Annotated in this window: 52 protein-coding genes and 2 pseudogenes (1 of these 54 cut by a window edge); 40 read left to right on the top strand and 14 right to left on the bottom strand. The window is 69.9% G+C overall.

All coding sequences use genetic code 11. The features are described from left to right. Nucleotides 1-27: 27 nt before the first annotated feature. Both ffh and ftsH read left to right on the top strand, forming a co-directional pair. On the top strand, nt 28-1,578 hold the full coding sequence (ffh, locus tag BIV24_RS20070) for a signal recognition particle protein (RefSeq protein WP_071367749.1): 1,551 nt from the start codon (nt 28-30) through the stop codon (nt 1,576-1,578). Between the two features lie 95 nt (nt 1,579-1,673). Further along, nucleotides 1,674-3,599, top strand: coding sequence for an ATP-dependent zinc metalloprotease FtsH (ftsH, locus tag BIV24_RS20065; RefSeq protein WP_079168402.1), 1,926 nt, complete (start codon nt 1,674-1,676; stop codon nt 3,597-3,599). Between the two features lie 33 nt (nt 3,600-3,632). On the opposite strand, the gene BIV24_RS20060 is transcribed toward ftsH, so the two are convergent. After that, nucleotides 3,633-4,484 carry an SAM-dependent methyltransferase gene (locus BIV24_RS20060; protein ID WP_177198768.1) on the bottom strand — a complete coding sequence of 284 codons (852 nt, stop codon included), beginning with the start codon at nt 4,482-4,484 and terminating at the stop codon, nt 3,633-3,635. 176 nt (nt 4,485-4,660) lie between these two features. Between BIV24_RS20060 and proS the strand changes: the two genes are divergently transcribed. The 18 genes and pseudogenes from proS (at nt 4,661) to BIV24_RS19975 (ending at nt 19,386) form a co-directional block, all read left to right on the top strand. Continuing rightward, entirely contained in the window at nt 4,661-6,076 is a 1,416-nt protein-coding gene (gene proS, locus BIV24_RS20055; RefSeq protein WP_071367746.1) for a proline--tRNA ligase, read from the top strand. Between the two features lie 291 nt (nt 6,077-6,367). Further along, complete coding sequence (locus BIV24_RS20050) at nt 6,368-6,964, top strand: hypothetical protein (RefSeq protein WP_071367745.1); 597 nt, start codon at nt 6,368-6,370, stop codon at nt 6,962-6,964. Nucleotides 6,965-7,264: 300 nt separating this feature from the next. Continuing rightward, entirely contained in the window at nt 7,265-7,687 is a 423-nt protein-coding gene (gene rpsP, locus BIV24_RS20045; protein ID WP_071367744.1) for a 30S ribosomal protein S16, read from the top strand. A 2-nt stretch (nt 7,688-7,689) separates the two neighbouring features. Beyond that, the gene (locus BIV24_RS20040) at nt 7,690-7,929 is read left to right on the top strand and encodes an RNA-binding protein (RefSeq protein WP_003973401.1); all 240 of its coding nucleotides are present in this window, start codon (nt 7,690-7,692) and stop codon (nt 7,927-7,929) included. An 82-nt stretch (nt 7,930-8,011) separates the two neighbouring features. Beyond that, nucleotides 8,012-8,554 carry a ribosome maturation factor RimM gene (gene rimM, locus BIV24_RS20035; RefSeq protein ID WP_071367743.1) on the top strand — a complete coding sequence of 181 codons (543 nt, stop codon included), beginning with the start codon at nt 8,012-8,014 and terminating at the stop codon, nt 8,552-8,554. Further along, nucleotides 8,554-9,387, top strand: a complete 834-nt coding sequence (trmD, locus tag BIV24_RS20030; RefSeq protein ID WP_071367742.1) for a tRNA (guanosine(37)-N1)-methyltransferase TrmD — start codon at nt 8,554-8,556, stop codon at nt 9,385-9,387. Before rimM ends, trmD begins: the two co-directional genes overlap by 1 nt. 135 nt (nt 9,388-9,522) lie before the next feature. After that, a complete protein-coding gene (gene rplS / locus BIV24_RS20025) occupies nt 9,523-9,873 on the top strand; it encodes a 50S ribosomal protein L19 (RefSeq protein ID WP_071367741.1) in 351 nt (116 codons plus the stop codon). A gap of 57 nt (nt 9,874-9,930) precedes the next feature. Continuing rightward, a complete protein-coding gene (lepB, locus tag BIV24_RS20020) occupies nt 9,931-10,647 on the top strand; it encodes a signal peptidase I (protein ID WP_071367740.1) in 717 nt (238 codons plus the stop codon). Further along, nucleotides 10,640-11,671, top strand: a pseudogene (lepB, locus tag BIV24_RS32190) (signal peptidase I); the annotation flags it as partial. The gene lepB (BIV24_RS20020) and the pseudogene lepB (BIV24_RS32190), both read left to right, overlap by 8 nt. Next, nucleotides 11,571-12,521, top strand: a complete 951-nt coding sequence (gene lepB, locus BIV24_RS20015; protein ID WP_143064634.1) for a signal peptidase I — start codon at nt 11,571-11,573, stop codon at nt 12,519-12,521. The pseudogene lepB (BIV24_RS32190) and the gene lepB (BIV24_RS20015), both read left to right, overlap by 101 nt. 80 nt (nt 12,522-12,601) lie before the next feature. Further along, nucleotides 12,602-13,345 carry a signal peptidase I gene (lepB, locus tag BIV24_RS20010; RefSeq protein ID WP_071367738.1) on the top strand — a complete coding sequence of 248 codons (744 nt, stop codon included), beginning with the start codon at nt 12,602-12,604 and terminating at the stop codon, nt 13,343-13,345. A 43-nt stretch (nt 13,346-13,388) separates the two neighbouring features. Next, a complete protein-coding gene (locus BIV24_RS20005) occupies nt 13,389-13,904 on the top strand; it encodes an NUDIX hydrolase (RefSeq protein WP_071367796.1) in 516 nt (171 codons plus the stop codon). 56 nt (nt 13,905-13,960) lie between these two features. Next, the gene (locus BIV24_RS20000; RefSeq protein ID WP_003965949.1) at nt 13,961-14,269 is read left to right on the top strand and encodes a DUF2469 domain-containing protein; all 309 of its coding nucleotides are present in this window, start codon (nt 13,961-13,963) and stop codon (nt 14,267-14,269) included. A 163-nt stretch (nt 14,270-14,432) separates the two neighbouring features. Then, the gene (locus BIV24_RS19995; protein WP_071367737.1) at nt 14,433-14,804 is read left to right on the top strand and encodes a YraN family protein; all 372 of its coding nucleotides are present in this window, start codon (nt 14,433-14,435) and stop codon (nt 14,802-14,804) included. Beyond that, nucleotides 14,804-16,429: a YifB family Mg chelatase-like AAA ATPase gene (locus BIV24_RS19990; protein ID WP_071367736.1), complete on the top strand. Its 1,626-nt coding sequence runs from the start codon at nt 14,804-14,806 to the stop codon at nt 16,427-16,429. Before BIV24_RS19995 ends, BIV24_RS19990 begins: the two co-directional genes overlap by 1 nt. Continuing rightward, complete coding sequence (gene dprA / locus BIV24_RS19985; RefSeq protein ID WP_071367735.1) at nt 16,426-17,586, top strand: DNA-processing protein DprA; 1,161 nt, start codon at nt 16,426-16,428, stop codon at nt 17,584-17,586. Before BIV24_RS19990 ends, dprA begins: the two co-directional genes overlap by 4 nt. A gap of 269 nt (nt 17,587-17,855) precedes the next feature. After that, the gene (gene whiG / locus BIV24_RS19980) at nt 17,856-18,698 is read left to right on the top strand and encodes an RNA polymerase sigma factor WhiG (RefSeq protein WP_071367734.1); all 843 of its coding nucleotides are present in this window, start codon (nt 17,856-17,858) and stop codon (nt 18,696-18,698) included. 130 nt (nt 18,699-18,828) lie between these two features. Continuing rightward, a complete protein-coding gene (locus tag BIV24_RS19975; RefSeq protein WP_071367733.1) occupies nt 18,829-19,386 on the top strand; it encodes a TetR/AcrR family transcriptional regulator in 558 nt (185 codons plus the stop codon). Between the two features lie 35 nt (nt 19,387-19,421). Here the strand turns inward: BIV24_RS19975 and BIV24_RS19970 are convergent, their stop codons facing one another. Further along, a complete protein-coding gene (locus tag BIV24_RS19970) occupies nt 19,422-20,027 on the bottom strand; it encodes a M23 family metallopeptidase (RefSeq protein ID WP_071367732.1) in 606 nt (201 codons plus the stop codon). 273 nt (nt 20,028-20,300) lie between these two features. Here BIV24_RS19970 and rpsB point away from each other — a divergent pair, with 273 nt between their 5' ends. The 10 genes from rpsB to BIV24_RS19920 all read left to right on the top strand — a co-directional run bounded on the left by rpsB (nt 20,301) and on the right by BIV24_RS19920 (nt 31,156). Continuing rightward, nucleotides 20,301-21,212, top strand: coding sequence for a 30S ribosomal protein S2 (gene rpsB, locus BIV24_RS19965; RefSeq protein ID WP_071367731.1), 912 nt, complete (start codon nt 20,301-20,303; stop codon nt 21,210-21,212). Nucleotides 21,213-21,382: 170 nt separating this feature from the next. Next, the gene (tsf, locus tag BIV24_RS19960) at nt 21,383-22,219 is read left to right on the top strand and encodes a translation elongation factor Ts (RefSeq protein WP_071367730.1); all 837 of its coding nucleotides are present in this window, start codon (nt 21,383-21,385) and stop codon (nt 22,217-22,219) included. A gap of 180 nt (nt 22,220-22,399) precedes the next feature. Continuing rightward, complete coding sequence (gene pyrH, locus BIV24_RS19955; protein ID WP_071367729.1) at nt 22,400-23,158, top strand: UMP kinase; 759 nt, start codon at nt 22,400-22,402, stop codon at nt 23,156-23,158. Nucleotides 23,159-23,329: 171 nt separating this feature from the next. Beyond that, entirely contained in the window at nt 23,330-23,887 is a 558-nt protein-coding gene (gene frr / locus BIV24_RS19950; RefSeq protein ID WP_071367795.1) for a ribosome recycling factor, read from the top strand. Beyond that, a complete protein-coding gene (locus tag BIV24_RS19945) occupies nt 23,887-25,014 on the top strand; it encodes a phosphatidate cytidylyltransferase (RefSeq protein WP_079168399.1) in 1,128 nt (375 codons plus the stop codon). The genes frr and BIV24_RS19945 overlap by 1 nt, the downstream gene beginning before the upstream one ends. A gap of 220 nt (nt 25,015-25,234) precedes the next feature. Next, a complete protein-coding gene (gene rlmN / locus BIV24_RS19940; protein ID WP_071367727.1) occupies nt 25,235-26,341 on the top strand; it encodes a dual-specificity RNA methyltransferase RlmN in 1,107 nt (368 codons plus the stop codon). A gap of 268 nt (nt 26,342-26,609) precedes the next feature. Continuing rightward, the gene (locus BIV24_RS19935) at nt 26,610-27,683 is read left to right on the top strand and encodes a thiamine ABC transporter substrate-binding protein (protein ID WP_071367794.1); all 1,074 of its coding nucleotides are present in this window, start codon (nt 26,610-26,612) and stop codon (nt 27,681-27,683) included. A 44-nt stretch (nt 27,684-27,727) separates the two neighbouring features. Continuing rightward, nucleotides 27,728-29,329, top strand: coding sequence for an ABC transporter permease (locus BIV24_RS19930; protein WP_071367726.1), 1,602 nt, complete (start codon nt 27,728-27,730; stop codon nt 29,327-29,329). Between the two features lie 2 nt (nt 29,330-29,331). Next, on the top strand, nt 29,332-30,363 hold the full coding sequence (locus BIV24_RS19925; RefSeq protein ID WP_071367725.1) for an ABC transporter ATP-binding protein: 1,032 nt from the start codon (nt 29,332-29,334) through the stop codon (nt 30,361-30,363). Nucleotides 30,364-30,373: 10 nt separating this feature from the next. Continuing rightward, entirely contained in the window at nt 30,374-31,156 is a 783-nt protein-coding gene (locus BIV24_RS19920) for a maleylpyruvate isomerase family mycothiol-dependent enzyme (RefSeq protein WP_071367793.1), read from the top strand. Nucleotides 31,157-31,243: 87 nt separating this feature from the next. Here BIV24_RS19920 and BIV24_RS19915 read toward each other — a convergent pair whose 3' ends face one another. From BIV24_RS19915 to BIV24_RS19890, 6 genes are all read right to left on the bottom strand, one after another. Continuing rightward, on the bottom strand, nt 31,244-31,954 hold the full coding sequence (locus BIV24_RS19915; RefSeq protein ID WP_177198765.1) for an LAETG motif-containing sortase-dependent surface protein: 711 nt from the start codon (nt 31,952-31,954) through the stop codon (nt 31,244-31,246). Nucleotides 31,955-32,177: 223 nt separating this feature from the next. Then, the gene (locus BIV24_RS19910; protein ID WP_071367723.1) at nt 32,178-32,585 is read right to left on the bottom strand and encodes a VOC family protein; all 408 of its coding nucleotides are present in this window, start codon (nt 32,583-32,585) and stop codon (nt 32,178-32,180) included. A gap of 111 nt (nt 32,586-32,696) precedes the next feature. After that, the gene (locus BIV24_RS19905) at nt 32,697-33,944 is read right to left on the bottom strand and encodes a hypothetical protein (protein ID WP_071367722.1); all 1,248 of its coding nucleotides are present in this window, start codon (nt 33,942-33,944) and stop codon (nt 32,697-32,699) included. Beyond that, nucleotides 33,926-34,663, bottom strand: a complete 738-nt coding sequence (locus BIV24_RS19900; RefSeq protein ID WP_071367792.1) for an ABC transporter ATP-binding protein — start codon at nt 34,661-34,663, stop codon at nt 33,926-33,928. Before BIV24_RS19900 ends, BIV24_RS19905 begins: the two co-directional genes overlap by 19 nt. A 223-nt stretch (nt 34,664-34,886) precedes the next feature. Beyond that, the gene (locus BIV24_RS19895; RefSeq protein WP_079168398.1) at nt 34,887-36,269 is read right to left on the bottom strand and encodes an aspartate aminotransferase family protein; all 1,383 of its coding nucleotides are present in this window, start codon (nt 36,267-36,269) and stop codon (nt 34,887-34,889) included. Continuing rightward, nucleotides 36,254-36,769: an Lrp/AsnC family transcriptional regulator gene (locus BIV24_RS19890; protein WP_071367720.1), complete on the bottom strand. Its 516-nt coding sequence runs from the start codon at nt 36,767-36,769 to the stop codon at nt 36,254-36,256. Before BIV24_RS19890 ends, BIV24_RS19895 begins: the two co-directional genes overlap by 16 nt. 165 nt (nt 36,770-36,934) lie before the next feature. On the opposite strand from BIV24_RS19890, the gene BIV24_RS19885 reads away from it, so the two are divergent. Together BIV24_RS19885 and BIV24_RS19880 are read left to right on the top strand one after the other, a co-directional pair. Further along, nucleotides 36,935-38,374 carry a gamma-aminobutyraldehyde dehydrogenase gene (locus BIV24_RS19885; protein ID WP_071367719.1) on the top strand — a complete coding sequence of 480 codons (1,440 nt, stop codon included), beginning with the start codon at nt 36,935-36,937 and terminating at the stop codon, nt 38,372-38,374. 204 nt (nt 38,375-38,578) lie between these two features. Next, on the top strand, nt 38,579-39,769 hold the full coding sequence (locus tag BIV24_RS19880) for an ABC transporter substrate-binding protein (RefSeq protein ID WP_071367718.1): 1,191 nt from the start codon (nt 38,579-38,581) through the stop codon (nt 39,767-39,769). 37 nt (nt 39,770-39,806) lie between these two features. Here the strand turns inward: BIV24_RS19880 and BIV24_RS19875 are convergent, their stop codons facing one another. From BIV24_RS19875 to BIV24_RS19865, 3 genes and pseudogenes are all read right to left on the bottom strand, one after another. Next, a complete protein-coding gene (locus BIV24_RS19875; RefSeq protein ID WP_071367717.1) occupies nt 39,807-40,961 on the bottom strand; it encodes a serine hydrolase domain-containing protein in 1,155 nt (384 codons plus the stop codon). A gap of 177 nt (nt 40,962-41,138) precedes the next feature. Continuing rightward, the gene (locus BIV24_RS19870; protein ID WP_071367716.1) at nt 41,139-41,822 is read right to left on the bottom strand and encodes a glycerophosphodiester phosphodiesterase; all 684 of its coding nucleotides are present in this window, start codon (nt 41,820-41,822) and stop codon (nt 41,139-41,141) included. Between the two features lie 70 nt (nt 41,823-41,892). Then, nucleotides 41,893-43,007: pseudogene (locus BIV24_RS19865) on the bottom strand (adenosine deaminase). A 150-nt stretch (nt 43,008-43,157) separates the two neighbouring features. Here BIV24_RS19865 and BIV24_RS19860 point away from each other — a divergent pair. After that, entirely contained in the window at nt 43,158-43,859 is a 702-nt protein-coding gene (locus BIV24_RS19860) for a DUF4190 domain-containing protein (RefSeq protein WP_071367714.1), read from the top strand. Between the two features lie 125 nt (nt 43,860-43,984). On the opposite strand, the gene BIV24_RS19855 is transcribed toward BIV24_RS19860, so the two are convergent. Next, nucleotides 43,985-44,578 carry a riboflavin biosynthesis intermediates N-glycosidase gene (locus BIV24_RS19855; RefSeq protein WP_071367713.1) on the bottom strand — a complete coding sequence of 198 codons (594 nt, stop codon included), beginning with the start codon at nt 44,576-44,578 and terminating at the stop codon, nt 43,985-43,987. A 181-nt stretch (nt 44,579-44,759) separates the two neighbouring features. On the opposite strand from BIV24_RS19855, the gene BIV24_RS19850 reads away from it, so the two are divergent. The 6 genes from BIV24_RS19850 to BIV24_RS19825 are packed head-to-tail and all read left to right on the top strand — an operon-like array spanning nt 44,760 to nt 51,951. Further along, on the top strand, nt 44,760-46,313 hold the full coding sequence (locus BIV24_RS19850) for a gamma-aminobutyraldehyde dehydrogenase (protein WP_071367712.1): 1,554 nt from the start codon (nt 44,760-44,762) through the stop codon (nt 46,311-46,313). A 49-nt stretch (nt 46,314-46,362) separates the two neighbouring features. Then, nucleotides 46,363-47,610 (top strand): polyamine ABC transporter substrate-binding protein, encoded by a 1,248-nt coding sequence (locus tag BIV24_RS19845; protein WP_071367711.1) that lies wholly within the window; start codon nt 46,363-46,365, stop codon nt 47,608-47,610. Between the two features lie 5 nt (nt 47,611-47,615). Then, a complete protein-coding gene (locus tag BIV24_RS19840) occupies nt 47,616-48,767 on the top strand; it encodes an ABC transporter ATP-binding protein (RefSeq protein WP_071367791.1) in 1,152 nt (383 codons plus the stop codon). Beyond that, nucleotides 48,767-49,693: an ABC transporter permease gene (locus BIV24_RS19835; protein ID WP_071367710.1), complete on the top strand. Its 927-nt coding sequence runs from the start codon at nt 48,767-48,769 to the stop codon at nt 49,691-49,693. Before BIV24_RS19840 ends, BIV24_RS19835 begins: the two co-directional genes overlap by 1 nt. Next, the gene (locus BIV24_RS19830; protein WP_071367709.1) at nt 49,694-50,494 is read left to right on the top strand and encodes an ABC transporter permease; all 801 of its coding nucleotides are present in this window, start codon (nt 49,694-49,696) and stop codon (nt 50,492-50,494) included. It begins immediately after the preceding gene. Between the two features lie 38 nt (nt 50,495-50,532). Continuing rightward, on the top strand, nt 50,533-51,951 hold the full coding sequence (locus tag BIV24_RS19825; RefSeq protein ID WP_071367708.1) for an NAD(P)/FAD-dependent oxidoreductase: 1,419 nt from the start codon (nt 50,533-50,535) through the stop codon (nt 51,949-51,951). Nucleotides 51,952-52,013: 62 nt separating this feature from the next. On the opposite strand, the gene BIV24_RS19820 is transcribed toward BIV24_RS19825, so the two are convergent. Together BIV24_RS19820 and gabT are read right to left on the bottom strand one after the other, a co-directional pair. Next, the gene (locus tag BIV24_RS19820; RefSeq protein ID WP_071367707.1) at nt 52,014-52,643 is read right to left on the bottom strand and encodes a phosphatase PAP2 family protein; all 630 of its coding nucleotides are present in this window, start codon (nt 52,641-52,643) and stop codon (nt 52,014-52,016) included. A 615-nt stretch (nt 52,644-53,258) separates the two neighbouring features. Further along, nucleotides 53,259-54,593, bottom strand: coding sequence for a 4-aminobutyrate--2-oxoglutarate transaminase (gabT, locus tag BIV24_RS19815; protein WP_071367706.1), 1,335 nt, complete (start codon nt 54,591-54,593; stop codon nt 53,259-53,261). A 306-nt stretch (nt 54,594-54,899) separates the two neighbouring features. Between gabT and BIV24_RS19810 the strand changes: the two genes are divergently transcribed. After that, nucleotides 54,900-56,843 carry the 5' portion of an ATP/GTP-binding protein gene (locus BIV24_RS19810; protein WP_071367705.1) on the top strand. It continues 480 nt past the right edge of the window, so 1,944 of the gene's 2,424 nt are visible here — the first part of the coding sequence; it begins with the start codon at nt 54,900-54,902; the stop codon falls past the right edge of the window.

The raw sequence follows: 56,843 nt of genomic DNA, 5'->3' as shown, positions 1-56,843 counted from the left end.
ACCCCGACTCCGAGGACCGACGCCGCCGTGTTCGACACCCTCTCCGACCGCCTCAGCGCGACTTTCAAAAACCTCCGCGGGAAAGGCCGGCTGAGCGAAGCGGACATCGACGCCACGGCGCGTGAGATCCGCATCGCGCTGCTCGAAGCCGACGTCGCCCTCCCTGTCGTGCGCACGTTCATCAAGAGCATCAAGGAGCGCGCCCTCGGCGTCGAGGTCTCCAAGGCGCTGAACCCCGCCCAGCAGGTCCTCAAGATCGTCAACGAGGAGCTGGTCACGATCCTCGGCGGCGAGACCCGCCGCCTTCGCTTCGCCAAGCAGCCCCCGACCGTGATCATGCTCGCCGGTCTGCAGGGTGCCGGTAAGACGACCCTCGCGGGCAAGCTCGCCAAGTGGCTCAAGGAGCAGGGTCACTCGCCGCTGCTGGTCGCCGCCGACCTCCAGCGCCCGAACGCGGTCAACCAGCTGAGCGTCGTCGCCGAGCGGGCGGGCGTGGCCGTCTTCGCGCCGGAGCCGGGCAACGGCGTCGGTGACCCGGTCAAGGTCGCCAAGGACTCCATCGACCACGCGAAGACCAAGGTCCACGACATCGTGATCGTGGACACCGCCGGCCGCCTCGGCATCGACCAGGAGATGATGCAGCAGGCCGCGGACATCCGGGACGCGATCGGCCCCGACGAGATCCTGTTCGTCGTCGACGCGATGATCGGTCAGGACGCCGTCAACACGGCGGAGGCCTTCCGCGACGGCGTCGGCTTCGACGGCGTGGTGCTCTCCAAGCTCGACGGTGACGCCCGCGGTGGTGCGGCACTGTCGATCCGCCAGATGACCGGCAAGCCGATCATGTTCGCGTCGAACGGTGAGAAGCTCGACGACTTCGACGCCTTCCACCCGGACCGGATGGCCTCCCGCATCCTCGACATGGGTGACCTGCTCACCCTGATCGAGCAGGCGGAGAAGACGTTCAGCCAAGAAGAGGCCGAGAAGATGGCCTCCAAGCTGGCGTCCAAGAAGGGCCAGGACTTCACGCTCGACGACTTCCTGTCCCAGATGGAACAGGTCAGGAAGATGGGCAGCATCAGCAAGCTGCTCGGCATGCTCCCGGGCATGGGCCAGATCAAGGACCAGATCAACAACTTCGACGAGCGGGACGTCGACCGTGTGTCCGCGATCATCAAGTCGATGACCCCGGGCGAACGCCAGGACCCGACGATCATCAACGGATCGCGCCGCGCCCGTATCGCCAAGGGTTCCGGTGTCGAGGTCAGCGCGGTGAAGAACCTGGTCGAGCGGTTCTTCGAAGCGCGCAAGATGATGTCCCGCCTGGCCCAGGGCGGCGGTATGCCGGGTATGCCGGGTATCCCGGGCATGGGCGGCGGCCCCGGTCGGACGAAGAAGCAGCCGAAGAAGGCCAAGGGCAAGCAGCGCTCCGGCAACCCGATGAAGCGCAAGCAGCAGGAGCTGGAGGCGGCGCAGCGCCGCGAGGCGGCGGCCCAGGGCTCCGGTGCCCTCGGCCTGCCGCAGCAGAGCGGCCAGGACTTCGAGCTGCCGGACGAGTTCAAGAAGTTCATGGGCTGACGGACATCGGTCACCCATGAGGCTGGGGGCGCCCTTCTCCACAAGGGCGCCCCCAGCGCGTGCCGGGCCCTGCCGCTTGCCGTACCGTCCGACGTATGAGCAATCCTGCTCCGCCACGCAAGACCCCGGACCAGCCGTGGCGCACCGAAGGCACCCCTCAGGAGCCGACCAGGCGGCCCGGCGGCAGGAGGATGCGCGGCAACTGGTGGGGTCTGATCGTCACCGCCGTGATCGTCTTTCTCCTCGCCAACGTCGCGCTGTCCTACTTCACCGAGGGCAACGAGCCGACGATCTCGTACACGGAGTTCAGCAGGCAGGTGACCGACGGCAACGTCACCAAGATCTACTCCAAGGGCGACGCGATCCAGGGTCAGCTCAGGAACGCGCAGCTCCAGCCGGGCGGCGGAAAGTACACCAAGTTCAAGACGCAGCGCCCGTCCTTCGCCGACGACAGGCTGTGGCAGAACCTGAGCAACCACCACGTCACGGTTACCGCGAAGCCGGTGGTGCAGGAGCGCAGCCTCCTGTCCAACCTGCTGCTCTCGCTGCTGCCCATGCTGATCCTGGTGGCGCTGTGGATCTTCATCACGCGGCGGGTGAGCTCGGGGCTGCACGCCGGGGGCATGCTGGGCCGCAAGGCGCCGCCCAAGCCGGTCGAACTGCAGCCGGGCACCGCTCGCACCACCTTCCGGGACGTGGCCGGCATCGACGAGGTCAAGGGCGAACTGGACGATGTCGTCGACTTCCTGGAGAACCCGGACGCCTACCGCAGGATGGGCGCGAAGATGCCCCGGGGTGTGCTGCTCACGGGCCCGCCGGGCACGGGCAAGACGCTGCTCGCGCGGGCGGTGGCGGGCGAGGCGGACGTGCCGTTCTTCTCCGCCTCCGCCTCCGAGTTCATCGAGATGATCGTCGGCGTCGGCGCCTCGCGCGTGCGCGAGCTGTTCGCAGAGGCCCGCAAGGTGGCCCCGTCGATCATCTTCATCGACGAGATCGACACGATCGGGCGGGCCCGGGGCGGCGGTGCCTCCATGGGCGGCCACGACGAGCGCGAGCAGACCCTCAACCAGATCCTCACCGAGATGGACGGCTTCTCCGGTTCAGAGGGCGTGGTCGTCATCGCGGCGACCAACCGCGCGGACATCCTGGACCCCGCGCTGACCCGGCCGGGCCGCTTCGACCGGGTGGTCCAGGTCGCGCCGCCGGATCGCGACGGCCGCGAGGCGATCCTGCGGATCCACACGAGACAGATCCCGCTCGCCCCGGACGTGGACCTGGCCCAGGTGGCCCGTACGACCCCGGGCATGACGGGCGCGGACCTGGCCAATCTCGCCAACGAGGCGGCGCTGCTGGCGGTCAAGCGGAGACAGGACCGCGTGACGCAGACGGATCTGTCCTGGGCGCTGGAGAAGGTACAGCTGGGTGCAGAACGTCCGCTGGTGATGCCGGAGGAGGAGCGCCGGCGCACCGCGTACCACGAAAGCGGTCACGCCCTGCTGGGCATGTTGCAGCCGGGCGCCGACCCGGTCCGCAAGGTCACGATCGTGCCGCGCGGCCGGGCGCTCGGAGTGACGCTGTCGACCCCCGAGGCCGACAGGTACGCGTATACGGAGGAGTATCTGCGCGGCCGCATCATCGGCGCCCTGGGCGGCATGGCCGCGGAACAGGTGGTCTACGAGGTCGTCACCACGGGCTCGGAGAGCGACCTCGAACAGGTCACCAACATCGCCCGCGGCATGGTCGCCCGCTGGGGTATGAGCGAACGGGTGGGCCGTCTGTCGGCCCTTCCGACCGACGCGCAGCAAACCTACGGTCTGGCGGCGGCCCCGCAGACGCTGGACGTGATCGAGGACGAGATGCGTCGCATCGTGGACGACTGCTACGAGGAGGCCTGCCGCAAACTCCGCGAGCACAGAAGCCAGTTGGACGCGCTGGCGGAGGCGCTTTTGGTCAACGAGACGCTGGAGGAAGCGGAGGCGTACCGGATCGCCGGGATCCTGCGCGCAAGGAAGGACGACTGAGCACCCGGGCGTCAGCGGGAGGGGCGCGATCGCTCAGGGGGTGCGCGCGATCAGGTAGCGGAACACATTCGGCATCCACACCGTCCCGTCCGCCCGCCGGTGCGGGTGCAGTGCCTCCGTCAGCTCCTTGTCGACCTGCGCCTGGTCCGTGGCCTCGACGGCCGCGTCGAAGAGCCCGGACGACAGCATGCCCCGCATCGCGCTGTCCATGTCGGCGTACCCGAAGGGGCAGGCGACCCGCCCCGACCCTTCCGGACGGAGCCCGCAGCGTTGTGCGGCCTCCTCCAGGTCGTCGCGGCGTGCCCGGCGCAGGCCGCCCCCACCGCGCAGGGGATCGGCCAGTTTGGTGGCGACGCGCAGCACGGACGAGGTGCTGCACCGCTCCGGCGGACCCCATCCGACGAGCACCACGGGCGTTCCGCGTTCGGTGAGCGGTGTGGCCGCCGCGAGCCGTTCCTCAAGACCCTCGATATCACCGGTCGCGCACCCGGCCGGCTCGAAGACGGTCAGCAGGTTGTACGCCGGCTCAGCGGGGGCGGGCGCCGCGTCCCGCGGGGAGCCTTCGATGATCCGGGCGGTCGCACGCGCGGCGTGCCCGGGCCGCAGCCGCTCGCGGGCGAGGGCCAGCCGTTCTCGGGCGCCGGAGTCGACACCGGTGACCGAGGCACCCCGGGAAGCGGCCAGCAGCAGCGCGAGGCCCGCGCCGCACCCGAGCCCGAGCAGCCGTGTCCCGCGGCCCACCTCCAGCCGTTCGTGGACGGCCTCGTAGAGCGGTACGAGCATCCGCTCCTGTATCTCGGCCCAGTCACGCGCGCGTGCACTCCGGTCCACGCCAAGAGCCGGTCCCGTCCGGGGGAGGTGCTGCCGTACGCCCGCAGGTGTCATCGAAAGCGCCCCAATCCGCCGAGAGTTGACGCTGACCCCGTATGTCAGGAAACTCCGCGCCCGTCGTGGCGTCCAGGGGGTGTGCCGCACTCCTTGTGAGCGGGGTGTGCGCCCCGACTCACTGCCGGGTGACAAAAAACGCACGGCGCGGGGAGGTGTCCCCGTACCATCGCGCCATGTCCAAGGCACCCGTTCTCACTCCCCGTGCGGAAGACTTCCCGCGCTGGTACCAGGATCTGATCAACAAGGCCGAACTGGCCGACAACGGGCCAGTACGCGGCACCATGGTCATCCGACCGTACGGGTACGGGCTGTGGGAGCGGATGCAGGCGGAGATGGACCGCCGCATCAAGGAGACGGGCACCCAGAACGCGTACTTCCCGCTGCTGATCCCCCAGTCGTACCTCACCCGGGAGGCCGACCACGTCGAGGGCTTCGCGCCGGAACTCGCCGTGGTCACGCACGGGGGCGGCAAGGAGCTGGAGGAGCCCGCGGTCGTTCGCCCCACCTCCGAGACCATCATCAACGAGTACTTCTCGAAGTGGGTGCAGAGCTACCGTGACCTGCCGCTGCTGATCAACCAGTGGGCCAACGTAGTCCGTTGGGAACTCAGGCCGCGGCTCTTCCTGCGCACCTCCGAATTCCTGTGGCAGGAGGGCCACACCGCGCACGCCACGTACGAGGAGGCCCGGGACTTCGCCGCTCACATCCAGCGGAACGTCTACGGGGACTTCCTGGAGCACGTCCTCGCCGTGGACTTCGTCTCCGGTCGCAAGACGGCCAAGGAGCGGTTCGCCGGCGCCCTCAACACCCTCACGCTCGAAAGCATGATGGGTGACGGCAAGGCCCTCCAGATGGCCACCAGCCACGAACTGGGCCAGAACTTCGCCAAGGCGTTCAACACCCGGTATCTGTCGAAGGACGGCGTCCAGGAGTATGTCTGGCAGACCTCCTGGGGCTCCACCACTCGCATGATCGGTGCCCTGGCGATGACGCACGGTGATGACAACGGCCTGCGGATCCCGCCGCGCCTGGCACACATTCAAGCCGTTGTTCTGGCGATCAAGGGCGATGATGCGGTTCTGGCCAAGGTCCGCGAACTCTCGGACCGGCTGAAGGCAGCCGGTCTCCGTGTGCACGTCGACGACCGCACCGACATCCCCTTCGGCCGTCGCGCCGTCGACTGGGAACTCAAGGGCGTGCCGGTACGCATCGAGATCGGCCCCCGTGACCTGGCGGGCGGCACGGCGATGCTGGCCCGCCGCATCCCGGGCGGCAAGGAGCCGGTGGCGATCGACTCGCTCGTCCATGTGCTTCCCGGGACCCTCGAAGAGGATCAGGCGCTCCTGCTGAAGCAGTCGCGCGAGCGCCGCGAGTCCCGTACGACGGATGTGTCGACGATCGACGAGGCCGTCGAGGCGACCTCCGCGGGCGGCTGGGCGCGCATCCCCTGGGCCGTCCTCGGCGAGGACGGCGAGGCCAAGCTGGCGGAGCACGCGGTGACCGTACGGTGTCTGGTCGCCGAGGACGGGGCGGTTCCCGACGCTGACGACGCACCGGGTAACGTCGCTGTAGTCGCGCGCGCTTACTGAGCTTCGCGTACCGGGACTGCGTACACGGGGCTGTGCATGCCGCTTGGAGCAGGCGACCGAAAGGCCTCTTGCGCATCGGGGGACCACAGGTCCCCCGATGCGCTGACCTCGTGTACACGGCAGGACGTACGCATGTGTACGCACCATCTTGGTACGAGCTGCGAGGCTTCTCCGCAGTTCGGCGCACCCGCCCTCGTCAGGACGCATCAGCGGCAACTGGCGGGAACGTGCAAATTTATTTGGGATGCCCCGGAATAGGAACACGGGAGCACCCAGGCTCGTTGTCATTACGTGAGCACGACACCACCTGTTCTCGCCGCAGAGCTGGCGCAGGCGTGGGCCGATATTCAACGGCACCACCCCGAGCTGCCGGATCTTGCCGCGCCCGAATCCCTGATCGGAGAGTCGTCGTCCGCCTGTGGGCACGAACTCTCTTTCGAGCGACTGCTCCATGAGGCAGTCCATGGCATCGCCGCCGCCCGCGGGGTCCGCGACACCTCCCGCGCCGGCCGCTATCACAACCGCAGATTCCTCGCGATCGCCGAGGAGTTGGGTCTGGACCACCCCGAGGAACCGCACCCCAGCAGCGGCTTCTCCCTGGTCACGCTCAACCCCGAGGCGAAGCGGCGCTACCGCCCGACGATCGAGCGGCTCCAGCGCGCACTGAAGGCCCACTCGGCGGCGACCGCCGCGGACACGGCCCGCACCTTCCGGGGCCCGGCCGCCCGGCATGGCTCCTCCGGGGGCGGTGTCCGCGTCAAGGCCGTCTGCGACTGCGGTCGCAACGTCCGCGTGGTCCCGTCGGTCCTGGCCCAGGCCCCGATCGTGTGCGGCGGCTGCGGGAAGCCGTTCCGCATCCCGGAGCCGGTGGGAGCGGCGGCGAGCTGAGGTACGGCTGCTCGTGGCAGCCGTACCTCGTTTCGTCGCGGCCGTGACGGCACCCTGCGTGCGCCGGGTGAGGTGATCCACGCTCGGGACCTCGGCGCCGGGTGCCTCTCAGTCATGCCCGGGTGCATCCCTCGCGGTCGGGACGCCGGCAGCGTGTGGCACAATGGTCAGCTGTACTCGACAGCCGCATAGGACCCCTCTCTCCTCCGGCTGACGCGTCCATCGGGCACTCGGGTACCGCAACCCCACGCGGCTGACCCGCCGTGCCCTACCACGTCAAATCCAGGAGAACCCACTCCCGTGGCAGTCAAGATCAAGCTGAAGCGTCTGGGCAAGATCCGTTCGCCTCACTACCGCATCGTCGTCGCCGACTCCCGCACCCGCCGTGACGGCCGTGCGATCGAGGAGATCGGCAAGTACCACCCGACGTACAACCCCTCGGTCATCGAGGTCAACGCCGAGCGCGTGGCGTACTGGCTCTCCGTCGGCGCCCAGCCGACCGAGCCCGTGCTCGCCATCCTGAAGAAGACCGGCGACTGGCAGAAGTTCAAGGGCGAGCCCGCCCCGGCGCCGCTGCTGGTGGCCGAGCCCAAGGCGGCGCGTCCGTCGTTCGAGGCTCTTGGCGGCGAGGACCAGGGCAAGGGTGAGGCGATCACCCAGAAGAAGAAGGCCGAGAAGAAGGACGAGGCTGCCGCTGAGTCCTCCGAGTCGACCGAGGCCTGAGCATGCTCGAAGAGGCGCTCGAGCACCTCGTGAAGGGCATCGTCGACAACCCTGACGATGTGCAGGTGGCCTCGCGCAACCTGCGCCGCGGGCGCGTACTGGAGGTCCGGGTCCACCCCGACGACCTCGGCAAGGTGATCGGTCGCAACGGCCGCACCGCACGCGCCCTGCGCACCGTCGTGGGCGCCATCGGCGGCCGTGGTGTCCGCGTCGACCTCGTCGACGTGGACCACGTCCGCTGAACGCATCGCAGCACCGGCTCGGGCCGGGGAGGGCCAGTGGGCCGTCCCCGGCCCGTAGTCGTACGACAGGAGATCTTCAGAAGTGCAGCTGGTAGTCGCACGGATCGGCCGCGCCCATGGCATCAAGGGCGAGGTCACCGTTGAGGTACGCACCGACGAGCCGGAGCTCAGACTCGCCCCCGGCGCGGTACTGGCCACCGATCCCGCATCCGCGGGTCCGCTCACCATCGAAACCGGCCGGGTACACAGCGGACGTCTGCTCCTGCGCTTCGAAGGCGTCCGGGACCGCAACGCCGCCGAGGCCCTCCGCAACACCCTCCTGATCGCCGAGATCGATCCGGCGGAACTCCCCGAGGGTGAGGACGAGTACTACGACCATCAGTTGATGGACCTTGATGTCGTGACCGTGGACGGCGTGGAGATCGGCCGGATCACCGAGATCTCACACCTGCCCTCCCAGGACCTGTTCGTGGTGGAGCGCCCGGACGGGACCGAGGTTCTGATCCCGTTCGTCCAGGAGATCGTCACCGAGATCGACCTGGAGGAGCAGCGGGCGGTCATCGACCCGCCGCCGGGCCTGATCGACGACAGGGCAGAGATCGCGTCCTCGCGGGAAGAGGCGTAATGCGGCTCGACGTCGTCACGATCTTCCCCGAGTACCTGGAACCGCTGAACGTCTCCCTCGTCGGCAAGGCACGCGCACGGGGGCAGCTGGACGTCCACGTGCACGATCTGCGTTCCTGGACACACGACCGCCACCACACCGTCGACGACACCCCGTACGGCGGCGGCCCCGGCATGGTCATGAAGACCGACCCCTGGGGCGAGGCCCTGGACGACCTCCTGGCCGACGGGTACGAGGCCGGCTCCCGTGCGCCCGCCCTGATCGTGCCGACCCCCAGCGGGCGCCCCTTCACCCAGGAGCTCGCCGTCGAGCTGTCCGAACGTCCGTGGCTGGTCTTCACCCCGGCCCGCTACGAGGGCATCGACCGCCGCGTCATCGACGAGTACGCGACCCGGATGCCCGTGTACGAGGTGTCCATCGGCGACTACGTCCTCGCCGGAGGCGAGGCGGCCGTCCTCGTCGTCACGGAGGCGGTGGCCCGGCTGCTGCCGGGCGTCCTGGGCAACGCCGAGTCCCACCGGGACGACTCCTTCGCCCCCGGCGCGATGGCGAACCTCCTCGAAGGGCCCGTCTACACCAAACCGCCCGAGTGGCGCGGCCGGGAGATCCCCGAGGTGCTGCTCAGCGGTCACCACGGCAGGATCGCCCGCTGGCGCCGGGACGAGGCGCTTCGGCGTACGACGGCCAACCGGCCGGACCTCATCGAGCGCTGCGACCCCTCCGCCTTCGACAAGAAGGACCGCGAGATGCTCTCCATCCTGGGCTGGGCGCCGGATCCGGAGGGAAAGTCGTACGGCCGATTTTGGCGCAGGCCAGAGGGCGTGGAAGAATAGCGAGCTGTTGTCCGCTGTCCGGTGTGCGCCCCTGCCACAGGGGGACACGACGCCCGCCCCGACGCGGCCGACGATTCCTTCCGAGAACCTACCTTCCGTCGATGACCTGTGGCATTGGCGAAGAAAGCAGACGAAATGTCTCACCTGCTCGACTCCGTCGACGCCGCGTCGCTGCGCAGCGATGTCCCGGCCTTCCGTCCGGGTGACACCGTCAACGTGCACGTCCGCGTCATCGAGGGCAACCGCTCCCGTGTGCAGCAGTTCAAGGGCGTGGTGATCCGCCGCCAGGGTTCCGGCGTGCGCGAGACCTTCACGGTCCGCAAGGTCTCCTTCTCCGTCGGCGTCGAGCGCACCTTCCCGGTGCACACCCCGATCGTGGAGAAGATCGAGCTGGTCACCAAGGGTGACGTGCGCCGCGCCAAGCTGTACTACCTGCGCGAGCTGCGCGGCAAGGCGGCGAAGATCAAGGAGAAGCGCGAGAACTGAGTTCTCGTCCGGGCGAACCGGTCGGCGTGTATGGGGGCCGGATAGCATCTGGCCCCTATGGACACCGAAGCACAGCACACGGAGCGCGACCGCTCCTCCGACTCCGCCGATTCCGAGGAAACCTCGGACACGGCGGGCTCGGAGGGACGGTCGCGCTTCGCGTTGGTGTCCCGGATCGCCGACTGGCTGCCCGGTGGCCGGATCACCCTGACCGCGCTGGTCTGTCTGCTGTTCCTCCTTCTGCTCGGCACGTTCGTGGTGCAGCCGTTCGGTATCCCCAGCGGCTCGATGGAGCGCGGACTGAGGGTCGGGGACCGCGTGCTCGTCAACAAGTTGGCGTACCGTTTCGGATCGAAGCCGCAGCGGGGAGACGTCGTCGTCTTCGACGGCACCGGGTATTTCGGGGACGCCGACTACATCAAGCGGGTGGTCGGTGTGGGTGGAGACCATGTGGTCTGCTGCGACACGAAGGGGAGGCTCGAGGTGAACGGCCGGGCGGTCGACGAGTCGTCGTTTCTGTATCCCGGGGACAACCCGTCCGACGTCGCCTTCGACGTCGTCGTGCCCGACGGCACCCTCTTCGTGCTCGGCGACCACCGCCGCCACTCCAGCGACTCCCGTGACCACCTTGGCTCGCCGGGCGGCGGCATGATCCCCGTCGGTGCCGTGATCGGCAGGGCCGACTGGATCGCGTGGCCCTCCGCGCGCTGGCAGCACCTCACGCGTCCGGGTGGCTACGCGCGCGTGCCCGCCGCGGACGGCGCCCATGGGTAACCGCGGCAAAGCGCGCCGCACTCGGCGCGCCGCGAGTGGCGGTTCCACCGGGCGCAGCCGGGCCGAGCGGCGCAAGCTCCAGCGAAAGGTCAAGCGCAAAAGGAGGCGTTCCGCGGTCAAGGAGATACCTCTTCTGGCCGGCGTCGCCGTCCTCATAGCCTTGGTCCTGAAGACCTTCCTGGTGCAGGCCTTCGTGATCCCGTCGGGCTCCATGGAGAACACGATCCAGGTCGGCGACCGTGTCCTCGTCGACAAGCTGACCCCCTGGTTCGGCTCCAAGCCGCAGCGCGGCGACGTCGTCGTCTTCAGGGACCCCGGCCACTGGCTCGCGGGCGAGCAGACAGCCAAGAAGGACGACCCCGTCGTCGTCAAGCAGATCAAGGAAGGGCTCACCTGGATCGGCCTGCTGCCCTCCGACAACGACCGGGACCTCATCAAGCGGGTCGTGGCGGTCGGAGGTGACACGGTCAAGTGCTGTGATGCGCAGGGGCGTGTCACCGTCAACGGTGTGCCACTGAACGAGTCCTACATTCACCCGGGGAACAAACCTTCCGACCTGACGTTCTCGGTGACCGTTCCGCCGGGCCGTCTATGGGTCATGGGTGACCATCGCGACAACTCGGCCGACTCCCGCTATCACCGCACCGAGGCGTTCGGCGGTACCGTCTCGGAGAAGTCAGTCGTCGGCCGCGCCATGGTCATCGTCTGGCCCGTCGGGCACTGGACGCGCCTGGAGGAGCCGGACACGTATGCGTCGGTACCGAGCGGGTCGACCACCGCACTGGGACCGTCGCATAGGGTGGCCTCCGCGGATCGATACGGATTGATCCCCCTCCCGAGCCCTGCGGAACTCCCGCTCGTTATGGGAGTGGTGGGCCTGCGTCGACTGGGGCGCCGGCGGCGGTACGGAGTGAGGAGTGGATGTGGGGGATTTGGCGGTCGGCGCACGGTCCGGACACGACGGCCCCGAGGAGAAGCCAGAGCGACCAGGCGAGGCGGCTTCTCCGACCGAAGACCACGTCGGCTCCGGGAACGGTCCCTCGGACGGTGGCACGCAGGAGAGCGACGAGAAGGACCGCCCGCCGAAGAATCAGCGCTCCTTCTGGAAGGAACTTCCGCTCCTCATCGGCATCGCGCTGGTGCTCGCGCTGCTGATCAAGACGTTCCTGGTACAGGCGTTCTCGATCCCCTCGGACTCGATGCAGGACACCCTCCAGCAGGGTGACCGCGTCCTGGTCGACAAGCTGACCCCGTGGTTCGGCTCCGAGCCTTCGCGCGGTGAGGTCGTCGTCTTCCATGATCCGGACAACTGGCTGGTGGGCGAGCCCACCGCCAACCCGAACGCCCTCCAGACGGCCCTGAGCTGGATCGGCCTGATGCCGTCCGCTGAGGAGAAGGACCTGATCAAGCGGGTCGTCGGCGTCGCCGGTGACACCATCGAGTGCAAGGGCACCGGCCCGCTGATGGTCAACGGCCACGCGCTGAACGAGCCGTATGTGTACCCGGGCAACACCCCGTGCACCGTCGACACGGACGGCGGCCAGTTCAAGGTCACGGTGCCCCCGGGCAAAATCTGGGTCATGGGCGACCACCGGCAGAACTCGCTGGACTCCCGCTACCACCAGAAGGACAAGGACCAGGGCTTCGTGCCCGTGGACAACGTCGTGGGCCGCGCCATCGTGATCGCCTGGCCGCCCACCCGCTGGAACACGTTGCCGATCCCGGACACCTTCGACCAGAACCTCGGCACGATCGTGCCCGGAACGCTCGGCATGGTGGGCGCGGTGCCGCTGGTGCTGTGGCGCAGGCGCCGTCTCACCACGCGCCTCACGGCCGAAAACCCGAGGGTTTCTGGCCACGGTACCGCCGGGTAGGGTGCCGTCCCAGATCGCCGATCTTCCGTGGCCCGGCAGCGGGCCACGGGGTCGATTCTCCGACCTGGGGGAGCACTGGCATGAGCAGGACTGGTCGTACAGAAGAGGGCCGCGGACGGCTCGGCAGCATACTGTCGGGGCTGGCCGTGGCCCTCGGCTGTGTGCTCTTCTTCGGCGGGTTCGGCTGGGGTGCGATCGTCTACCGGCCGTACACCGTGCCGACCGACTCCATGTCGCCCACCATCGTCGCCGGTGACCGGGTCCTCGCCCAGCGCGTCGACGACGCCGACGTCCGGCGCGGCGATGTCGTCGTCTTCAAGCAGAAGAGCTGGGGCGACATGCCCATGGTCAAGCGGGTCGTGGCGGTCGGGGGCGACACGGTCGCCTGCTGCACCGACGGCAGGCTGACCGTCAACGGCAAGCAGATCCAGGAGTCGTACCTGGCCAAGGGCCAGGAAGCGGAATGGAAGAAGATCCCCACGATCACGGTCCCCCAGGGCAGGCTGTTTCTGCTCGGCGACGAGCGCGTCGGCTCCCTCGACTCCACGGCCCACCTCACCGAGGCCTTCAGCGGCACTGTGGCGCGCAGCGCGGTGGACGCCCGCGTGGACGCCGTGGCGTGGCCGATGAACGGCATGCTGGACCGCCCGACGGGCTTCGAGGCACTGGGCCCGATCTCGTCGCCCGGCCCCCTGCGGCTCATCCTCGGCGCGATCGTGGCAGGCGCGGTGCTCGTGTTGGGCGGCGCGGCGTACGGCCCGATCGCCCAGCGCGCGGGCAGGAAGCGCCGTACCACGCGGACGGAGCCGGCCGGTGTCCGCTGAGGCGTCCTCGCCCGCGGCCCCGTACGAGCCGTCCGGGGCCGCCGTGGGTCAGGGCGGGGCACAGGACACGTACGAAGGCGGGCTTCGCCGGGTGGCGCGGGTGGTGCTGCTCGACCCGCAGGACCGCATCCTGCTGCTGCACGGCCACGAGCCGGACGATCCGGCGGACGACTGGTGGTTCACCCCTGGAGGGGGACTGGAAGGCGACGAGACGCGCGCACAGGCCGCGCTGCGCGAACTGGCCGAGGAGACCGGTATCACGGACGTCGAACTGGGCCCGGTGCTGTGGCAGCGCAGGTGCTCCTTCCCGTTCGCCGGCCGCCGCTGGGACCAGGACGAGTGGTACTACCTGGCCCGAACGACCCAGACGGCCACGGCGGCGCAGAGCCTGACGGACCTGGAAAAGCGCAGCGTCGTCGGAGCACGGTGGTGGACGTGCCGGGAACTGGCCGCGGCACATGAGACCGTGTACCCGACGAGACTCGCCGAGCTGCTGCGCACGCTGTTCGACGAAGGCCCTCCGGCCAGGCCCGAGGTCCTCGACACCGAAATCGTCTAGGGGCTTGCGGGACTGGCGCACAATGGTGGGATCGCACGGCTGAAGGGGAACATGCCATGAGCGCCGAGGACCTCGAGAAGTACGAGACCGAGATGGAGCTGAAGCTCTACCGGGAGTACCGCGATGTCGTCGGTCTGTTCAAATACGTGATCGAGACTGAACGGCGTTTCTACCTCACCAACGACTACGAGATGCAGGTGCACTCGGTCCAGGGCGAGGTGTTCTTCGAGGTGTCCATGGCGGACGCCTGGGTGTGGGACATGTACCGGCCCGCTCGCTTCGTGAAACAGGTACGGGTCCTCACATTCAAGGACGTGAACATCGAGGAGCTGAACAAGAGCGATCTGGAGCTGCCGGGCGGGTGACGGGTGAGGCTGTCACCCGTGTGGACGGGTGGGGACATCTCCGTGAGGACGGGGCGTCCCCACTCCTGTGGGTGACGGAGTTGTCCACAATCGCTGAGTCGTCCACCGAGATCCACTTCGTGGAGCCGGATGCGTGACGGTTGGCGCCGGAGGTGGTGCCGACATGAACACATATCTGGCACGTAGCGCAGTAGGCAGGTACGGCGAGGAGTTGGCCGCCCGGCGACTGACCGGGGCCGGGATGACGGTCCTGGAGCGCAACTGGCGCTGCGGCAGGAGCGGCGAGATCGACATCGTGGCCCGGGACGGCGACGTCCTGGTCGTCTGCGAGGTGAAGACCCGCAGACGCGGCTGTTTCGAGCATCCGATGGCCGCCGTGACGCCGGTGAAGGCCGAGCGGCTGCGCTCTCTCGCCGAGCGCTGGATCCAGGCGCACGGCGGGGCGCCACCGGGCGGGGTCCGCGTCGACGTGGTCGGCGTGATCCTGCCCGACCGAGGGGCCCCGGTGGTCGAGCACGCGCGGGGGGTGGCGTGATGGGCTTCGCGCGTACGTGTTCCGTGGCCCTGGTCGGCGTCGAGGGCGTGGTGGTCGAGGTCCAGGCCGACCTCGAACCGGGCGTGGCGGCCTTCGCGCTGGTCGGACTGCCCGACAAGAGCCTGACGGAGAGCCGCGACCGGGTACGGGCGGCGGTGGTCAACTCGGGCGGCGAGTGGCCGCAGAAGAAGCTCACGGTCGGGCTGAGTCCCGCCTCCGTGCCCAAGGCAGGAAGCGGATTCGACCTCGCCGTAGCCTGCGCCGTGCTCGGTGCCGCGGAGCGGATCGACCCGCGGGTGCTCGCCGACATCGTGATGATCGGCGAGTTGGGCCTGGACGGCCGGGTGCGGCCCGTCCGGGGCATCCTGCCGGCGGTACTGGCCGCGGCGGACGCGGGCTACGAGCAGGTGGTCGTGCCGGAGTGCGCCGCCTCCGAGGCGTCGCTGGTACCCGGCGTGTCCGTGCTCGGTGTGCGCAGCCTGCGCCAGTTGATCGCCGTCCTCGCGGACGAGCCCGTACCCGACGAGGAGCCCGACGATCAGGGCTCCCCGGGCCCGCTCCTCGCCGGTCTGCGCGTACCGGGCGCCGGCGCGGCCACGGGGATGCGCAGCGTGGGCGCCCCGCAGCCCGACCAGGGGCATGACCTCGCCGACGTCGTGGGCCAGACCTCCGCGCGCACGGCGGTGGAGGTGGCCGCGGCGGGCGGACACCACCTGTTCCTGGAAGGGCCGCCCGGCGCCGGGAAGACGATGCTCGCGGAGCGGCTGCCCGCCGTCCTGCCCCGGCTCAGCCGGGAGGAGTCGCTGGAGGTCACGGCGGTTCACTCGGTGGCTGGCCTGCTTCCCCCGGGCAAGCCCCTGATCGACGTGGCCCCCTACTGCGCCCCGCACCACTCGGCCACCATGCAGGCCCTCGTCGGCGGCGGCCCCAATGTCGCCCGGCCCGGCGCCGTGTCGCTCTCTCATCGAGGGATCCTCTTTTTGGACGAAACTCCAGAGTTCAGCAGCCACGCCCTCGACGCGCTACGGCAGCCCCTGGAGTCGGGGCACGTCGTGATCGCGCGCAGCGCGGGCGTCGTGCGGTTCCCGGCGAAGTTCCTGATGGTGCTCGCGGCCAACCCCTGTCCCTGCGGCCGATTCTCGCAGCGCGACACCCTGTGCGAATGCCCGCCCTCGGCGGTCCGTCGCTATCAGGCCCGGCTCTCCGGCCCGCTCCTGGACCGGGTGGATCTTCGGGTGGAGGTGGACTCCGTCAGCCGCGCCGCGCTCACCGGGCGCGGCGCTCGGGGCGAGTCCACCGCAACGGTGGCCGACCGGGTGCGTGAGGCCAGGCAGAGGGCGGCGGCACGCCTTGCGGGCACCCCGTGGCGGACCAACAGCGAAGTGCCGGGGCGGGAGCTGCGCACCCGCTGGCGCGCCGCGAGCGGAGCGATGGACGAGGCCGAGCGCAGTCTGGAGCGGGGCGTGTTGACGGCCCGGGGGCTGGACCGGGTGCTGCGCGTGGCCTGGACCGTGGCGGACCTCGTGGGCCACGACCGGCCGGAGGCCTCGCACGTCGCCCTGGCGCTGCAACTGCGCACCGGGGTTCCGAGGGGCGTGCCGATGGCCATCGGGGCGCTGACATGAGCGGGAAGCTCGCTCCGGACGGCGAATGCTTCGCCCGGATGCTCCTCACCCGGGTCATCGAGCCCGGAGACGAGGTGGCAGGGCGCTGGCTGCGTGAACGCGGCGCCGAGGAGGTGGTCCGGCGGCTGCGCGAGGGCGGGAGGCGGCTGCCGGGGGTGACGGACAAGCGATGGGCCGGGATGCGGGCGCGAGCCGTGCGGGCCGAGCCGGAGCGGGACCGGGCCGCGGCGGGGGAGGCAGGGGTGCGATTCGTGTGCCCCGGCACGACCGAGTGGCCGGTGCAGCTCGACGACCTCGGTGACGGCCGGCCCGTCGGGCTCTGGGTGCGCGGGCGGCCCAGTCTGCGGATGTGGGCCCTCAGGTCCGTCGCGGTCGTGGGGGCGCGCGCCTGCACCGAGTACGGGGCGCACACGGCGGCCGACCTCGGCGCGGGGCTCGCGGAGCGCGGCTGGGTGGTGGTCTCCGGCGGAGCGTACGGCGTGGACGGCGCCGCCCACCGGGGCGCACTCGCGGCCGGCGGCGCCACCATCGCCGTGCTGGCCTGCGGTGTCGATCGGCCTTATCCGCGCGGCCACACCGAGTTGATCAGCAGGATCGCACACCAGGGGCTCGTCGTCGGGGAGTTACCGCCGGGCGACCATCCGACACCGAACAGATTCATCCTCAGAAACCGTGTGATCGCGGCCCTCACTCGGGGCACCGTGGTCGTCGAGGCGGCCTACCGCAGCGGCGCGCTGGTCACGGCACGCGCGGCGCAGCGGCTGGGCCGGTACGCGATGGGTGTGCCCGGACCGGTGACCAGCGGACTCTCGGCCGGTGTGCACGAATTGCTGCGCGGGGACGCCGTGCTGGTCTCCGACGCCGCGGATGTCGTCGAACTGGTCGGACAGATGGGCGAGCTGGCCCCGGAGCGGCGCGGGCCTCTCCTGCCGCGCGATCTGCTCGACCCCGCCGCCACCCAGGTGCTCGCGGCGCTGCCGGCCGGTGGCACCGCCGCGGCGGACGAGATCGCCCGTGAGGCGGGGACGACGGCCGACGACGTGGTCGGGAGACTGTACGAACTCCGATCACTTGGATTTGTCGAACGACACGGCGACGGCTGGAAGTTGACACGCCAGGCGACGATCCCCGTCCAGCCGGATCACGGTCGGTGTTGACCGAGCGTGATCGGCCGTCCGGGCGACCCCCGACAGCCTTGGCAATTCCCGTAGTTGACCGCCCCGGACATCACACAGGGCTATTCGTGCGCGCCCGGCGGAAGCTCCGCCACACCCGTTCGCGCACGGGTGATCCCCAGTCCTTCGCACACTGCGACACCGCAGTCACGCTACGCTCACGAGGTTCCGACGCAGACAGGCGTCTCCACATCAGACCGACAGCTCACCCAGGTATCCCCAGTTCACAGCAGAACGGCACAAGGCGACGAATGCCTCAGCACACCTCCGGGTCCGACCGGTCGGCGCATCCCCCAGCCGCCCGCGACGGCGGCACCGTGCGCCCGCCCGCTCCCTCGACGCTCGACGAGCTGTGGCGGTCGTACAAGGAGACGGGGGACGAGCGGTTGCGGGAGCAGCTGATCCTGCACTACTCGCCGCTGGTGAAGTACGTGGCGGGCCGGGTGAGCGTGGGGCTGCCGGCCAATGTGGAACAGGGGGACTTCGTCTCCTCGGGGGTGTTCGGACTGATCGACGCGATCGAGAAGTTCGACATCGACCGGGAGATCAAGTTCGAGACGTACGCCATCACGCGGATCCGCGGCGCGATGATCGACGAGCTGCGGGCGCTGGACTGGATTCCGCGGTCGGTACGGCAGAAGGCACGCAACGTGGAGCGGGCGTACGCGACCTTGGAGGCGAGGCTGCGGCGGACGCCGTCGGAGGGGGAGGTGGCGGCGGAGATGGGGATCGGCGTGGAGGAGCTCCACGCCGTCTTCAGCCAGCTCTCGCTCGCGAACGTGGTGGCGCTGGAAGAACTGCTGCATGTGGGGGGCGAGGGCGGAGACCGGCTGAGCCTCATGGACACCCTTGAGGACACGGCTGCGGACGACCCGGTGGAGGTCGCCGAGGACCGGGAGCTGCGGCGGTTCCTGGCGCGGGCGATCAACACGTTGCCCGAGCGGGAGAAGACCGTTGTCACGCTGTACTACTACGAGGGCCTCACGCTTGCCGAGATCGGGAATGTGCTGGGAGTGACCGAGAGCCGGGTCAGTCAGATCCACACCAAGTCCGTTCTGCAACTGCGGGCGAAGCTGGCCGGCTTCGGGCGCTGACGCGACGACGGCAAGCCGGCCGGTACGCCTGGCGGGCGGTGCCCGGGAGGGGTGTACGGAGCGCGGGCGGCTCCCGTCGGCGGCGGTCGGTCCGTACAGTGTTGGGGTGCCTAGGATTCGAGCGGCCTCTGTGGCCGAGCACCGGTCGATGCAGCGAGCCGCCCTGCTGGACGCGGCACGGTCCCTGCTGTCCGAGGGGGGTACGGAGGCGCTGACGTTCCCCGCCCTTGCCGAGCGGACGGGCCTCGCGCGCTCCTCCGTCTACGAGTATTTCCGCTCCCGAGCGGCCGTCGTCGAGGAACTGTGTGCGGTCGACTTCCCCGTCTGGGCGGCCGAGGTCGGGGCGGCGCTGGCCGCAGCGGACGGCCCCGAAGCGAAGGTCGAGGCCTATGTGCGCCGGCAGTTGGCGCTCGTGGGGGACCGGCGGCACCGGGCCGTGGTCGCCATTTCGGCGAGCGAGCTGGACGCCGGGGCTCGCGAGAAGATCCGCGCGGCGCACGGCGGACTCGTGGCGATGATCGTCGAGGTCCTGGGCGAGATCGGACACGATGAGCCCCGGCTGGCGGCGATGCTGCTCCAGGGCGTGGTCGACGCGGCGGTGCGGCGTATCGAGCTGGGTGCCGCGGAGGATCCGGCCACCATCACCGAGGCGGCGGTCGCGATGGCTCTGCGGGGCGTCCGGGGCTGAGCGCCGCACCGGGCACGGCGTACGACCGCTGGGCGTCATTCCCGCGGCACCGGTACCCGGTTCACCCGCAGCAGGCGGGCCGGGCCCCCGTGCAGCAGCCATGGCGGCAGCAGCGACAACGGGTTCAGATACGTCTCCCCCCTGCGCAGGCCCCAGTGCAGGCACGATGCGGCGCAGTGGGACACGGGCGGTTCCAGTACGCCCAGCACCTCGCCCGGAGCAACCTCGTCGCCGCTCTGCACGGACGCGCGGACCGGTTCGTAAGTCGTCCGCAGCGGGGGGTCGCCGGTGCCCGTCAGGTCGACGGAGACCGCGCCCCGCCCCGCCACCCTTCCCGCGAAGATCACCCGGCCGGCGGCGACCGCCCGGACCGGATCGCCCGCAGCAGCAGCCAGGTCCACGCCGCGGTGGCCCGGGCCGTACGCGGTCGCCGGGGGTTCCCAGCCCCGCAGGGCCACAGGGCGAGCGCCCACCGGCCAGTTCCGGGCAAGCGCCGGTACCGGCGCGTCGGGCTGCGGTGCGGGCGCCGCGGCCGGCCTCGGGCGGGACGGCGTGCCCGCCCACGCCACGGTGCTCAGCACGCTCACCGTCACAAGCAGCAGCACAGCAGGCCAGGCCCGTGGAAATCGTGTCAATCCCATGCGAGAACCGTCCCGCACACCGGGCGATCACGGCTGGGATCTGTGGGCGACGACCGTGTTGTGGACAGAGGCGTCACCCGCCGCTCCGCCCGTCCCTTACACTTCTTGTGGCGATCCGGGCCACCGGGTCGACTTCGCACGCCCCGACACCAGGCCATCACGAGGTCGGTGTCAGCGCTCCTCGGTCCTTTGCGGCACGGCGCATCGCGGGCGTCAGGCGCGAGTGCCATCCGGCACCCGCGGCACAACCGAGAAAACTCAAGGAGAACGGCCATGGCCGTCGTCACGATGCGGGAGCTGCTGGAGAGCGGCGTCCACTTCGGTCACCAGACCCGTCGCTGGAACCCGAAGATGAAGCGCTTCATCTTCACCGAGCGCAACGGCATCTACATCATCGACCTGCTCCAGTCGCTGTCGTACATCGACCGCGCCTACGAGTTCGTCAAGGAGACCGTCGCCCACGGCGGCACCGTCATGTTCGTCGGCACGAAGAAGCAGGCGCAGGAGGCCATCGCCGAGCAGGCCACCCGCGTCGGCATGCCGTACGTCAACCAGCGCTGGCTGGGCGGCATGCTCACCAACTTCTCGACCGTCTACAAGCGTCTGCAGCGCCTCAAGGAGCTCGAGCAGATCGACTTCGAGGACGTCGCGGCGTCGGGTCTGACCAAGAAGGAGCTCCTGGTCCTCTCCCGCGAGAAGGCCAAGCTGGAGAAGACCCTCGGTGGTATCCGCGAGATGCAGAAGGTGCCGAGCGCCGTCTGGATCGTGGACACCAAGAAGGAGCACATCGCGGTCGGCGAGGCCCGCAAGCTCAACATCCCGGTCGTCGCCATCCTCGACACCAACTGTGACCCCGACGAGGTCGACTACAAGATCCCGGGCAACGACGACGCGATCCGCTCCGTCACCCTGCTCACCCGTGTGATCGCCGACGCCGTCGCCGAGGGCCTCATCGCCCGTTCCGGTGTCGCCACCGAGGGCAAGGGTGAGAAGGCCGCGGGCGAGCCGCTCGCCGAGTGGGAGCGCGACCTGCTCGAGGGCGAGAAGAAGGCTGACGCCGAGAAGGCTGCCCCGGCTGCCGAGGCGGCGGCCGAGGCTCCGGCGGCCGAGGCTCCGGCGGCCGAGGCTCCGGCGGCCGAGGCTCCGGTTGCGGAGGCTCCGGCTGCCGAGGGCGAGCAGGCCTGACCTCAAGGGCCGTTCGGCTGATGTGAGGGCGGGTGGCGCCGACCGCGCCACCCGCCGTTCACCCGCAGCCCTGAGATCTTCGTAGCCCGTAGATCTTTGGCGGCCGCCCGCCCAAGCAGCGGCGGCCGCCGACTTCGAGACTTCGAACTCCGAGAAGAGATTCACAGATCATGGCGAACTACACCGCCGCCGACGTCAAGAAGCTCCGTGAGCTCACCGGCGCCGGCATGATGGACTGCAAGAAGGCGCTGGACGAGGCCGAGGGCAGCGTCGAGAAGGCCGTCGAGGCGCTCCGGATCAAGGGCCAGAAGGGCGTCGCCAAGCGCGAGGGCCGCTCCGCCGAGAACGGCGCCGTGGTCTCCATCATCGCTGACGACAACTCCTCCGGTGTCATCGTCGAGCTGAAGTGCGAGACCGACTTCGTCGCCAAGGGTGACAAGTTCCAGGCCGTGGCCAAGGCCATCGCCGAGCACGTCGCCAAGACCTCCCCGGCCGACCTCGAGGCCCTGCTCGCCTCCGAGATCGAGGCCGGCAAGACTGTCCAGGCGTTCGTCGACGAGGCCAACGCCAACCTGGGCGAGAAGATCGTCCTGGACCGCTTCGCGCAGTACGCCGACGGCTTCGTGGTGGCCTACATGCACCGCACCATGCCCGACCTGCCCCCGCAGATCGGTGTCCTGGTCGAGCTCGACAAGCCGAACGCCGAGGTCGCCAAGGGCATTGCCCAGCACATCGCCGCCTTCGCGCCGAAGTACCTCTCCAAGGACGAGGTCCCGGCCGAGGTCGTCGAGACCGAGCGCCGTATCGCCGAGGAGACCACCCGCGCCGAGGGCAAGCCCGAGGCCGCGATCGCCAAGATCGTCGAGGGTCGTCTCAACGGCTTCTTCAAGGACGCCACGCTGCTCGGCCAGCCGTACGCGCTGGACAACAAGAAGTCCGTCCAGAAGGTTCTGGACGAGGCGGGTGTCACCCTGAAGCGCTTCGCGCGCATCAAGGTCGGCATCTGAGTCCGTACCGCGATCGACGCCCGACCCCGATAGGGTCGAGAGCAGTCGCCCGGGTACGCCGCCCCGCACACATGCGTGGCGGACGACAACAGATCTGACGAGGAGGCCATTGCCGCGCATGGGATGCGAATCACCCACCGGCAATGGCCTTCTTCGTATGTGCACCACGAGGAGATCTCCATGACCACCAAGGCCGAGAAGAGCGACGGCGGCAAAGTAAGCGGCCGGTTTCTGCTGAAGCTGTCCGGAGAGGCGTTCTCCGGCGGAACCGGACTCGGAGTCGACCCGGATGTGGTGCACGCCATCGCCCGTGAGATCGCGGCCGTGGTGCGCGACGGGTCCGAGATCGCCGTCGTCATCGGCGGCGGCAACTTCTTCCGCGGCGCCGAGCTCCAGCAGCGCGGCATGGACCGGGCCCGTTCCGACTACATGGGCATGCTCGGTACGGTCATGAACTGCCTGGCCCTGCAGGACTTCCTGGAGAAGGAGGGCATCGACTCGCGCGTCCAGACGGCCATCACCATGGGCCAGGTCGCCGAGCCGTACATCCCGCTGCGCGCCGTGCGCCACCTGGAGAAGGGCCGTGTGGTCATCTTCGGCGCCGGTATGGGCATGCCGTACTTCTCCACCGACACGACCGCCGCCCAGCGTGCCCTGGAGATCGACGCCGAGGCGCTGCTCATGGGCAAGAACGGCGTGGACGGAGTCTATGACTCCGACCCGAAGACCAACGCCGAGGCTGTCAAGTTCGACTCGCTCAGCTACGGCGAGGTCATCACCCGCGACCTCAAGGTCGCCGACATGACCGCCATCACGCTGTGCCGGGACAACAAGCTGCCCATCCTGGTCTTCGAGCTCCTGGCGGAGGGCAATATCGCGCGGGCCGTCAAGGGTGAGAAGATCGGCACACTCGTGGGCGACCAAGGCAGCCGGGACTGACCGGAGAGCGACCCGCCGGGGTGTTAACCCCGTCCGGGTGACGGACCCTGACCGGGGGGATGGACAATGTCCTACCGGTCAGGAACCGTGCAGGAAGAAGACGCGACGCAGCCGGCCGCGGACCGACGAGTAACAGCTGCCGGGCCTACTCAAGACACGCAGGAGCAAGTGGTGATCGAAGAGACCCTCCTCGAGGCCGAGGAGAAGATGGAGAAGGCCGTCCTGGTCGCCAAGGAGGACTTCGCCGCGATCCGCACCGGCCGTGCGCACCCGGCGATGTTCAACAAGATCGTCGCCGACTACTACGGCGCACCGACGCCGATCAACCAGCTGGCCTCGTTCTCGGTGCCGGAGCCGCGCATGGCCGTGGTGACCCCGTTCGACAAGAGCGCGCTGCGCAACATCGAGCAGGCGATCCGCGATTCCGATCTGGGCGTCAACCCGACGAACGACGGCAACATCATCCGCGTGGTGTTCCCGGAGCTGACAGAGGAGCGCCGCCGCGACTACATCAAGGTCGCCAAGGGCAAGGGCGAGGACGCCAAGGTCTCGATCCGTTCCGTGCGCCGTAAGGCCAAGGACGCCATCGACAAGCTGATCAAGGACGGCGAGGTCGGCGAGGACGAGGGCCGTCGTGCGGAGAAGGAGCTCGACGACACCACCGCGAAGTACGTCGCGCAGGTGGACGAGCTGCTCAAGCACAAGGAAGCCGAGCTGCTCGAAGTCTGATGAACGAGTCTTCCTGGGGGGCGCCGCCGCAGGCCGAGCAATGGAGGCCCGCTGATCACGGGCCCGTCCAGAGTCCCGGCCCGGCGGGTCCCGCGCACGATGCGTATGACGCCCAGCAGCAGACGGCTCCTATGCCCATCGTGCCCGACGTGCCCGTATATGGCGGAGACCAGGATGACGACGGGAGGGCCGTCCGGCCGGGTGGCCCCTTGTTCCGCGACTACACGCCGTCGGCGTCGCCCTCCCGGGCGGCGTCGCAGAATCCGGAGCCCATGCCCGACGCCCCCCAGCCGGCGCCCGCGCCGCACAAGAAGAGCGCGGGCCGCGACCTGGGCGCGGCCATAGGGGTCGGCGTCGGGCTGGGCGTCGTGATCGTCGCGTCGTTGTTCATCGTCAAGGCCGTGTTCGTCGGCGTGATAGCGGTCGCCGTCGTCGTGGGCCTGTGGGAGCTGACGAAGCGGCTGGAGGAGCGCAAGGGCATCAAGGCGCCGCTCGTGCCGCTGGCGGTCGGCGGTGCGGCGATGGTCGTCGCCGGATATGTGCGCGGTGCCGAGGGCGCCTGGGTGGCGATGGCGCTCACGGCGCTCGCGGCCCTGGTCTGGCGTATGACGGAGCCGCCTGAGGGCTACCTGAAGGACGTCACGGCAGGCCTCTTCGCAGCCTTCTACGTGCCGTTCCTGGCCACGTTCGTCTCCATGATGCTGACGGCGGCGGACGGCCCACAGCGCGTGCTGACGTTCCTGCTGCTGACGGTCGTCAGCGACACGGGCGCGTACGCGGTCGGCTGGCGCTTCGGCAAGCACAAGCTCGCCCCGCGCATCAGCCCCGGCAAGACCCGCGAGGGCCTGGTCGGCGCGGTCACCTTCGCGATGGTCGCGGGCGCGCTGTGCATGCAGTTCCTGATCGACGGCGGCTCGTGGTGGCAAGGGCTCCTGCTGGGCCTCGCGGTCGCGGCCAGCGCCACGCTCGGCGACCTCGGCGAGTCCATGATCAAGCGGGATCTGGGCATCAAGGACATGGGCACCCTGCTGCCGGGCCACGGCGGCATCATGGACCGCCTGGACTCGCTCCTGCCGACGGCCCCGGTGGTGTGGTTGCTGTTCGTCGTCTTCGTCGGGGCGGGCTGAGCACAGGTCCCCGGCCCTTCGGCACGCGAGACGCAGACGCGAGACGGGGTCCGTCGCCATGGTGCGACGGGCCCCTTCCTGTCGGTGACACCGGCAGGCGGCCCCGTCCACCGGGTGTCCCGACCAGGGGGCATGGGGAGCGAAGAGTGGCATGGGCGACAGTGCGCCGGCCTGCCGCACCGGGAGAACCGTCGCGCGGGTCTGCGACACTGGTAGGACCATGCCCAAGCCCGGAGAACTCACTTTCGTCGCGCCGCGCGGAGCCAAGAAGCCGCCGCGCCACCTCGCCGACCTCACGCCCGCCGAGCGCAAGGAGGCGGTCGCCGCCATCGGCGAGAAGCCGTTCCGCGCGAAGCAGCTCTCGCAGCACTACTTCGCGCGGTACACGCAGGATCCGGAGCAGTGGACCGACATCCCTGCCTCCTCCCGCGCCGGGCTCCAGGAGGTGCTGCTTCCGGAACTGATGACGGTCGTACGGCATCTGTCGACCGACCAGGACACGACGCGCAAGACGTTGTGGCGGCTCTTCGACGGCACGCTCGTCGAGTCCGTGCTCATGCGCTATCCGGACCGGGTCACCATGTGCATCAGCTCCCAGGCGGGCTGCGGCATGAACTGCCCGTTCTGCGCCACCGGGCAGGCCGGCCTCGACCGCAACCTGTCCACCGCCGAGATCGTGCACCAGATCGTCGACGGTATGCGGGCGCTGCGCGACGGCGAGATCCCCGGTGGCCCTGCGCGCCTGTCCAACATCGTCTTCATGGGCATGGGTGAGCCCCTCGCCAACTACAAGCGCGTGATCGGTGCGATCCGGTCGCTCACCGATCCCACGCCGGACGGTCTCGGACTCTCGCAGCGCGGGATCACCGTGTCGACCGTCGGGCTGGTGCCGGCCATTCACCGCTTCGCCGACGAGGGCCTCAAGTGCCGTCTCGCCATCTCCCTGCACGCGCCGGACGACGAACTGCGCGACACTCTCGTCCCCGTCAACACCCGGTGGAAGGTGGGCGAGGTGCTGGATGCCGGTTTCGAGTACGCCGCCAGGTCCGGGCGGCGGCTGTCCATCGAGTACGCGCTGATCCGGGACATCAACGACCAGGCGTGGCGCGGCGACCGGCTCGGCCGGCTCCTCAAAGGCAAGCCCGTGCACGTCAATCTGATCCCGCTGAATCCGACGCCCGGTTCCAAGTGGACCGCTTCGCGGCCCGAGGACGAGAAGGCGTTCGTCGAGGCGATCGCCGCTCATGGGGTTCCGGTGACCATCCGGGACACCCGTGGTCAGGAGATCGACGGAGCGTGCGGACAGCTGGCGGCCAGCGAGCGCTAGCGCGGTAGTCTGAACTCCATACGTACATCTTCATATTCCGACAGGGGAGCGCCACAGCGCTGAGAGTGCGGTATCGACCGCAGACCCTCTGAACCTCGCCCAGGTCATTCTGGGTAGGAAGTTCGGTCTTCACTCGAGCTGTTGTGCCCTGCCCGGGTTTCCCTTCGGGGCTCCCGGGCAGGGCTGCGTCTCTTCCTGGTCACCCTCCAGGAGGAATTCAGTGAGCATCACCGGCAGGCGGTTCGTGGCCGTGGCCGTGGGGCTGGGCATGGTCACGTTGTCCGCGTGCGGATCGTCCGGCTCCACGAGCGGCAGCGGCGGCGACTCCAAGACCGTGACCCTGGTCAGCCACGACTCATGGGCCGTCTCCAAGAGTGTCCTGGCGGACTTCGAGAAGCAGTCCGGATACACCGTCAAGGTCCTGAAGGACGGCGACGCAGGCCAGGCCGTCAACAAGGCGATCCTCACCAAGGACAACCCCCAGGGCGATGTCCTCTTCGGCGTCGACAACACCCTGCTGTCGCGGGCGCTCGACAACGGGCTGTTCCAGCCGTACCGGCCGAAGGGCTACGACATGGTCGTGCACCGGTACCGGGCCGACGAGGCCGGGCACCGGGTCACGCCGATCGACTCCGGTGACATCTGTGTCAACTACGACAAGAAGTACTTCGCCGACCACAAGCTGACCCCGCCCGCCACCTTCGACGACCTCATCAAGCCCGAGTACAAGAACCTCCTCGTCACCGAGAACGCCTCGACGTCCTCGCCCGGCCTCGGTTTCCTGCTCGGTACCGCCGCCAAATACGGGGATGGGGGCACCTCCCGCTCGGGCGAAGCCGAGAGTGGGGGAGGCTGGCAGGACTACTGGAAGAAGCTGAAGGCCAACGGCGTCAAGGTGGTCGACGGCTGGGAACAGGCGTACAACGAGGAGTTCTCGGGCTCCGCCGGTGGCAGGAAGGCCGGGGGTGAGCGACCGCTCGTCGTCTCGTACGCCTCCTCGCCGCCCGTCGAGGTCGTCTACGCCAAGCCGCGGCCTAAGACCGCGCCGACCGGTGTGGCGTACGGCACCTGCTTCCAGCAGGTCGAGTATGCCGGACTGCTCAGCAACGCCGGGAACAGCAAGGGCGGCAAGGCACTCCTCGACTTCCTGCTCAGCGAGAAGTTCCAGCAGGACATGCCGCTGAACATGTTCGTCTACCCGGTGCGTGAAACCGCCGAGGTGCCGGCGGAGTTCGCCAAGTACGGTCCCCAGGCCAAGGACCCCGAGACCATGGCCCCCGACCGGATCGCCGCCCACCGTGACCAATGGGTCAAGTCGTGGACCTCGCTCGTACTGAAGTAGCCCCCCGCGGGCGCCGTGGCGGGAACGCGGCGAGGCTCGGTCTGATGGCCGTGCCCGTCGCGTTCTTCGCGGTGTTCTTCGCCTACCCGGTCGCCGCGATCGTCCGGCGCGGCCTGAAGGTCGGCGGGACTTGGCAGTGGGGCCGGATCGCCGATGTGCTCATGGATTCCGGCATCCGGCATGTGCTGTGGTTCACGACCTGGCAGGCGCTCGCCTCCACCGCTCTCACCCTGCTGGTGGCACTCCCCGGCGCCTACGTGTTCGCACGCCTGGACTTCCCGGGCAAGCAGGTGCTGCGGGTGGTCGTCACCGTTCCGTTCGTGCTGCCCACCGTCGTCGTCGGCACAGCCTTCCTGGCTCTCGTCGGCCGCGGCGGACTCCTCGACGACCTGTGGGGCGTACGGCTCGACACGACCGTGTGGGCCATCCTGCTCGCTCACGTCTTCTTCAACTACGCCGTCGTCGTACGCACGGTCGGCGGTCTGTGGGCCCAGCTCGACCCGCGCCAGGAGGAGGCGGCCCGCATGCTCGGCGCCTCCCGCCTCGCGGCCTGGCGGAAGGTGACGCTCCCCGCACTGAGTCCGGCGGTGGCCGCCGCCGCGCTGATGGTGTTCCTGTTCACCTTCACCTCGTTCGGTGTGGTGCAGATCCTCGGCGGCCCCACCTTCTCCACGCTCGAGGTCGAGATCTACCGGCAGACCTCGCAGATCTTCGACCTGTCCACCGCCGCCGTGCTGACGATCATCCAGTTCGCGACGGTGGGCGCGATCCTCGTCGTGCACGCCTGGACCGTCCGCCGCGGGGAGAGCGCTCTGCGACTGGTCGACGCGGCCCGCACGGCGCGCAGACCGCGCGGCGTGGGGCAGTGGGCGCTGCTGGGCGCGGTCCTCGTCACGGTCGCGCTCCTGCTCGTACTGCCGCCGGCCGTCCTCGTCGCGCGCTCGCTCGACGCGCCCGGGTTCGCGTACTACAAGGCGCTGACGCACGCCGACGGCGGCACCTTCCTCGTGGCGCCGATCCAGGCGATCGGCAACTCGCTCCGGTACGCCGTCGCCGCCACGTCCATCGCCGTGCTGATCGGCTCCCTCGCCGCCGCGGCCCTCGCCCGCCGGGGCGCCGGTCGTCTCGTACGCGGCTTCGACGCGCTGTTGATGCTGCCGCTGGGGGTGTCCGCGGTGACCGTCGGCTTCGGGTTTCTGATCACCCTCGACAAGCCGCCGCTGGACCTGCGCGGTTCCTGGATCCTGGTGCCGCTCGCGCAGGCTCTGGTGGGAGTTCCGTTCGTGGTGCGCACCATGCTGCCCGTGCTGCGGGCCGTGGACGAGCGGCTGCGGGAGGCGGCGGCCGTGCTCGGGGCGTCGCCGTGGCGGGTGTGGCGGGAGGTCGATCTGCCGATCGTGCGGCGGGCACTGCTGATCGCGGCCGGGTTCGCCTTCGCCGTGTCGCTGGGCGAGTTCGGGGCGACGGTGTTCATCGCGCGGCCCGACAACCCGACGCTGCCGGTCGCGGTGGCGCGACTCATCGGACGGCCCGGTGACCTCAACTACGGCCAGGCGATGGCACTTTCGACGATTCTGATGGTGGTGTGCGCGGTGGCGCTGCTGGTTCTGGAGAGGCTGCGCACGGAGCGGACGGGGGAGTTGTGACGATGCTCAGACTGGACGGGGCGAGTGTGCGCTTCGCCGGGCATGCCGCGCTCGACGGAGTCGACCTGGATGTCGCCGAGCACGAGATCGTGTGTGTGCTCGGACCCAGCGGCGGCGGCAAGTCGACGCTGCTGCGGGCTGTGGCCGGGCTGCAGCCCCTCGACTCCGGGCGGGTGTTCCTCGACGACCGTGATCTGAACGGGGTTCCCGCGCACCGGCGGGGTGTCGGGCTGATGTTCCAGGACCACCAACTGTTCCCGCAGCGGGACGTGGGTGGCAATGTCGCCTTCGGACTTCGTATGAGGAGCGCCTCACGTGATGAACAGGCTGTTCGTGTAAGGGAGTTGCTCGACCTCGTCGGCCTGCCCGGGGCGGAGCGCAGGGCCGTCGCCTCCCTCTCCGGTGGGGAGCAGCAGCGTGTCGCGCTCGCCCGCGCCCTCGCGCCCCGGCCGCGGCTGCTGATGCTGGACGAGCCGCTGGGCCAGCTCGACCGGTCGCTGCGCGAGCGGCTGGTCGTCGAACTCCGGGAGGTCTTCCGCCGATTGGGCACCACCGTGCTCGCCGTCACCCACGACCAGGGCGAGGCCTTCGCGCTCGCCGACCGGGTCGTCGTGATGCGTGACGGACGGATCGCCCAGTCCGGTAGCCCACTTGAGGTGTGGCAGCGGCCGGCGAACGAGTTCGTGGCGCGCTTTCTCGGCTTCGACAACGTGGTGGAGACGACCGTCACCGGTCAGTTCGCGGACACACCGTGGGGCAAGCTCCCGGTACCGGCGGGCTCGCCGCAGGGGCCGGGCACGCTGCTCGTCCGGCCCACGGGCGTACGACTGGTGGACGCGTCCGAGGGCCTGCGCTGCACCGTGGCGGCACGAACCTTCCGCGGCACCCATGTCGCCGTACGCCTGCAGCCGCAGGAGGCGGCCGGGCTGGAGGCGGCGTGTGCACTCCGGGAGGCGCCGGAGTCCGGGGACGAGGTCGGGGTCGTGTTCGATGCGGCCGAAATCGTCGTGCTCGGGAGCGTCTCTCGCCCATAGGGTGCGGATCATGACGATGCTCACGCATGATCGCTACTGCGACGAGATCGAACGCCAGGTCGGCCGGCTTCGGAAGGTGGCCGCGGTCGCCGACCTGTCGGTCACCGTGCCGACCTGCCCGGACTGGTCACTCGAACAGCTCGTTCGGCATACGGCCGGGGCCCTGCGCTGGGTCGAACTGCTCGTGCGGACCCGGGCTCAGGAGAACATCCCCGATGAGCGGGTGCCCGGTTTTGCGGGTCCGCGATCCGCCTCGGACCTGGACGCCTGGCTGGCGGAGTCCGGTGAGACGCTCGTACGTACGTTGCGCGCGGCCGGGCCGGACGCACCGGTGTGGTCCTGGACCGGTCATCGCGACGCCGGCTTCTGGGCCCGCCGGATGAGCCATGAGCTGACGATCCACCGAGCGGACGCGACGTTGGCCGCCGGACAGTCGTACGAGGTTGCCCCGGACATTGCGGCCGACGCGCTGGACGAGTGGTTGGAGATCGTCGAGTTCTTCGTGCGGACGCAGACGCGAGGAGAGCGGGAACTTGTCGGCCCGGGTCGCAGTATCCACCTCCACGCCACGGACACGGCACCCGGGCTGAACGCCGAATGGATCGTCGAGCTGACCGAGGACGGTGTCGTCTGGCGGCGCGGCCACGAGAAGGCGACGGTGGCCCTGCGCGGCCCGCTGACAGCCGTCCTCCTTGCGTTCTATCGCCGGCTCCCGCTGGACAGCGGGGAGTTGGAGGTGCACGGCGAGCGGGAACTGCTGGAGTTCTGGCTCCAGAGGGCCTCGTTCGGATGAGTGGCGAGGTGCCTGAGAGGTGCCTTTGCGTACATGCGCGCACAACGGCCCGCCCCGAGGGGCGGGCCGCAGAGTCGTACGGAGGTGTCAGTCGGCCTTCGACGCGCCACGGCGACGCATGGCGAAGAACACCGCGCCACCGCCGATGACGACCAGGCCGCCGGCGACACCGATGATCACGGGCATATCGGAGCCGGCGCCGGTATCCGCCAGGTTCGAGTCGCCGGCCGCCGGTGACGGGGAGTTGTCCCTGGTGGCGGCGGGCGCGGTGCTGTCCGGCTCCGACGGCGTGGCCGTGGGGGTGGCGGACGAGGGCGGGGCCGGAGTCTCCGACGGCTTCGGGGCGGTGGAGGCCGGCGGCGCGCTCTTTGAGGCCGACGGAGTGGTCCCGGTGGTCGTGCAGGCCTTGGACGGCGCGGTCAGATCCGGCGAGATGTCCTCGTCGACGATGTTCCCGGCCTTGATGCGGACGCGGTACTGGGCGCCCGGCGCCCAGTCCTCCAAGAACGTGACGGTCGCGCCCTGGCGGGTGCCGGTGACCGTCTGCTCGCCGATCTTCTTCGCGTCCGCGCCGTTCGACTCGAGGTAGACCGTCACGGTCGCCTTCGTGCCCGAGGCGTCCTTGTCGGTGACGGTGATGACGCCCTTCCCGTTGTCGCCGCAGGATGCGACGGCCGAGAAGTCACGGATGGTGCAGGCGAGCGCGTCGCCGGCGGAGCCGAGTGCGAGCGCGGCGGCAGCGGCGGAGGCGACGCCGAGGATGCGCACCGATCGTGCGGTGCGGGAGGATATGGACACGACTGCCCTTCGCGGGATGCGCAACTGAGGGGGGTTTCAAGGGTGTTGCTGCGACAGCAGCATCCCCGAGAGGCTCTCAGGTCTATAAGCGGCGGGTGAGGCATGTCAACGCGGGTGTCCGGCATGGCGGGGGACTTTGGCGTGAAATGGCCGTCACATGGTTCGATTGCCGCTTGAACGGTGTCAACCACCTGCAGTCGCGTCCGAGTTCACCTGCGTGGGCTCAGCCCTGGACCGCGGCCGGGTCCATCCACATGACCTCCCAGGTGTGGCCGTCCAGGTCGTCGAAGGAGCGGCCGTACATGTAGCCGTGGTCGGTGGCCTCCCGGCTGCTCGTACCGCCCGCGGCCAGCGCGTGGTCGACCAACTCGTCGACCTTCTCGCGGCTTTCGGCGCTCAGGCAGAGCAGCACCTCGCTGGTCGTCGTCGCGTCCGAGATCTCCTTCTCGGTGAAGTCGGCGTAGCGCTGCTTGCCCAGCAGCATCGCGATGATCGTGTCGCTGATGACGACGCAGGCGCAGTCGTCCGTCGTGAACTGCGGATTGATCGTGTAGCCCAGCTCCGTGAAGAACTTCTTCGACGCGTCGACGTCGGCGACGGGCAGGTTCACGAAGATCATCTGCTGGTACATGAGCGGTTTCTCCCGGTCGTTCGGTGGACTGTACGTAGAGTTGGACCGCACGTCGCTGCGAAACTCATCGGTGGTACGTGGGATTCTTCCAGCCGATCCGTGAGGCCTTGCTCAGCCTGTCAGCGGCAGCGCCGCCAACTCCGCGATCGCCCACGTAAGGGGCACACACACCACGACGAGCGCGGTCGTGCGCAACAGTGCCGCAGTGCGCAGCAGCGTGGCCGGCGCACCCAGCCGCACCAGCGCGGCGACCGTGTCGGCACGCGCCTGCTTCGACTCGATCGCGGCCGTCGCCAGCGTCGCGAGGGTGCAGCCCACGACCAGTACCGCGCCCAGAGCGGTGAGCGGTCCGTAGGACGAGTGTGTGCCGGTGGACAGTGCGGCCGCCGCGTACGCACCCGACGCCACCGCGCACACCACCCCGAGCGGTCGCCCGATCCGCCCCGCCTCCTCCTGCAGTCCGCGCCCGGCGAGCAGCCGCACGGCACCGGGGCGCACGGCCTGCAGTAGCCAGCCGCACAGGTACGCGATCGCGGGCCCGGCCAGTGCCAGCCCCAGAGCGGTCAGCGCCCAGCCCACCGGTACCCCGGCGGGCCCGCTCGCCAGACCGCCGGGCAGACGGGGCCCCGGAGTCCGGTTCGTGCGGCCCGCGTAGGTCTCCACGGCCAGGCCCACGGCGAGCGTGGCCACGCCCCAGGGGAGGCCACCCGGGGCGGGCCGGGGAACGGCGGGCCGGTTCGGATCAGGGGCCCTGCCCAGATGGCCGGCGTCCTGTGCGTCCGGGGTGTTGCCGGTCGGGGAGGGGGTCTGCGCGCCGGCGCCGCGCCGTCCGGCGCGGCGCCGGCGTTCGCCCTTCGGACGCAGGACCAGCGCGCTTCCCAGGGACGCGGTCACCGGAATCACCGCGAGCAGAGTGAGCGCCGCGGGCAGTGGCAGCGACTGGTCCGCGGCGAGGAACTCCGCTGCCCGGCCGCCGATCGCGCCCCCGGGCAGATCGCCCCGCACATGGAGGAAGGCCAGCAGCGCCAGCAGCGAGCCGAGCGAGGTCGACAGCGCGGTGGTCACCGCCGAGAGGGCCATCAGCCGGCCCGGACCGAGACCGATCGCCGCGAGGCCGGACCGGGGGCGGGTGCCGGGATCGGTCCGCGCGACGGCGACGGCGAAGTGCACCGTGGCGGCCACCGGCGCGAGGCACCAGGCCAGCCGCAGTGCCGAGCCGGGCGACGCCTCCGGGTGCGTCAGCGCGTACCCCAGGGTGCACAGCAGCAGGAAGCCCGTGCCCGCGGAGGCGGTGACGACCAGCAGCCGGCGGAGCTGGACCAGAGGATGGGCCGCGCGGGCTAGACGGAGAGCGAGCACGCGGGCCGGCCTTCCGTCTCGGTGATCGGGGGCAGCTGGACGGTGTGCACGCGCCGACCGTCCAGCAGGGACACCGTGCGGTCGGCGAGCGCCGAGGCGTCCGCGTCGTGCGTGGCCAGGACGACCGTGATGCCGTGCGAGCGGGCCGCCGCGGTGAGCGTGCGCAGCACCAGGGTGCGGTCGGCACGGTGCAGCGGGGCCGTCGGGTCGTCCGCGAACAGCACGGTCGGCGAGGCCGCGATCGCCCGCGCGATGGCGACGCGCTGCCGTTCGGACTGGACCAGTTGGTACGGGCGCTTGCGGGCGCAGCCGCCGATGTCGAGGCGCTCCAGCCATTCCAGGGCCGTGGCCTTGGCCCGGCGGCGGCTTGTGCCGCGCAGCATCAGCGACAGGGCGGCGTTCTCCCAGGCGTTCAGTTCCGGGACGAGAAGGGGTACCGGGTCGATCCAGCCGAACCGGTCACGGCGCAGCCGCTCTCGGGTGAGCGGCCTCATGGTGTGTACCGGGGTGCTGTTGAACCAGACCTCTCCCTGCTGGGCCGGGAGCAGCCCGGCCAGGCACTGGAGCAGGGTCGTCTTGCCGCTGCCGCGCGGGCCGGTCACGGCCAGGATCTCGCCCTCGCGTACGCCGAGCGAGACACCGTTGAGCGCGGGCGAACCGTTGTGCTGGAAGTGCAGGGCGCGTGCCCAGAGCACGTCGTTGTCCGGCGGGGCCACCATCGCGTACACCTCGGTTCCAGATCCGTTGTCCCCCGTCGATCTCCCGTCCGGGGGACCCTTTCGGGGGAACGAAGGCAGGGCCGATCGTCATTTGGCACGCTAGGCAGACAGCAGCGGGAGCCAGGACAGCCGACGGCCCCGCACCGCCGTTTCTCACTCGAACGGGTGGTGCGGGGCCGTTTACGCGATCATCACCAGGGGGGAGATCCCCACCTCGGGAGGATCAGAGCTTGGTCCAGGCCTCGGTCAGCGTCGCGCGCAGGATCTGCTCGATCTCGTCGAAGGTCTCCTGGTTGGAGATCAGCGGCGGGGCCAGCTGGATGACCGGGTCGCCGCGGTCGTCGGCACGGCAGTACAGGCCGTTGTCGAACAGGGCCTTCGACAGGAAGCCGTACAGGACGCGCTCGGTCTCCTCCTCGTTGAAGGACTCCTTGGTGGCCTTGTCCTTCACCAGCTCGATGCCGTAGAAGAAGCCGTTGCCGCGGACGTCACCGACGATCGGCAGGTCGTGCAGCTTCTGCAGCGTCGAGAGGAACGAGGCCTCGTTGTCGAGCACGTGCTGGTTGATGCCCTCGCGCTCGAACAGGTCGAGGTTCGCGAGACCCACCGCCGCGGACACCGGGTGGCCGCCGAAGGTGTAGCCGTGCAGGAAGGTGTTGTCACCCTTGTAGAACGGCTCGGCCAGGCGGTCGGAGACGATGCACGCGCCGATCGGGGAGTAACCCGACGTCATGCCCTTGGCGCAGGTGATCATGTCCGGCACGTAGCCGAACTTGTCGCACGCGAACATCGTGCCCAGGCGGCCGAAGGCGCAGATGACCTCGTCCGACACGAGCAGCACGTCGTACTTGTCGCAGATCTCGCGCACCCGCTGGAAGTAGCCGGGCGGCGGCGGGAAGCAACCGCCGGCGTTCTGCACCGGCTCCAGGAAGACCGCGGCGACCGTGTCCGCGCCCTCGAAGAGGATCTGCTGCTCGATCTGGTCGGCGGCCCAGCGGCCGAAGGCCTCCGGGTCGTCGCCGAAGATCGGGGCGCGGTAGATGTTGGTGTTGGGCACCTTGTGCGCGCCCGGGACCAGGGGCTCGAAGGGGGCCTTCAGGCCCGGCAGACCGGTGATGGACAGGGCGCCCTGCGGGGTGCCGTGGTAGGCGACCGCACGCGAGATGACCTTGTGCTTGGTGGGCTTGCCGACCAGCTTGAAGTACTGCTTGGCGAGCTTCCAGGCAGTCTCGACGGCCTCGCCGCCGCCCGTGGTGAAGAAGACCTTGTTCAGGTCGCCCGGCGCGTAGTGCGCGAGGCGCTCCGCGAGCTCGACGGCCTTGGGGTGGGCGTAGGACCACACCGGGAAGAAGGCCAGCTCCTGCGCCTGCTTGAGCGCCGTCTCGGCCAGCTCGGTGCGGCCGTGGCCCGCCTGGACCACGAACAGGCCGGCGAGACCGTCGAGGTAGCGCTTGCCCTTGTCGTCGTAGATGTAGGTGCCCTCACCCCGGACGATGGTGGGAACGGGGGCGTTCTCGTACGAGGACATGCGGGTGAAGTGCATCCACAAGTGGTCGTACGCGGTCTTGCTGAGGTCCTTGGTACTCACGGCTATCGGGTTCCCCACATGTAGGTCTGCTTCTTGAGCTTGAGGTAGACGAAGCTCTCGGTGGAGCGCACTCCGGGGATGGCCCGGATGCGTTTGCTGATGACATCCAGCAGGTGGTCGTCGTCCTCGCAGACGACCTCCACCATCAGGTCGAACGAGCCGGCGGTCATCACCACGTACTCGCATTCGGACATTGCGGCCAGTGCGTCGGCGACAGCCTCCACATCGCCTTCGACGGTGATCCCGACCATCGCCTGACGGCGGAAACCCACGGTGAGCGGGTCCGTGACGGCGACGATCTGCATCATGCCCTGGTCGAGCAGCTTCTGGACGCGCTGGCGCACGGCCGCCTCGGAGAGGCCGACGGCCTTGCCGATCGCGGCGTACGGCCGGCGGCCGTCCTCCTGGAGCTGCTCGATGATGGCGAGGGAGACGGCATCCAGCTGGGGACTGCCGTTCCTGGACTCGCGTGAGCCCCTCTGGTCTGCGCTTCGACTGGCCACGAGGCCACTGTGCACGACGTCTCGACAGTTTTGCAAGGCTCGATCGATGAAATTCGTTGTTTGGGTGTTCACACCCTGCGGATTTCGTAGCTCTGACGGGAATGGGGCTGTTGAAAACGTGGGGTCAGACACTAGGGTGGGTGTCTCAGCGATTGGACACCCGAACTTGGAGGCCCGGCAGTGAGCACCGAGCTGCGTCGTCTGCGCAACTACATCGACGGCGAATTCCGTGACGCCGCCGACGGACGGACCACTGAGGTGGTCAACCCGGCGACCGGTGAGGCGTACGCGACCGCCCCACTGTCCGGGCAGGCGGACGTCGACGCCGCGATGGCGGCCGCCGCCGCGGCCTTCCCGGGCTGGCGCGACACCACGCCCGCGGAGCGCCAGAAGGCCCTCCTGAAGATCGCTGACGCGTTCGAGGAGCGCGCCGAGGAACTGATCGCGGCCGAGGTCGAGAACACGGGCAAGCCGATCGGTCTGACCCGGTCGGAGGAGATCCCGCCGATGGTCGACCAGATCCGCTTCTTCGCGGGCGCCGCCCGCATGCTGGAGGGCCGCTCGGCCGGCGAGTACATGGAGGGGATGACCTCCATCATCCGCCGTGAGCCGGTCGGCGTCTGCGCGCAGGTCGCGCCGTGGAACTACCCGATGATGATGGCTGTGTGGAAGTTCGCCCCGGCGATCGCCGCGGGTAACACGGTCGTCCTCAAGCCGTCGGACACCACCCCGGCGTCCACGGCCCTGATGGCCGACATCATCGGCTCGATCCTGCCCAAGGGCGTCTTCAACGTCATCTGCGGCGACCGCGACACCGGCCGCCTGATGGTCGAGCACCCGATCCCGGCGATGGCGTCCATCACCGGTTCCGTGCGCGCGGGCATGTCCGTCGCCGAGTCCGCGTCCAAGGACCTCAAGCGGGTCCACCTGGAGCTGGGCGGCAAGGCGCCGGTCGTCGTCTTCGAGGACACCGACATCGCCAAGGCCGTCGAGGACATCTCGGTGGCGGGCTTCTTCAACGCCGGCCAGGACTGCACGGCCGCCACCCGCGTCCTCGTCCAGGAGTCCATCCACGACGAGTTCGTGGCCGCGCTCGCAAAGGCTGCCTCCGAGACGAAGACGGGTCAGCCGGACGACGAGGACGTGCTCTACGGTCCGCTGAACAACCCGAACCAGCTCAAGCAGGTCTCCGGCTTCATCGAGCGCCTGCCCGCGCACGCCAAGGTCGAGGCCGGCGGCCAGCGGGTCGGCGACAAGGGCTACTTCTACGCGCCGACCGTCGTCTCGGGCCTCAAGCAGGACGACGAGATCATCCAGAACGAGGTCTTCGGCCCGGTCATCACCGTCCAGTCGTTCACGGACGAGGCGCAGGCCGTCGAGTACGCGAACGGCGTCGAGTACGCCCTCGCGTCCTCGGTGTGGACCAAGGACCACGCGCGCGCGATGCGCCTGTCCAAGGTCCTCGACTTCGGCTGCGTCTGGATCAACACGCACATCCCGCTGGTCGCGGAGATGCCGCACGGTGGCTTCAAGAAGTCCGGTTACGGCAAGGACCTGTCGGCGTACGGCTTCGACGACTACACGCGGATCAAGCACGTGATGACGTCGCTGGACGCGTAGGCGCCACAGCGGTACCCCAGCGGCCCCGGACGGGAGGTGACCCGTCCGGGGCCGCGGTGTTCTCGGGGACGTCGCCGCTCCGGTGCCCAGGGCGCTGTGCGCCCGTGCCGCCCGGCGAAGCGGTCGACAAGGTGTCGGGTCCAGGTGGGGCGGCTCGACGCAGCGTCCATTGATCGGTTGCGGGCGGGGCGCCATGCTGCCGGGATGGCCCAGACACCGAAGACACCAACCCCCTCCCGCCGTTCCCTGCTGCGCGCCCTCGGCGGCGGCGCGGTGCTCGGTGCGCTCGCCGGCTGCGGTGTGCCCGCCGCGTACGTGGCACCCGGCGACCGGGCCGCCGCCGACCTGTCCGCCCGGGACAAGCGGCTGACGTGGGCGAACTGGCCGCTGTACATCGACACGGACGACAAGCACCCGAACCGGCGACCGACCCTGGACGCGTTCGAGAAGCGCACCGGCATCAAGGTCGACTACGTCGAGGAGATCAACGACAACGACGAGTTCTTCGGCAAGATCAGTCCGGCCCTGATGAACCATCAGAAGACCGGCCGGGACCTGATCGTCCACAGCGACTGGATGTGCGCCCGGTACGTACGCCTCGGCTGGGTGCAGGAGATGGACCGGGCCGCCCAGCCGAACGTGGCGCGCTACCTCGACCCGTTGCTGCGCTCGCCCGCCTTCGACCCGGGGCGGAAGTTCTCGGTGCCGTATCAGTCCGGCATCACCGGAATCGCGTACAACCGCCGCAAGGCCGGCCGTGAGATCCGCCAGGTCTCGGACCTGTGGGCGAGCGACCTCAAGGGCAAGGTCACCCTGCTGTCCGGTCTGGACGAGGCGTTCGCGCTGCTGATGCAGGGCAACGGTGCGGACATCGCCAAGTGGACCGCGGACGACTTCCACAAGGTCTGCGACCAGGTCGAGCGACATGTCCGCAGCAGCCAGATCCGCCGGTTCACCGGGAACGACTACACCAAGGACCTGGTCAGCGGGGACGTGGTGGCCTGTCAGGCGTACTCGGGGGACGTGATCCAGCTGCAGGCGGACAACCCGGACATCCGCTTCGTCGTCCCCGAGGAGGGCGCGGAGCTGTGGGCGGACACGCTGATGATCCCCAACCGGGCCCTCCACAAGGCCAACGCGGAGCGGCTGATCGACTACTACTACCAGCCGGAGGTCGCCGCGGAGCTCGCCGCCTGGGTGAACTACGTCTGCCCTGTCCCGGCGGCTCAGGACGTCCTGGCCTCGGCCAAGGACGAGGACAGCGTGGCCCTGGCCGAGAACCCGTTGATCTTCCCGGACGCGGCGATGCGCAAGCGCCTGGCGGTCGCGCGGGACATGACAGCCGCGGAGCGGACGGAGTTCACGAAACGGTGGAACGGCATCGTGGGGCTGTAGGCGGAGCCAGCGGCGCCGGCCCCTCCGCTCGTGGCCGTCAGCGGTTGAACGCCGGGAACCCGAACCGCTGGGCGACGGGCAGGCCGTCGCCCTTCGCGTCGGTCGCGTTCACCGAGTACACCAGTGTCCGGGACAGGTCCCGGGTGGCGGCGATCACCGAGGCGTAACCGGGGCGCGAGCCCGTCTTGCCCCAGATCACCTTGCCGTTCAGTTCGAACCGCTCCAGCCCCGCCGCGTACCTCGCCCCGGGCACGTCCGGGAGCGTGAACATCTCCTTCAGTTGCGGCCTGGGCACGACGTGGCCGCGGAACAGTTCCACCAGCAGCCGTTCGAGGTCGGCGGTCGTCGAGATCAGGTCGCCGGCCGCCCACCGGTCGGACATGTTCCAGTCGGTCACGTCCGTCAACTGGCCGTCGAACCGGTCGTATCCGCGGTTGTGCGGGCCGTGGATCCGCGGGTCGGGACCGTCTGGGAACGAGGTGTCGCGCATGCCGAGCGGCCGGAAGATCCGTACGGACGCCTGGTGCGCGTACGAGTCACCGGTGACCTTCTCGATCAGCATGCCGAGGACGGTGTAGTGGATGTTGTCGTAGTCCTGCTGTGTGCCGGGGTCGGACTGCGGGCCCTTGGCGACGGCGGACGCCACGACCTGCTGCGGCGTCAGCGTCTCGAAGCGGTGCTGATACCCCTGCGCGACCGTCTCGCCGAGGGAGTCGCCGGACTGCAGGCCACTGGTGTAGTTCAGCAACTGCCGTACGGTGATGGGCCGGAAGTCCTTGGTGAGCAGTCCCGGCAGATAGTGCTGCACAGTGCCGTCGAGGCTGATGCGCCCCTCGGCGGCGAGTTGCAGCACGATGGACGCGGTGACGACCTTCGTGATCGAACCCGCGCGGAAGCGTGCGTCCTCCAGCGCCGGCGCCCCCGTCCGGATGTCCCGCACCCCGGCCGCTCCGTGCCAACTCCCCTTGCCACCCACGCGGATGAGTGCCGCGGTGGCGTCCTGGTCGGGCAGCCCGGCGAGCGCCGCACACAGCGCCTCGACATCGGGACCGTGGGCCGCGGACGGCGGACTCACCTGTCCGGAACAGGACGAGGGCGCGGAGTGCGCGGCGGCGGTTCCCGCCAGGGGCAGTGCGGTCAGGCCCACGACCAGGGCGGTGGCGAGGGCGACGGCGGACGGACGTATCTGCATCGGTTGCTCCAGGCTCGGCGGGATGTGGTGATCATCCTGGCGGCCGCTGTGGAGCTGGGGATCGTCGCGGAGGAGGGCACCGTCCCGGGAGTCGGCCTGAGGGGCGCCCCTAGGGGTGCAGGCGGCCTGGCGGCCGGGCCCAGGGCCCGGCCGCCGCAGGGCGAACCCGTGCCCGCCTCAGCCTCCGCGGACCATGCGCAACGTGTCGATGCGGTTCGTCGTGATCGAGTCCACGCCCATGTCGAGGAGGCGTCGCATGGAGCGCCGGGTGTCGGGTGTCCAGACGGACAGCAGGTAGCCGTCGCGATGGACCCGGTCCGTCAACTCCCCGTCGACCAGGCCGAATCGGTAGTTGAGCCAGCGCGGGCGTACGGCGTCCAGCAGGGCCGGGCGCGGAGGTGCCAGCGACGTCCAGGTCAGCGCGATCTCCGCAGCGGAGTCGGCGGCCCGGACCGCCAGCATGGTCTGCGCCCCCGCGCAGTAGTACACCCGCTCCCGGGCCCCGCACTGCCCGACGGCGTCCACGATCCGGCGCACGGCGCGGGGCGACGGCCCGCCGGGCAGGTCGATCATGACCCGGCTCCCGTCGGTCGCCGCCAGCGCGTCCGCCAGTGTCGGCAGCCCGCCCGCCGTCAGCTCCCGCACCTCGTGAGAGGTGAGCGAGGTGAGCGGCCGGTCCCGCTCCCACAGCCGCTTCAGCGTCTCGTCGTGCAGCAGCACGGGAACACCGTCCCGGGTGAGCCGTACGTCGATCTCGACCGCGTCCGCGCCTCGGTCGAGCGCGGAACGCAGTGAGTCGATGGTGTTCTCGCGGCGGAGGTAGGGGTCGCCGCGATGGGCCACGGCAGTCACGGTGCGCATGGGCCCATTGTGCGGGCGGGGCGCCGCGAAGCCACCCCGTCGGGGGTGGCGGTCGGGCGATGCGGGGGATTCAGCGCGCGAGCCACGCCGAGGTGTAGGAGTCGATCTCGGCCGTCAGCTTCGTCTTGCCGGCCTCGTCGAGGAAGGACGCCTCGACCGCGTTCTTGGCGAGATCCGCCAGCCCCCGCTCGTCGAGGTCCAGTAGCCGCGCGGCGACCGCGTACTCGTTGTTGAGGTCGGTACCGAACATCGGCGGGTCGTCCGAGTTGATGGTGACCACGACGCCGGCGCGTACGAACTCCTTGATGGGGTGCTCGTCGAGCGTGCGGACCGCGCGGGTCGCGATGTTGGAGGTCGGGCAGACCTCCAGCGGGATGCGGTGCTCGGCGAGGTGGGCGAGCAGCTTCGCGTCCCGGGCGGAGCTGGTCCCGTGTCCGATGCGCTCGGCGCGCAGGTCGGTCAGGGCGTCCCAGACCGTCTCGGGCCCGGTCGTCTCGCCCGCGTGCGGCACGGACCGCAGCCCGGCTGCTATGGCGCGGTCGAAGTAGGGCTTGAACTGCGGCCGCGGGACACCGATTTCGGGGCCGCCGAGCCCGAACGAGACGAGCCCCTCGGGGCGCAGCCGGTCGTCGGTGGCGAGCCGTATCGTCTCCTCGGCGGATTCGAGGCCCGCCTCGCCGGGGATGTCGAAGCACCAGCGCAGTACGGTCCCGAACTCGGCCTCCGCCGCCTTGCGGGCGTCCTCGATCGCGTCCATGAACGCCCGCTCGTCGATGCCGCGGCGAGTGGAGGAGAAGGGGGTGATGGTCAGCTCGGCGTAGCGGACCTGCTGCCGGGCCATGTCGCGGGCGACCTCGTACGTCAGCAGCTGCACGTCCTCGGGGGTTCGAATGAGGTCGACGACGGACAGGTACACCTCGACGAAGTGGGCGAAGTCCGTGAACGTGAAGTAGTCGGCCAGCGCCTCGGGGTCGGTGGGCACCCGGGAGTCGGGGTGGCGGGCGGCCAGTGCTGCGACGATGCGGGGGGAGGCGGAGCCGACGTGGTGCACATGCAGTTCGGCCTTGGGCAGTCCGGCGATGAAGGCGTGCACATCGCGTACGGCACGGGCGTCGCGGTGGTCGGACAAGGGTTCCTCCCCGGGAACGGCGTCCCGGCACCGGGTTCGGGCGGGACGCGGGTGATCGGCTGATCGGTGGATCGGAGATGATCCTAGGCGTACGTCCGGCACGCGTGGGAGCGGTTTTGCGGTCCTTGCCGGGGTCCGTGCGCGGGACGGGGCCTCGGTGGGGGCCGGCCGTACCATGACGGGTCGGAGCAACAAGGGGGCTGGTCGTGAGCGACAATGCACATCCGGGACCGGACGCCGCGGAGGGTGCGTACAACCCGTGGGCGCCGCCGGAGGAGAAGGCTTCGACGGGCAATCCGCCGGCCGGGCGGCTACGAGGCGGCGAGCCCCAGGTGGGTGCGGCGGCCGGCGGGTTCGCTCCTTTCGGGTTCGGCCCGGCCGGCGCGGGCCCCGCACCCATGGGTGCGCCGATGGCCGGTCCACCGGGCGGGGGTGAACAGGGCTCCCCCGTACCGCCGCCACCGATCGCGCCCTCGGGCCCTGGGGCGGCCCCCTACGCCGCGCCCGGAGGCTATGGGTACCCCGCGCCCCCGGGGTACGCGGGCTTCGGCTGGCCCGGCATGCCGATGCCGCCGCGCAACGGGTTCGGCACCGCGGCGCTGGCGCTGGGCATCCTCTCGGTGATCCTGTTCTGCGTGTACGGGGTGGTCTCCCTGGTCCTGGGAATCCTCGCGGTGGTCTTCGGGGTCAAGGGCCGCAAACAGGCCGACCGGGGCGAGGCCGACAACCGCGGTCAGGCCCAGGCGGGATTCGTCCTCGGCATCGTCGGGATCGTCCTCGGTGTCGTCGTGATCGCCGCGATAGTCATCAGGCTCGTGGTCGCGGCCAACGAGGTCTCCTCGGACTCCGATTCGCCCTACGTCGGCGACGCGTTCGGCACCTCGGCACCGGTGCTGTTCCACGGCTGACGCCGACGGCCGGCCACGGCCGGGTTCCGGTTTCACCGGCGGGCCGCTGCCACTCCGCGGTGATCCCGTGGGCAAGTATCGGGTCCCCCGTCACCGAAGGGGCCGGCCGGGAGGCCGGCCCCTCTTCATTCCGTCCCTGCCCGCAGCCGCTCCCGCGCTTCCATCAGCGCGAACCCCAGCAGATTCGGCCCCCGCCACTGCCCAGGATCCGCCGCTCGCTCGTCGTCCGCCGCGAGCCCTATGCCCCACACCCGGTCCATGGGGCTCGCCTCGACGAGCACACGGTTCCCGGTGCCCAGCAGAAACTCCCGCAGAGCGGAGTGTGCGGCGAACTTGTGGGCGCTGCCCTCGACCACGATCGCGAACCGCTCGCGCTCCCACAGGGCTTCGTCGAAGCGGCGCACCAGCCGCCCCGCCTTCTTGGCGAGCGCCGGATTCGGCGCCTGGAGGGCCTTGCGTTCCGCCTCCGCGTCGTCGAAGAGCCTCGCCTTCGACGCCATCATCCAGTGCTCTGCCGTCGCGTACTCCACGCCGTCCACGGTGAACGGCGACGGCCACCACTGGCTCAGGCAGCTCGTCCCGATCTGTCCGTCTCTTCGTGGGCGGTGACCCCAGAAGTGCAGATACTTGACCCTCGCCCCCGTGTGGACCTCCCTGACCAGGGACTCCCAGGAATCGATCTTTCCCATGCACGCGAGTGTGGCACGCACCACTGACATTCCGTCCGTCCTTTCTCGCGGTGACTCGACATCTGGTCCGACAGATTCCGTCGCGTAACCAAAAGGCAACAACGGAATCACTTGTTGAGGTCCTCTTGCTCTGCCAGGATCGGCACTCAATTCGAGCTGGAGCTACGCCAGCCCCCGCGGTGAACGCGGGCCGGCGGCGGAGGAGAGCGACATGCACAACTCGGGACATGCCGGCGACGCCGACACCCGCTTCCAGACGCACCGCGCCGTGCAGGAACGTTTCGCGGACGGTGCTCAGTACATTGCGGGCAAACTGACCAAGGGGACGTCCGGCCGTACGCACGCGGTGGTCGACCCGTCGACCGGCGCCGAGGTGTACAGGTACGAACTGGCCGGCACCGAGGACGTCGACCGTGCCGTGGCCGCGGCCCGCGCCGCCTTCCCGGGCTGGTCCGCCGCGACCCCGGGCGAGCGCTCGGACGCGTTGCACCGCTTTGCCGCTGTCCTCGCCGACCGTGCCGAGGACTTCGCGCGGATCGAGTCCCTGCAGTGCGGCAAGCCCCTCAAGCTGACCCGCGAGTTCGACGTCCCGGGCACGATCGACAACACCGCCTTCTTCGCCGGTGCCGCCCGCCACCTGCAGGGGCAGTCCGCCGGCGAGTACTCCGGCGACCACACCTCCTACGTCCGCCGCGAGCCCATCGGCGTGGTCGGCTCCATCGCGCCCTGGAACTACCCCCTCCAGATGGCCGCCTGGAAGGTCCTCCCGGCGATCGCCGCAGGCAACACGATCGTCCTCAAGCCCGCCGAACTGACCCCGCTGACCTCGCTCCTGTTCGCCCAGGCGGCCACCGAGGCGGGCATCCCGGACGGCGTGATCAACATCGTCACCGGCACCGGCAAGGAGGCGGGCGAGCACCTCGTGGGCCACCCCGACGTGGCCATGACCTCCTTCACCGGCTCCACGGCCGTGGGCAGGCGCGTCGCCGAGATCGCCACCACCACCGTCAAGCGGATCCACCTGGAACTCGGCGGCAAGGCGCCCTTCGTCGTCTTCGACGACGCCGACCTGGAGGCCGCCGCCAACGGCGCGCTCGCGGGCGCGCTCATCAACACCGGCCAGGACTGCACGGCCGCCACGCGCGCGTACGTGCAGCGTCCCCTCTACGAGGAGTTCGTCGAGAGGACCGCTGCCCTCATGGAGACCGTCCAGCTCGGCGACCCCTTCGCCACCGGCACCGACCTCGGCCCGCTGATCTCCCACGTCCAGCGCGACCGCGTCGCCGGTTTCGTCGACCGGGCGCGCGCCTACGCGCGCGTGGTCACCGGCGGCGAGGCACCGCAGGGCGAGCTCGCCGAGGGTGCCTACTACCGGCCCACCCTGATCGCCGACGCAACCCAGGACAGCGAGATCGTTCAGTCCGAGATCTTCGGCCCGGTCCTGGTCGTGCTGCCCTTCGACTCCGACGACGACGGGATCCGGCTCGCCAACGACACCCCGTACGGCCTGGCCGCCTCGGCCTGGAGCCGGGACGTGTACCGGGCGAACCGTGCCACCCGTGAGATCCAGGCGGGCTGTGTGTGGGTCAACGACCACATCCCGATCATCAGCGAGATGCCCCACGGCGGATACAAGGCGTCCGGCTTCGGCAAGGACATGTCCACCTATTCGTTCGAGGAGTACACGCAGATCAAGCACGTAATGTTCGACAACACGGCGGTGGCCCGGAAGGACTGGCACCGCACGATCTTCGGGGACCGATAGCCACGTCGGCCGCTGACCGCGGCCGACCTCCCGAAAGGGCACCACGCGCATGGAGCAGTACGAGGCCGACCGCCTGTTCCCGGCCCAACTGGCCGCCATGGGGCGCAGTTTCCGCAGCGGCAGGGCCTCCCTCAGCCGTCGTTCGCTGCTGCGCGCCTCCGCGGGCGGCGCGCTCGCGGTGGGCGGTCTCGGGGTGCTGAGCGCCTGCGGGATCCCCGCGGCGGGCAAGACACAGGGCGGCGTCTCCGCCTCGGACCATTCGGCCGAGGACAAGGTCGTCAACTTCTCCAACTGGCCGGAGTACATCGACGTCGACAAGAGCGGGAAGAAGCACCCCACGCTCGACGAGTTCACCGCACGGACCGGCGTCAAGGTCAAGTACACCGAGGACATCAACGACAACAACGAGTTCTTCGGCAAGGTCAAACCGCAGCTTGCCGCGGGTCAGGACACCGGTCGCGACCTCATCGTCGTCACCGACTGGCTGGCTGCCCGGCTGATCCGCCTCGGGTGGGTCCAGAAGCTGGATCCGGCCAACCTCCCGCACGCCTTCGCCCATCTGTCCGCCCAGTTCCGCGACCCGGACTGGGACCCCGGGCGCGCCTACTCCTACCCCTGGCAGGGCATCTCGACCGTCATCGCCTTCAACAAGAAGGCGCTCGACGGCATAGAGGTGAAGTCGGTCTCCGACCTGCTCGACAACCCCAAGCTCAAGGGACGCGTCGGCTTCCTGTCGGAGATGCGCGACAGCATCGGCATGACGCTGCTCGACATGGGCAAGGACCCCGCCAAGTTCACCGGCGACGACTACGACGCGGCGCTCGCCCGTATCCAGAAGGCCGTCGACAAGGGCCAGATCCGCCGCTTCACCGGCAACGACTACACGTCCGACCTCACCAAGGGCGACCTGGCCGCCTGCGTCGCCTGGGGCGGCGACATCGTCCAGCTCAAGGCCGACAACCCGGACGTGGACTACATCATCCCGGAAGCCGGACTCATCACGAGCACCGACAACCTGCTGGTCCCCAACAAGGCGCGCCACAAGACCAACGCCGAGCGGCTCATCGACTTCTACTTCGAGCCGAAGCCGGCTGCCCAGCTCTCCGCCTACATCAACTTCGTCTGTCCCGTCGACGGCGGGCGCGAAGAGCTGGCAAAGATCGACAAGGCGGCGGCGGACAACCCGCTGATCGTTCCCACCAAGGCCGTGGCCGCGAAGTCCCACTCCTTCCGTGCGCTGAGCGACAAGGAAGAGGCGGCCTACGAAGACAAGTTCGCAAAGCTCACAGGGGCGTGACGAAGATGACGACAGACAACAGCGGCGACGTCCGCCTCTCCGGAATCAGTAAGACGTACGGCTCCTTCACCGCCGTACACCCGCTCGACCTGACCGTGCCGCAGGGCTCCTTCTTCGCCCTGCTCGGCGCGTCGGGCTGCGGCAAGACCACCACCCTGCGCATGATCGCCGGCCTGGAGGAGCCCACGGCGGGCACCGTCCACCTCGGCGACCAGGACGTGACGCACCTGCCGCCCTACAAGCGGCCGGTGAACACGGTCTTCCAGTCCTACGCCCTCTTCCCGCACCTCGACATCTTCGAGAACGTCGCCTTCGGCCTGCGCCGGCGCGGCGTCAAGTCGGTGAAGAAGCAGGTCGACGAGATGCTGGACCTGGTGCAGCTCGGCGAGCAGGCGCGGAAGAAGCCACACCAGCTCTCCGGCGGCCAGCAGCAGCGTGTGGCCGTGGCCCGCGCGCTGATCAACCACCCCAAGGTGCTCCTGCTCGACGAGCCGCTCGGCGCCCTCGACCTGAAGCTGCGCCGCCAGATGCAGCTGGAGCTCAAGCGCATCCAGACCGAGGTCGGCATCACCTTCGTCCATGTCACGCACGACCAGGAGGAGGCCATGACCATGGCCGACACGGTCGCCGTGATGAACGGGGGCCGCGTCGAACAGCTCGGCTCGCCGACCGACCTCTACGAGAACCCGCGGACCACGTTCGTCGCCAACTTCCTCGGCAGCTCCAACTTCATCGAGGCCGAGGTCGACTCCAGGAGCGGTGAGGAGATCATGCTGAAGGCCGGTGGAGGCAAGCTCTCGCTGCCCAAGGCGCGATGTTCCGCGCCGACGACGGCCGGCGGCAAGATGCTGGTCGGTGTCCGCCCGGAGAAGATCTCCCTCACCCATGCCGACGACGCGGGTGAGATCCCCGAGGGCCGCAACCGCATCACCGGCAAGATCGCCAACGCCAGCTTCATCGGTGTCTCCACGCAGTACGTCATCGACAGCGCCGTCTGCCCCGAGTTCGCCGTCTACGTCCAGAACGTCGAACGCGACTCCCGGCTGGTGCCCGGCGCCGACGTGGTGCTGCACTGGAGCCCGGCCCACACCTTCGGCCTGGACGCTGCGCAGGACATCGACGCGGGCATCGAGACGGTTGAGGAGGAGGCCGCCTGATGGCCGCTGTCACCGAGGTGCCCCCGCCCCTCGCGCCCACCGCCCCCGAGAAGGCCCCGCGCAAGCGGGGCCGCTGGACGCCGTACTGGCTGCTGCTGCCCGGCATCCTGTGGCTGGTCGTCTTCTTCGCGCTGCCGTTGGTCTACCAGGCCTCCACCTCCGTGCAGACGGGTTCCCTGGAGGACGGCTACAAGGTCACCTGGCACTTCGCGACCTACTGGGACGCGCTGTCCGAGTACTGGCCGCAGTTCGTCCGCTCGGTGCTCTACGCGGCCGCCGCGACCGTCCTGTGCCTGCTGCTCGGCTACCCGCTGGCGTATCTCATCGCCTTCCGCGCGGGCCGCTGGCGCAACCTGATCATGATCTTGGTGATCGCGCCGTTCTTCACCAGCTTCCTGATCCGCACGCTCGCCTGGAAGACGATCCTCGCGGACGGCGGCCCGGTCGTCGGCACCCTGAACGCGCTGCACGTTCTGGACATCACCAACTGGCTCGGGTGGACGTCGGGCGACCGCGTCCTGGCCACCCCGCTCGCGGTGGTGTGCGGACTGACGTACAACTTCCTGCCGTTCATGATCCTGCCGCTGTACACCTCCCTGGAGCGCATCGACGGGCGTCTCCACGAGGCGGCCGGCGACCTGTACGCCAAGCCGTTCACGACGTTCCGGAAGGTCACCTTCCCGCTGTCGACGCCGGGCGTGGTCTCCGGCACGCTGCTGACCTTCATCCCGGCGGCGGGCGACTACGTCAACGCCGATCTGCTCGGCTCCACGGACACGCGCATGGTCGGCAACGTCATCCAGACGCAGTTCCTGCGGGTGCTCGACTACCCCACGGCTGCGGCCCTCTCCTTCATCCTCATGGCCGCGATCCTCATCATGGTCACGTTCTACATCCGCCGGTCCGGGACGGAGGATCTGGTTTAAATGGCCTTCGTACGCTGGCTCAAGCGCCATCTCGTCGTCATCGCAGGACTGTTGACGCTCGGATATCTGCTGCTGCCCAACGTCATCGTCACGGTGTTCTCCTTCAACAAGCCGAAGGGGCGCTTCAACTACCAGTGGCAGCGGTTCTCCACGGACGCCTGGAAGGACCCGTGCGGTGTCGCCGACATGTGCGGCTCGCTGTCGATCAGCCTCCAGATCGCGGTGTGGGCGACGATCGGGGCGACCGTCCTCGGCACGATGATCGCCTTCGCACTGGTCCGCTACCGCTTCCGCGCGCGGGGGGCCGTGAGTTCGCTCATCTTCCTGCCGATGGCGATGCCCGAGGTCGTCATGGCGGCCTCGCTGCTCACCCTCTTCCTCAACATGGGCGCGCAGCTCGGGTTCTGGACGATCCTGATCGCGCACATCATGTTCTGCCTCAGCTTCGTCGTCACCGCGGTCAAGGCGCGCGTGATGTCGATGGACCCGCGCCTGGAGCAGGCGGCCCAGGACCTCTACGCCGGACCGGTGCAGACGTTCCTGCGCGTCACCCTGCCCATCGCGGCACCCGGAATCGCCGCGGGCGCGCTGCTCGCCTTCGCGCTCTCCTTCGACGATTTCATCATCACCAATTTCAACGCGGGTTCGACCGTCACCTTCCCCATGTTCGTCTGGGGCTCGGCGCAGCGCGGAACCCCCGTTCAGATCAATGTCATCGGTACGGCCATGTTCGCCCTCGCCGTACTGTTCGTCCTGGTCTCCATGGCCATCGGCAATCGCCGAAATCGCCAGAAGGCGTAAAGCCGCACGGCGAAATGCACCCGTAGGGAGTTGAAATCATGGCCCCAAGCGCCATGACCCGTTGGACCAAGTCTCTTTCCGATGCCCAGCCGGTCTCGTACTGGCTGGAAGACCCCGGCAAGCCCCACCCCGAGCCCGCGCTCACCGGCGCCGAGACCTGCGACCTGCTGGTCGTCGGTGGCGGCTACAGCGGACTGTGGACCGCGCTCATCGCCAAGGAGCGCGACCCCGAGCGGGATGTGGTGCTGGTGGAGGGCCGCGAGGCGGGCTGGGCCGCCTCGGGCCGCAACGGCGGCTTCTGTGCCGCCTCCCTCACTCACGGCCTGGCTAACGGCCTCGCCCGCTGGCCGGACGAGATCCACAAGCTGGAGGAGCTGGGCGCCCGCAACCTCGACGAGATCGAGAAGGCGGTCGCCCGCTACTCCCTGGACTGCGAGTTCGAGCGCACCGGCGAGCTCGACGTCGCGACCGAGGCGTACCAGGCGCAGGAACTGCGCGACTGGTACACGGAGATGAAGGACCAGGGCCTCGCCGAGGGCACCGACTTCCTGGATGCCGAGGCGGTACGGGAACAGGTCGACTCCCCGACCTTCCGCGCCGGCCTGTACGACCGCCGGGGCGTGGCCATGCTCCACCCGGCCAAGCTCGCCTGGGGCCTGAAGCGCGCCTGCCTCGAACTCGGCGTCCGGATCTACGAGCACACGCCCGCGCTCTCCCTGAAGCCGTACGGGGGCGGCATGGCCGTACGCACCCCGTACGGCGGCATCCGCGCCCGCCGGGTGGCGCTCGGTACGAACATCTTCCCGAACCTGGTCAAGCGCGTCCGCTCCTACACCGTCCCGGTCTACGACTACGCGCTGATGACCGAGCCGCTGACCGCCGACCAACTGGCCTCGATCGGCTGGAAGAACCGGCAGGGACTCGGGGACTCGGCCAACCAGTTCCACTACTTCCGGCTCTCCGCCGACAACCGCATCCTGTGGGGCGGCTACGACGCGATCTATCAGTACGGCGGCCGGATGCGCGCCGAGTACGACGACCGCCCGGAGACCTACGCCAAGCTCGCCGGGCACTTCTTCACCTGCTTCCCGCAGCTGGAGGGAGTCCGCTTCACACACGCGTGGGGCGGCGCGATCGACACCTGCTCGCGCTTCTCGGCGTTCTTCGGCACGGCCCACCAGGGGAAGGTGGCGTACGCGGCGGGCTACACGGGCCTCGGCGTCGGCGCGACCCGGTTCGGCGCGGACGTGATGCTCGACCTGCTCGCGGGGGAGCGCACCGAGCGCACCGAACTGGAGATGGTCCGCAAAAAGCCGGTGCCGTTCCCGCCGGAGCCCTTCGCCTGGACGGGCATCGCCCTCACCAAGTGGTCGCTGGCGCAGGCCGATACGCACGGCGGGCGGCGCAACCTCTGGCTGAAGACCATGGACAAGCTGGGGCTGGGCTTCGACAGCTGACGCCGGGCCGGGGCATGCCCTGACCGTGGTCTCGGCATGCCCCGGCAGAGGGATGCCGCCTGTCAGCCGGGCCCGGTTCCGGAACCGGGCGTTTCAGAAGACGCTCTACGGCTGGTTCGGCTGAGGAGAAGCCGCAGCGAGGAGAGCACCACGGCGCCCAGGCACCAACTGGCCAGCACGTCCAGGGGCCAGTGGTAGCCGTGCCGGACCAGCCCGTAGGCGACCGCAAGATTCAGGGCCAGGCTGACGGCGAGGACCCCGCGGCGGGCGTACGGCGTGCGCAGCCAGGGCCACAGGACCAGGGCCGCCGCGCCGTAGGCGACCGCCGCGGTGGCCGTGTGCCCCGAGGGATAGAAGCCAGTGCCCGGGCCCATGACCGGCGGACCCGGCCGGGCGATCAGCTCCTTGAGCGGGACGATCAGCGCCGGGACGGCCGCCATGAGCGCTGCCGCGGTGACAGGGGGCAGCCACCACCGGTCTGTGCCGTCGCGCCGGGCCCGCCAGGCGGCGTAGGCCAGCACGACGGCGAGGACGGGGACGGCGACGGCGATGTTCCCCAGGTCGGCGAGGCCCCCCGAGACCTGGTCCGGGTGGGCCACGGCCCGGCCCACTCGCTCGTCCGCCTGCGCGAGCGGACCGTGGACGGCGACCTGCCAGGTGATCAGGAGGAAAAGGAGGGCAGGCGGCGCCATCAGGCGGGCCGACCGCCCTGGGGCAGGGGGCCTGTCGTCGTGTGAGGCAGCCGCAGGCTCGGGATCCGGGTCTTGGGGGGACGGCACGGCGAACAGCTTGGCAGGGGAGACCGGCCGCGTGGCATGCGGGTCCCCGTGGCCGGTTGGACCGGAGCCCGAACACGCCGAAGGGCCAGCGCAAGGGGGGGAGTGCGCTGACCCTTCGGTGAACCGCCTTCGGCGGCCGGTCCGGATCGGTGTGCCGCCCGCCCCGGGGGGTTTGGGGCGCGCGACCGTCCGACCGGTGAGGAGATCCGAAGCCGGAAGCTCCAGTTGTGTGCGCGAGGGCACGACCGGGTCAAAGCTGGGGAGGCTCCGGCCCGATGTCGCCCACAGTCCCCTGTGGGCGGGGTGTATCTCTCATCTGGGTAGAACCTACGGCAGGACAATCGGCTCCGACAGCCGGAACCACTACCCGCCATCCACCCCGCACACCTTCTTCACAGCCTCTGACCGCCGCTGTCCCGGCCCCGGAATCGCAGCGGACTCAAGGGCTGGGACGGGTGGGGCTGCTGGGGCGCGTACCCCTGCCTCAGCTGCGGTTTTCGCGTGGACGGGTGGCGGTGACCCGGTGGCTCAGATGCGCGCGAACCCCTGCTCGATGATGTCGAGGCCCTCGTTCAGCAGGTCCTGGCCGATGACCAGCGGGGGCAGGAAGCGCAGCACGTTGCCGTAGGTGCCGCAGGTCAGGACCAGCAGGCCCTCCTGGTGGCAGGCCTTGGCGAGCGCGGCCGCCGCCTGGGCGTTCGGCTCCTTGGTGGCGCGGTCCTTGACCAGCTCGATCGCGATCATCGCGCCGCGGCCGCGGACGTCGCCGATGATGTCGAACTTCTCGGCCATCGCCGTGAGGCGGGCCTTCATGGTCTCCTCGATCTCCTTCGCCCGGGCGTTGAGGTCGAGTTCCTTCATCGTCTCGATCGCGCCGAGCGCACCGGCGCACGCGACCGGGTTGCCGCCGTAGGTGCCGCCCAGGCCGCCTGCCTGCGCGGCGTCCATGATCTCGGCGCGGCCGGTGACGGCGGAGAGCGGCAGACCGCCCGCGATGCCCTTGGCGGTGGTGATCAGGTCCGGGACGATGCCCTCGTCCTCACAGGCGAACCACTGGCCGGTGCGGCAGAAGCCGGACTGGATCTCGTCGGCGACGAAGACGATGCCGTTGTCCGTGGCGAACTGGCGGATCGCGGGCAGGAAGCCCTTCGCGGGCTCGATGAAGCCGCCCTCGCCGAGCACCGGCTCGATGATGATCGCGGCCACGTTGTGCGCGCCGACCTGCTTGGTGATCTGCTCGATGGCCTGCGCGGCGGCCTCGGGGCCGCAGTTCTCCGCACCGGTCGGCCAGCGGTAGCCGTATGCCACCGGCACCCGGTAGACCTCGGGCGCGAACGGGCCGAAGCCGTCCTTGTACGGCATGTTCTTGGCCGTCAGGGCCATGGTGAGGTTCGTCCGGCCGTGGTAGCCGTGGTCGAAGACGATGACCGCCTGGCGCTTGGTGTACGCGCGGGCGATCTTGACGGCGTTCTCGACGGCCTCGGCGCCCGAGTTGAACAGCGCGCTCTTCTTGGCGTGGTCACCCGGCGTGAGCTCGGCCAGCGCCTCGGCGACGGCCACGTAGCTCTCGTACGGCGTGACCATGAAGCAGGTGTGCGTGAAGTCCTGCAGCTGCGCGGAGGCACGGCGCACGACGGCCTCGGCGGAGGCGCCCACGGACGTCACCGCGATGCCCGAGCCGAAGTCGATCAGGCGGTTGCCGTCGACGTCCTCGATGATCCCGCCGCCTGCGCGCTGGGTGAAGACCGGCAGCGTGGAGCCCACGCCCTGCGCGACCACGGCGGTACGGCGGGCCTGCAGCTCCTGCGACTTCGGGCCGGGGATGGCGGTGACGACGCGGCGCTCCTGCGGAAGTGCAGTCATGGGGGCTCCCTGATGATCGTGCGAACCGAACCGGATGGTGTGGCGCACCGGCGTTCCGGTGTGCCCGGTTCCGGGCGGGGGTGCTTTTCGGACGCTTACCTTCTTTTCTCGCAGGCTAGAGCCGGTAAGGGACAGTGGGCATGCTCCATGTGGGCACCTTGGGCGTATCCGCTTGTCCGTGGTGGACATAGCGTGGCAGACGACGTCGGCGCGGGCGCGGCGCGCGTAAGCGGTGAACTCCCCCTGCGGGGGCGTTAGATTGGCTCGCTGACGGTGCACGGAGCGGCTGGTCGGGGGGCAAGGGCGATGGACAGCGACGGGACGCAGGACGCGCAGGCCACACGGGCGGATTCCGTGCCGCGTCCGGCCACGCCGCCACGGGTTCCGCCGCGGCCCGCGCGGGCACCCGAGCTGCCCGCCGCGCCCGGTCAGCCTCCGCCCCGCCGGCCGGCCGTCGCCGACTGGCTCAACGAGCCCCGCCCGGCCGCCGCCCCCGGAATCTGGCGCTTCGGCTTCCGCCTGCCCAAGGCCGCGCAGGCGTCCGGCCGGCTCGCCCCGGTCACGGTCGTCGGCCTCGCGGTCCCCCTGGTGGTGGCGCTGGTCCTCTGGTCGATGTGGCGCCACGGCACCGTCCCCTACAAGTGGGCGGTTCTCAGACTGTTCACCCCGAGCGACTGGTGGTGGGCTGGTACATCGGCCCCCAAGGTGTGGCAGGGCCAAGAGGCCATCGTGGTCTACGACGGCGCCTTCTTCGGCCTGCTCATCTACGCCATGGGCCGGCTCGGTAGCTGGCCCGACGTCCTCCGGCACGTCGTCGGCCGCCGTGAGCAGCCCGCGCGCGCCCTCCTCGCCGCCCTCGGTGCCCTCGTCACGCTGAGCTTCGTGTTCCCGAGCGCCTTCCCCGGCGTCGGCTGGAACGCCCTGCCGGTCGCCGCCCCCGTGTTCTCCCTCGCCGCCCTGGTCTCCGGCGGCTACGACCTGTTCCAGTCGCAGCTGCTCACCGACGGGCTGTACGCGCTCATCACGGCACTGGTCCTGTGGCCGTTCGCGAGGATCGGCGGCTGGTGGGCGCTGGCCCAGCAGTGGCGCGCCGTGCGCGACCGCACGGACAAGGGCCGGACCGCACAGCCCCGCCCGGACGTGCCACGCGCGCGGTGGCCCGAGCTCCGGGAGGCCGGAGCGCACGAGGCGGCGGACGTGCTCACCGCAGAGGTGCTCGACGGCCGGATGAACGACGTGGACTGCGCCCGGATCGGGCACGCATGGACCGCGGCCAGGAACGAAGGGCGCCTCGCCGCCTTCACCGAGACCGTGCTGCGCCAAGGCGGTGCCGCCTGGACCCACCCGTCCGGGGCCCGGGACCTGCCCGGCCGCACCGCACGCCACGATCTGCTCGTCGAACAGGTCCGCATCGGGCAGTGGGCGGCCGGGGAGCGCACGCCCGTCGCCTACCGCGGCGCGGGCGCGGCCCTCGGCCGGGACGCGCTCGCCACCTCACTCCTGGCCGTGGGGCCGCCGGGCTCCGGGAAGACCCGCCACCTGGTCGCACCCGTGGTCGAGTCCCTCGCGCTGCAGGCTCTCACCGGCCGGTGCGCCGTCGTCGCGGTGTGCGCAGCCGGCACGCCGCTCGCCCCGGACTCGGCGTTCGACGTCGTGGTACGGATCGGGGACCCGGCGTCCGTCCACGACCTGGATCCGTACGCGGACTGCGACGACGCCGACGAAGCGGCCGCCTTCCTGGCCGAGGGCCTGGCTGGGGACCTCGACACCGTCGGCGGCCAGCGGGGGGCGACCGCACTCGCGCAACTGCTCGGCCCCTACCGGGCGGTGCACGGCGCCTTCCCGCCCCTGCCCGTGCTGCGGGAACTGCTGGAGGGCGAGCCGTCGGCGCTGTCGTCCCTGCGCGAGGCCCTCTCGGGGGAGGAGCACGCCGCGATGTGCCGCGAACTCGACGCCCGCGTCCGGCAGATCGGCACCACCGCCGACGCGGGTCCGGCGCTCGCCGACCGGCTCGCCCTGCTGGACCGGCCGGCCTTCGCCGAGTTCTTCGGCGCCGGCGGCACGGTACGGCCGTTCTCGCTGCGCGCCGTGGCCCACCATCCGCTCCGGGTCCGTATCGACCTTCCCGAGCACGGGCACGAGGAGGCGTCCCGGCTGATCACCCGGCTGGTCCTCGCCCAGTTCGGTGCCGTCGTGCGGGGCGGCGAGCGCTCCCACTTCGCCTGTCTGGTCCTCGACGACGCCACCGGG

It is taken from the genome of Streptomyces colonosanans, assembly GCF_001866645.1.
GTDB lineage: Bacteria > Actinomycetota > Actinomycetes > Streptomycetales > Streptomycetaceae > Streptomyces > Streptomyces colonosanans.
This window is presented reverse-complemented; position numbering and strand designations above follow the sequence as displayed.

Excerpts from the sequence above, each read along its gene's own strand:
- BIV24_RS19875 (WP_071367717.1), bottom strand. The coding sequence starts at position 40,961 with ATGCAGATACGTCCGTCCGCCGTCGCCCTCGCCACCGCCCTGGTCGTG.
- BIV24_RS19870 (WP_071367716.1), bottom strand. The coding sequence starts at position 41,822 with ATGCGCACCGTGACTGCCGTGGCCCATCGCGGCGACCCCTACCTCCGC.
- BIV24_RS19850 (WP_071367712.1), top strand. The coding sequence starts at position 44,760 with ATGCACAACTCGGGACATGCCGGCGACGCCGACACCCGCTTCCAGACG.
- rlmN (WP_071367727.1), top strand. The coding sequence starts at position 25,235 with ATGCCCAAGCCCGGAGAACTCACTTTCGTCGCGCCGCGCGGAGCCAAG.
- BIV24_RS19920 (WP_071367793.1), top strand. The coding sequence starts at position 30,374 with ATGACGATGCTCACGCATGATCGCTACTGCGACGAGATCGAACGCCAG.
- BIV24_RS19830 (WP_071367709.1), top strand. The coding sequence starts at position 49,694 with ATGGCCTTCGTACGCTGGCTCAAGCGCCATCTCGTCGTCATCGCAGGA.
- lepB (WP_071367738.1), top strand. The coding sequence starts at position 12,602 with ATGAGCAGGACTGGTCGTACAGAAGAGGGCCGCGGACGGCTCGGCAGC.
- BIV24_RS20040 (WP_003973401.1), top strand. The coding sequence starts at position 7,690 with ATGCTCGAAGAGGCGCTCGAGCACCTCGTGAAGGGCATCGTCGACAAC.
- BIV24_RS20060 (WP_177198768.1), bottom strand. The coding sequence starts at position 4,484 with ATGACACCTGCGGGCGTACGGCAGCACCTCCCCCGGACGGGACCGGCT.
- rplS (WP_071367741.1), top strand. The coding sequence starts at position 9,523 with ATGTCTCACCTGCTCGACTCCGTCGACGCCGCGTCGCTGCGCAGCGAT.
- BIV24_RS19835 (WP_071367710.1), top strand. The coding sequence starts at position 48,767 with ATGGCCGCTGTCACCGAGGTGCCCCCGCCCCTCGCGCCCACCGCCCCC.
- BIV24_RS19990 (WP_071367736.1), top strand. The coding sequence starts at position 14,804 with ATGGGCTTCGCGCGTACGTGTTCCGTGGCCCTGGTCGGCGTCGAGGGC.
- BIV24_RS19925 (WP_071367725.1), top strand. The coding sequence starts at position 29,332 with ATGCTCAGACTGGACGGGGCGAGTGTGCGCTTCGCCGGGCATGCCGCG.
- dprA (WP_071367735.1), top strand. The coding sequence starts at position 16,426 with ATGAGCGGGAAGCTCGCTCCGGACGGCGAATGCTTCGCCCGGATGCTC.
- BIV24_RS19900 (WP_071367792.1), bottom strand. The coding sequence starts at position 34,663 with ATGGTGGCCCCGCCGGACAACGACGTGCTCTGGGCACGCGCCCTGCAC.
- BIV24_RS19880 (WP_071367718.1), top strand. The coding sequence starts at position 38,579 with ATGGCCCAGACACCGAAGACACCAACCCCCTCCCGCCGTTCCCTGCTG.
- whiG (WP_071367734.1), top strand. The coding sequence starts at position 17,856 with ATGCCTCAGCACACCTCCGGGTCCGACCGGTCGGCGCATCCCCCAGCC.
- BIV24_RS19910 (WP_071367723.1), bottom strand. The coding sequence starts at position 32,585 with ATGTACCAGCAGATGATCTTCGTGAACCTGCCCGTCGCCGACGTCGAC.
- BIV24_RS19855 (WP_071367713.1), bottom strand. The coding sequence starts at position 44,578 with ATGTCAGTGGTGCGTGCCACACTCGCGTGCATGGGAAAGATCGATTCC.
- BIV24_RS19970 (WP_071367732.1), bottom strand. The coding sequence starts at position 20,027 with ATGGGATTGACACGATTTCCACGGGCCTGGCCTGCTGTGCTGCTGCTT.
- BIV24_RS19995 (WP_071367737.1), top strand. The coding sequence starts at position 14,433 with ATGAACACATATCTGGCACGTAGCGCAGTAGGCAGGTACGGCGAGGAG.
- proS (WP_071367746.1), top strand. The coding sequence starts at position 4,661 with ATGTCCAAGGCACCCGTTCTCACTCCCCGTGCGGAAGACTTCCCGCGC.
- BIV24_RS20000 (WP_003965949.1), top strand. The coding sequence starts at position 13,961 with ATGAGCGCCGAGGACCTCGAGAAGTACGAGACCGAGATGGAGCTGAAG.
- BIV24_RS19845 (WP_071367711.1), top strand. The coding sequence starts at position 46,363 with ATGGAGCAGTACGAGGCCGACCGCCTGTTCCCGGCCCAACTGGCCGCC.
- tsf (WP_071367730.1), top strand. The coding sequence starts at position 21,383 with ATGGCGAACTACACCGCCGCCGACGTCAAGAAGCTCCGTGAGCTCACC.
- pyrH (WP_071367729.1), top strand. The coding sequence starts at position 22,400 with ATGACCACCAAGGCCGAGAAGAGCGACGGCGGCAAAGTAAGCGGCCGG.
- BIV24_RS19930 (WP_071367726.1), top strand. The coding sequence starts at position 27,728 with ATGGCCGTGCCCGTCGCGTTCTTCGCGGTGTTCTTCGCCTACCCGGTC.
- lepB (WP_071367740.1), top strand. The coding sequence starts at position 9,931 with ATGGACACCGAAGCACAGCACACGGAGCGCGACCGCTCCTCCGACTCC.
- BIV24_RS19945 (WP_079168399.1), top strand. The coding sequence starts at position 23,887 with ATGAACGAGTCTTCCTGGGGGGCGCCGCCGCAGGCCGAGCAATGGAGG.
- gabT (WP_071367706.1), bottom strand. The coding sequence starts at position 54,593 with ATGACTGCACTTCCGCAGGAGCGCCGCGTCGTCACCGCCATCCCCGGC.
- BIV24_RS19820 (WP_071367707.1), bottom strand. The coding sequence starts at position 52,643 with ATGGCGCCGCCTGCCCTCCTTTTCCTCCTGATCACCTGGCAGGTCGCC.
- BIV24_RS19935 (WP_071367794.1), top strand. The coding sequence starts at position 26,610 with ATGGTCACGTTGTCCGCGTGCGGATCGTCCGGCTCCACGAGCGGCAGC.
- rpsB (WP_071367731.1), top strand. The coding sequence starts at position 20,301 with ATGGCCGTCGTCACGATGCGGGAGCTGCTGGAGAGCGGCGTCCACTTC.
- trmD (WP_071367742.1), top strand. The coding sequence starts at position 8,554 with ATGCGGCTCGACGTCGTCACGATCTTCCCCGAGTACCTGGAACCGCTG.
- BIV24_RS19840 (WP_071367791.1), top strand. The coding sequence starts at position 47,616 with ATGACGACAGACAACAGCGGCGACGTCCGCCTCTCCGGAATCAGTAAG.
- ftsH (WP_079168402.1), top strand. The coding sequence starts at position 1,674 with ATGAGCAATCCTGCTCCGCCACGCAAGACCCCGGACCAGCCGTGGCGC.
- BIV24_RS19825 (WP_071367708.1), top strand. The coding sequence starts at position 50,533 with ATGGCCCCAAGCGCCATGACCCGTTGGACCAAGTCTCTTTCCGATGCC.